The sequence below is a fragment of the Aggregatilinea sp. genome, from assembly GCF_036822615.1.
Classification (GTDB): domain Bacteria; phylum Chloroflexota; class Anaerolineae; order Aggregatilineales; family Aggregatilineaceae; genus Aggregatilinea.
This window is the reverse complement of record NZ_DAISHJ010000012.1, coordinates 1-57,671: the sequence shown is the minus strand read 5'-3', so window position 1 is coordinate 57,671 and position 57,671 is coordinate 1. Positions and strand designations below refer to the sequence as shown.

General features: G+C 60.9%; 45 protein-coding genes, 1 tRNA gene and 1 pseudogene (1 of these 47 running past the window's edge). 31 read left to right on the top strand and 16 right to left on the bottom strand.

Going from position 1 to position 57,671, the window contains the following annotated elements; all coding sequences use genetic code 11:
- Nucleotides 1-269, top strand: partial view of a hypothetical protein gene (locus V7116_RS06270; RefSeq protein ID WP_324391037.1) — the end only. It extends 562 nt beyond the left edge of the window; the window shows 269 of its 831 coding nt (coding positions 563-831); its start codon lies beyond the left edge, outside the window; its stop codon occupies nt 267-269.
- On the opposite strand, the gene V7116_RS06265 is transcribed toward V7116_RS06270, so the two are convergent.
- From V7116_RS06265 to V7116_RS06255, 3 genes are all read right to left on the bottom strand, one after another.
- Nucleotides 259-1,626: a hypothetical protein gene (locus tag V7116_RS06265; protein ID WP_324391036.1), complete on the bottom strand. Its 1,368-nt coding sequence runs from the start codon at nt 1,624-1,626 to the stop codon at nt 259-261. The genes V7116_RS06270 and V7116_RS06265 overlap by 11 nt on opposite strands.
- Nucleotides 1,627-1,638: 12 nt before the next feature.
- Nucleotides 1,639-4,830, bottom strand: a complete 3,192-nt coding sequence (locus V7116_RS06260; RefSeq protein WP_324391035.1) for a hypothetical protein — start codon at nt 4,828-4,830, stop codon at nt 1,639-1,641.
- Between the two features lie 85 nt (nt 4,831-4,915).
- The gene (locus V7116_RS06255; RefSeq protein WP_324391034.1) at nt 4,916-5,488 is read right to left on the bottom strand and encodes a non-canonical purine NTP pyrophosphatase; all 573 of its coding nucleotides are present in this window, start codon (nt 5,486-5,488) and stop codon (nt 4,916-4,918) included.
- Nucleotides 5,489-7,515: 2,027 nt separating this feature from the next.
- Here V7116_RS06255 and V7116_RS06250 point away from each other — a divergent pair.
- From V7116_RS06250 to V7116_RS06220, 7 genes are all read left to right on the top strand, one after another.
- Complete coding sequence (locus tag V7116_RS06250; protein ID WP_324391033.1) at nt 7,516-8,016, top strand: hypothetical protein; 501 nt, start codon at nt 7,516-7,518, stop codon at nt 8,014-8,016.
- A gap of 140 nt (nt 8,017-8,156) precedes the next feature.
- Nucleotides 8,157-8,246: a K(+)-transporting ATPase subunit F gene (kdpF, locus tag V7116_RS06245; RefSeq protein WP_324391032.1), complete on the top strand. Its 90-nt coding sequence runs from the start codon at nt 8,157-8,159 to the stop codon at nt 8,244-8,246.
- Nucleotides 8,246-9,988: a potassium-transporting ATPase subunit KdpA gene (gene kdpA / locus V7116_RS06240; RefSeq protein ID WP_324391031.1), complete on the top strand. Its 1,743-nt coding sequence runs from the start codon at nt 8,246-8,248 to the stop codon at nt 9,986-9,988. Before kdpF ends, kdpA begins: the two co-directional genes overlap by 1 nt.
- Before the next feature lie 13 nt (nt 9,989-10,001).
- On the top strand, nt 10,002-12,080 hold the full coding sequence (gene kdpB, locus V7116_RS06235) for a potassium-transporting ATPase subunit KdpB (protein ID WP_324391030.1): 2,079 nt from the start codon (nt 10,002-10,004) through the stop codon (nt 12,078-12,080).
- Nucleotides 12,081-12,095: 15 nt separating this feature from the next.
- Nucleotides 12,096-12,701: a potassium-transporting ATPase subunit KdpC gene (gene kdpC, locus V7116_RS06230; protein ID WP_324391029.1), complete on the top strand. Its 606-nt coding sequence runs from the start codon at nt 12,096-12,098 to the stop codon at nt 12,699-12,701.
- 66 nt (nt 12,702-12,767) lie between these two features.
- The gene (locus V7116_RS06225; protein WP_324391028.1) at nt 12,768-15,455 is read left to right on the top strand and encodes a sensor histidine kinase KdpD; all 2,688 of its coding nucleotides are present in this window, start codon (nt 12,768-12,770) and stop codon (nt 15,453-15,455) included.
- Nucleotides 15,448-16,164, top strand: coding sequence for a response regulator (locus tag V7116_RS06220; RefSeq protein WP_324391027.1), 717 nt, complete (start codon nt 15,448-15,450; stop codon nt 16,162-16,164). The genes V7116_RS06225 and V7116_RS06220 overlap by 8 nt, the downstream gene beginning before the upstream one ends.
- A 233-nt stretch (nt 16,165-16,397) precedes the next feature.
- On the opposite strand, the gene V7116_RS06215 is transcribed toward V7116_RS06220, so the two are convergent.
- Entirely contained in the window at nt 16,398-16,748 is a 351-nt protein-coding gene (locus V7116_RS06215) for a DUF2200 domain-containing protein (RefSeq protein ID WP_324391026.1), read from the bottom strand.
- A gap of 612 nt (nt 16,749-17,360) precedes the next feature.
- Nucleotides 17,361-17,906: a hypothetical protein gene (locus V7116_RS06210; RefSeq protein WP_324391025.1), complete on the bottom strand. Its 546-nt coding sequence runs from the start codon at nt 17,904-17,906 to the stop codon at nt 17,361-17,363.
- Between the two features lie 883 nt (nt 17,907-18,789).
- Between V7116_RS06210 and V7116_RS06205 the strand changes: the two genes are divergently transcribed.
- Nucleotides 18,790-19,938, top strand: a complete 1,149-nt coding sequence (locus tag V7116_RS06205; RefSeq protein WP_324391024.1) for a serine hydrolase domain-containing protein — start codon at nt 18,790-18,792, stop codon at nt 19,936-19,938.
- A 522-nt stretch (nt 19,939-20,460) separates the two neighbouring features.
- Here the strand turns inward: V7116_RS06205 and V7116_RS06200 are convergent.
- The 3 genes from V7116_RS06200 to V7116_RS06190 all read right to left on the bottom strand — a co-directional run bounded on the left by V7116_RS06200 (nt 20,461) and on the right by V7116_RS06190 (nt 23,028).
- Nucleotides 20,461-20,533: transfer RNA gene (locus V7116_RS06200), tRNA-Phe, on the bottom strand.
- 105 nt (nt 20,534-20,638) lie between these two features.
- Nucleotides 20,639-21,556 carry a phytoene/squalene synthase family protein gene (locus V7116_RS06195; protein WP_324391023.1) on the bottom strand — a complete coding sequence of 306 codons (918 nt, stop codon included), beginning with the start codon at nt 21,554-21,556 and terminating at the stop codon, nt 20,639-20,641.
- A complete protein-coding gene (locus V7116_RS06190) occupies nt 21,547-23,028 on the bottom strand; it encodes a phytoene desaturase family protein (RefSeq protein ID WP_324391022.1) in 1,482 nt (493 codons plus the stop codon). Before V7116_RS06190 ends, V7116_RS06195 begins: the two co-directional genes overlap by 10 nt.
- Nucleotides 23,029-23,382: 354 nt before the next feature.
- Between V7116_RS06190 and V7116_RS06185 the strand changes: the two genes are divergently transcribed.
- Nucleotides 23,383-24,216: a lycopene cyclase domain-containing protein gene (locus V7116_RS06185; RefSeq protein WP_324391021.1), complete on the top strand. Its 834-nt coding sequence runs from the start codon at nt 23,383-23,385 to the stop codon at nt 24,214-24,216.
- Nucleotides 24,217-24,393: 177 nt separating this feature from the next.
- On the top strand, nt 24,394-26,322 hold the full coding sequence (locus V7116_RS06180) for a TIGR03960 family B12-binding radical SAM protein (protein WP_324391020.1): 1,929 nt from the start codon (nt 24,394-24,396) through the stop codon (nt 26,320-26,322).
- A 70-nt stretch (nt 26,323-26,392) separates the two neighbouring features.
- Here V7116_RS06180 and V7116_RS06175 read toward each other — a convergent pair whose 3' ends face one another.
- The 8 genes from V7116_RS06175 to V7116_RS06140 form a co-directional block, all read right to left on the bottom strand.
- Nucleotides 26,393-27,187: a LiaI-LiaF-like domain-containing protein gene (locus V7116_RS06175; protein WP_324391019.1), complete on the bottom strand. Its 795-nt coding sequence runs from the start codon at nt 27,185-27,187 to the stop codon at nt 26,393-26,395.
- 6 nt (nt 27,188-27,193) lie between these two features.
- A complete protein-coding gene (locus tag V7116_RS06170; RefSeq protein WP_324391070.1) occupies nt 27,194-28,423 on the bottom strand; it encodes a sigma-70 family RNA polymerase sigma factor in 1,230 nt (409 codons plus the stop codon).
- A gap of 96 nt (nt 28,424-28,519) precedes the next feature.
- A complete protein-coding gene (locus tag V7116_RS06165) occupies nt 28,520-29,113 on the bottom strand; it encodes a DUF4340 domain-containing protein (protein WP_324391018.1) in 594 nt (197 codons plus the stop codon).
- 116 nt (nt 29,114-29,229) lie between these two features.
- Entirely contained in the window at nt 29,230-30,888 is a 1,659-nt protein-coding gene (locus V7116_RS06160) for a GldG family protein (RefSeq protein ID WP_324391017.1), read from the bottom strand.
- Nucleotides 30,888-31,640: an ABC transporter permease gene (locus V7116_RS06155; RefSeq protein ID WP_324391016.1), complete on the bottom strand. Its 753-nt coding sequence runs from the start codon at nt 31,638-31,640 to the stop codon at nt 30,888-30,890. Before V7116_RS06155 ends, V7116_RS06160 begins: the two co-directional genes overlap by 1 nt.
- Before the next feature lie 2 nt (nt 31,641-31,642).
- Entirely contained in the window at nt 31,643-32,572 is a 930-nt protein-coding gene (locus tag V7116_RS06150) for an ABC transporter ATP-binding protein (protein WP_324391015.1), read from the bottom strand.
- Nucleotides 32,573-32,777: 205 nt separating this feature from the next.
- Nucleotides 32,778-33,758 (bottom strand): guanylate kinase, encoded by a 981-nt coding sequence (gene gmk / locus V7116_RS06145; RefSeq protein ID WP_324391014.1) that lies wholly within the window; start codon nt 33,756-33,758, stop codon nt 32,778-32,780.
- Nucleotides 33,759-33,901: 143 nt separating this feature from the next.
- Nucleotides 33,902-37,795, bottom strand: a complete 3,894-nt coding sequence (locus tag V7116_RS06140) for a PA14 domain-containing protein (RefSeq protein WP_324391013.1) — start codon at nt 37,793-37,795, stop codon at nt 33,902-33,904.
- A 340-nt stretch (nt 37,796-38,135) separates the two neighbouring features.
- On the opposite strand from V7116_RS06140, the gene V7116_RS06135 reads away from it, so the two are divergent.
- The 20 genes and pseudogenes from V7116_RS06135 to V7116_RS06040 all read left to right on the top strand — a co-directional run.
- A complete protein-coding gene (locus V7116_RS06135; protein WP_324391012.1) occupies nt 38,136-39,032 on the top strand; it encodes a bifunctional 5,10-methylenetetrahydrofolate dehydrogenase/5,10-methenyltetrahydrofolate cyclohydrolase in 897 nt (298 codons plus the stop codon).
- A gap of 80 nt (nt 39,033-39,112) precedes the next feature.
- Complete coding sequence (locus tag V7116_RS06130; protein WP_324391011.1) at nt 39,113-40,471, top strand: 8-oxoguanine deaminase; 1,359 nt, start codon at nt 39,113-39,115, stop codon at nt 40,469-40,471.
- A 22-nt stretch (nt 40,472-40,493) separates the two neighbouring features.
- The gene (gene hydA, locus V7116_RS06125) at nt 40,494-41,909 is read left to right on the top strand and encodes a dihydropyrimidinase (RefSeq protein ID WP_324391010.1); all 1,416 of its coding nucleotides are present in this window, start codon (nt 40,494-40,496) and stop codon (nt 41,907-41,909) included.
- A gap of 134 nt (nt 41,910-42,043) precedes the next feature.
- Complete coding sequence (gene pyrB / locus V7116_RS06120) at nt 42,044-42,997, top strand: aspartate carbamoyltransferase (RefSeq protein WP_324391009.1); 954 nt, start codon at nt 42,044-42,046, stop codon at nt 42,995-42,997.
- Nucleotides 42,998-43,117: 120 nt separating this feature from the next.
- The gene (locus tag V7116_RS06115; RefSeq protein ID WP_324391008.1) at nt 43,118-44,098 is read left to right on the top strand and encodes an ornithine carbamoyltransferase; all 981 of its coding nucleotides are present in this window, start codon (nt 43,118-43,120) and stop codon (nt 44,096-44,098) included.
- A 156-nt stretch (nt 44,099-44,254) separates the two neighbouring features.
- Nucleotides 44,255-45,208 (top strand): carbamate kinase, encoded by a 954-nt coding sequence (gene arcC / locus V7116_RS06110; RefSeq protein ID WP_324391007.1) that lies wholly within the window; start codon nt 44,255-44,257, stop codon nt 45,206-45,208.
- Nucleotides 45,209-45,222: 14 nt separating this feature from the next.
- On the top strand, nt 45,223-46,482 hold the full coding sequence (locus V7116_RS06105) for a threonine synthase (RefSeq protein WP_324391006.1): 1,260 nt from the start codon (nt 45,223-45,225) through the stop codon (nt 46,480-46,482).
- Between the two features lie 80 nt (nt 46,483-46,562).
- Nucleotides 46,563-47,585: a glycosyltransferase family 2 protein gene (locus V7116_RS06100; protein ID WP_324391005.1), complete on the top strand. Its 1,023-nt coding sequence runs from the start codon at nt 46,563-46,565 to the stop codon at nt 47,583-47,585.
- Nucleotides 47,586-47,610: 25 nt separating this feature from the next.
- Nucleotides 47,611-47,853 (top strand): hypothetical protein, encoded by a 243-nt coding sequence (locus V7116_RS06095; protein ID WP_324391004.1) that lies wholly within the window; start codon nt 47,611-47,613, stop codon nt 47,851-47,853.
- Nucleotides 47,854-47,939: 86 nt separating this feature from the next.
- Nucleotides 47,940-49,343: a PLP-dependent cysteine synthase family protein gene (locus tag V7116_RS06090; RefSeq protein WP_324391003.1), complete on the top strand. Its 1,404-nt coding sequence runs from the start codon at nt 47,940-47,942 to the stop codon at nt 49,341-49,343.
- 45 nt (nt 49,344-49,388) lie between these two features.
- Nucleotides 49,389-50,051 (top strand): hypothetical protein, encoded by a 663-nt coding sequence (locus V7116_RS06085; protein WP_324391002.1) that lies wholly within the window; start codon nt 49,389-49,391, stop codon nt 50,049-50,051.
- Nucleotides 50,052-50,053: 2 nt separating this feature from the next.
- Complete coding sequence (ssnA, locus tag V7116_RS06080; protein ID WP_324391001.1) at nt 50,054-51,412, top strand: putative aminohydrolase SsnA; 1,359 nt, start codon at nt 50,054-50,056, stop codon at nt 51,410-51,412.
- Nucleotides 51,413-51,454: 42 nt separating this feature from the next.
- Nucleotides 51,455-52,105, top strand: coding sequence for an NADPH-dependent F420 reductase (gene npdG, locus V7116_RS06075; protein ID WP_349258452.1), 651 nt, complete (start codon nt 51,455-51,457; stop codon nt 52,103-52,105).
- A gap of 1 nt (nt 52,106) precedes the next feature.
- Entirely contained in the window at nt 52,107-52,907 is an 801-nt protein-coding gene (gene cofE, locus V7116_RS06070) for a coenzyme F420-0:L-glutamate ligase (RefSeq protein ID WP_324390999.1), read from the top strand.
- Between the two features lie 6 nt (nt 52,908-52,913).
- Nucleotides 52,914-53,513 (top strand): nitroreductase family protein, encoded by a 600-nt coding sequence (locus tag V7116_RS06065; protein WP_324390998.1) that lies wholly within the window; start codon nt 52,914-52,916, stop codon nt 53,511-53,513.
- A complete protein-coding gene (gene cofD, locus V7116_RS06060; protein WP_324390997.1) occupies nt 53,510-54,454 on the top strand; it encodes a 2-phospho-L-lactate transferase in 945 nt (314 codons plus the stop codon). Before V7116_RS06065 ends, cofD begins: the two co-directional genes overlap by 4 nt.
- Complete coding sequence (gene cofC, locus V7116_RS06055; RefSeq protein ID WP_324390996.1) at nt 54,451-55,125, top strand: 2-phospho-L-lactate guanylyltransferase; 675 nt, start codon at nt 54,451-54,453, stop codon at nt 55,123-55,125. Before cofD ends, cofC begins: the two co-directional genes overlap by 4 nt.
- A 40-nt stretch (nt 55,126-55,165) precedes the next feature.
- Nucleotides 55,166-56,173: an LLM class flavin-dependent oxidoreductase gene (locus V7116_RS06050; protein WP_324390995.1), complete on the top strand. Its 1,008-nt coding sequence runs from the start codon at nt 55,166-55,168 to the stop codon at nt 56,171-56,173.
- A gap of 7 nt (nt 56,174-56,180) precedes the next feature.
- Nucleotides 56,181-56,675 (top strand): PaaI family thioesterase, encoded by a 495-nt coding sequence (locus V7116_RS06045; RefSeq protein WP_324390994.1) that lies wholly within the window; start codon nt 56,181-56,183, stop codon nt 56,673-56,675.
- 38 nt (nt 56,676-56,713) lie between these two features.
- Nucleotides 56,714-57,671: pseudogene (locus V7116_RS06040) on the top strand (hypothetical protein); the annotation flags it as partial.

The following is a 57,671-nucleotide window of genomic DNA, read 5'->3' as shown; positions in this document are numbered from 1 at the left end:
AAACGCTGTTTTTCCGTGGGGCGATGCAGCGCGTCCATTCGTTTTTGACGGTCTCGTTGCTGGCGAGCTTGTGGTCGGTGCTGCTGTTCTTCCCGGAGCTGGATCTGGGTGGTTCCCCGGCGGTGGCGGTGGTGTATGGGGCGGTGCTGGTACTGCTCAATTTCCTGTACGGCTACGTGAACTTCCGGCACGGACTGGCTGCGAGCCTGATCTGCCAGGTGACCGCCGGATCGCTGCTGCTGCTGGCTCCCATGATCCTTACGGGCTAGGGGCGGTCGCGCTGCTCCTCGCCTGCCAGATGCGAATCCGCTCCAACTGGCAGGTGGTTGGCACGCTTTCCGCATAACAAAAGAACGCGACCGAACCACCGGTAAACGCCTCGTCATGGAACGTGCCCAACAGTACGCCATTGGCGTACAGGCTCAAGTCGCCATCAGCAGTGGTTTCTGCGGTGAGAATATTCGTCGCCGCACCCGGCTGGATGGCATCGGAAACGGTCCAGGGCTGAAGCTCGCGCGTGGGCTGGTTTTGCTGGACGACCGCAACCCGATAGGCGCTGTTGTTGGAAATGCCGAAATAGATGAAATTGTAGTCGTCCTGGTAGTGCAGCCACAGGCCATATTCCGCGGTCTGGGCATCCTGCTCCAGCAGGCGCACTTGCGCCTCCACGGTGTAATTCGTAAACTGGCGCTCCTCAATCGACCCCCACGAGCGCGCGAAACCTCGATCCTGTATGTCGCGCAGCTTGATCTCGTATGCGCCGTCCACAATTTCGTTGGTGTAGGTGCTGTCGCTGCCCTCGTACCAGGAGGCGGCGCTGACTCCGCCCGCGAAGGTCTCATCCACGGCCAGCGCATATCCGGCGCGGGCGGCGGTGGGGAATACCGGTGTGGGTCCGGAGGGGATCGCAACCGTGTTGTTGGACGGAATCACCTGGATCGTATAGTCCGCGACGATGCCGCCGTCAGCGGTGGTCAGGGTGTCTTCGCCAGGCGGCCACCCCTCATCGGGCGCGAAGCGCACGAGGCCCTGGCCGAGTACTTCGATGCCCGCGAACCACTCGTAGAGCGCCCCATCTGACGCGCTGACAACGGCAGCCAGCGGATCGTCCTGCGGATCGCCCCGGCGCAGCCAACTGCGAAAGCCTACCGCAAGGCTTGATGCCAGCGCATCGATCCCGAACGACTCAGCGCTGGTGTAGCGCCAGTTGTGTAAAGCCAGGACCCAGAGGGTCACGGTGCGCGTTTCGTCGCTGATGCCAAGATCGAGCGGGTAGGTCGTCAGCGCGAACGTGTCGGAGGCGTCTCCGGCGCGGTTGGCCGGATAGAGCAGGTAGGCGTACGCGCCCTGATCGTCCGCCAGCAGCACGAAGATCTGCGCCTCTGCATCGGCGTCACGCTTGAGCAGTTCCAGGTCAGTGAGCGTGATACGCAGGCGGGAGCCGGTGATTGGCTCGCTGCTGATGCGCAATGCTTCGCTGTTGGGAGTGGGGGGAACCGATTCGGATGTGCCGGGCGCAGGATCGCCGGAATCAGTGAAGCGGCTACACCCGGCGGCCCCCAGAATCACGCCAAGCAAGAGGCTTGCCAGCAGCAGCCGGGATAAGCACACGAAAAGAGGGTGCATCTGGCTATCCACTCAGGCCCGTGTGCGGTGTTTGCGCGCAAAGTAACCATGAATCCAGCGCAGCGCTTCGAGGGCGTTGCGCGGCTGGCGTTGACCGCTTTCAAGCTGCTGGGCGAGGCTGCCGCTGCCGATCACCCGGTCGGCGGAGGGGTCGGCAATGATGCTGATGACTGCTGCAAGATGCTGGCAGTCTGAAGCGAACTGATCCTGAATGCGGCGCTGGTTGTAGAGCGAGAGCGTGCCCCACAGGCTGTCCAGCTCGCTCGTGAGCGCGGCGGGCGGCATGTCGTCGAAGCGTTTGCCTTTAAACGCCGCCTGAAGCCCGTCGAGCAGTTGGACGATCGTGTCCGTTTCGCGCAGGAACATCGCTGCCGAGCGCGTCCCGAACAGGTGCGCCATCGACTCGCGTTCCAGTTCGAGCGGAATGGGCTTATGGTCACCATATTGCCCGCCAATGAAGCGCAACAAATCCAGCCCTGACTGCGGCGACACGTCACCGCGCAGCAGTCGATCCTCGGACGACATTCTGCCGCGCTGCCGGGCGGCGTCGCTGCTGAGGTCGTAAATCTGTTCCATGATGCGGAGCAGGTTTTGCGCCACGCGCGTACGTTCTTGCTCGGACAGCCCGCCGGTCATCTGGTCGAGGTCGCGCCGGACGCGGTGGTTGGGCGGCAGTTCCTTGCTCGCGTGGTAGGTGCTGGCGAGATCGATGAGCAGCCGGGATGTGGTGTGGACCGATTCGGAAAACCGCACCAGACCGGCGTTGTTCATGGCGAGGCGCATCAGCCACGAGGCTTGCAGCGCCCGCCCGACGTCGGAACGAAGCGACTGGGTGAAATAGGCCAGCAGCACCGGAACCTGTTCGGCGCGCACGCCGCGAATGTAGCGCCGCAGCAGCTCCAGCGCGGCATCGGATACATCGTTGTCCCAGTTGATGTGCGGCCACATGCGCGTGACAAGCACCGAACCGTCCATGCCTGATGCCAGGATGTGATCGACCATCGATGCGCCTACCCGCAGCGTATCGAGCGCGTTGCGGCGCTGGCCGTGCATCGCCAGCAGTTTGAGCGTGTTGTCCGGCCCGATGACTTCAATCAGGTGGTTGTCATTGAAGATCATGGTGGTGAGCCGCCGCGCCGCGTAGTCCTGGTCTGCGGCCCACTGGCGATTGACGAGCGCTGCACAGAAGATAGCTGTGCGCGGTTCGGGCCGGATCTGGCTGCCTTCCAGGTGTGTGAGAGCGGCCTGCATTTGCTCGCCGGGGAGATCGACCGTCGTGAAGACCTCGCCTGCCAGACGTGTGAATTCCTCGAACCGTTCGCCGCGGAAAATCGCGTTCTGGTACATTTCGAGCAGGCCAATCGCCTGATTATAACTGCCGATTTGAAGCAGGAGCTGAACCAGCAGGCGCGGCCCCGGCGCATCCAGGGACGTGACAAACGCGGGCTGGCTGAAATCTTCCACGACGTGCTGGATGAGGGTGAGGAACCTGTCTTGCTCTTTCGAACGCGAAATTGCCAGCAGCGCCGTGAGCGCCTGCGTATCGATCAGGCCGTTCTTGCGCGCCGCCAAAGCCCATTCGATGAGGCGCGCCATCACAAGCGCATAGAGGCTTTCGCCGTAGACCCTGGCCCCGTAGTCGAGCACATGGGGCAGGGCAGGCTGGGGTGTTTTGGCGCTCAAATATTCGACGGCAGTGCGCGTCACTTCGGGAAGCTGTTTCGTGAAGACCGGATCGGACAGGAGGCGCTGGAATTCACCGAGCGGCTGCGTTTGCGCGGCGAGCAAAAAGACCGCGTGCGCCAGATTAGGCTGGGTGCGGCTGGCGGGCTGCGCAATCGCGATCATGTCGGAGATGACCGGTTCCAGGCCCAGGCTGGGATGCGCTTCTTTGAGGCTGCCCAGGAATTCCGCGGCACCGGCGGCGTCGTTGTGCTCCACCATGTCGCGCAGGCGGGCTTTGGCCGCCGCCTGGAGGCTGGGCTGCCACTGCGCGGCCAACGTGTCCGGCACGCCCAATATCCAGCGCTGGAGCAGGGCGTACACGGCCTCAGCCTGTTTGTTCTGGATGGCCGTTTGCAGGTGGGTCGTGATGGTCGCGGCGATGTCTTCACTACTGACCGAGACCGCCGGGATCACGTCGGCGCAGGTGAGGTCGTTGACGGCCAGCGCCATGACGATCAGGTGCCGCGCGTAAATCTGGCGCAGATCGGGCGGCAGGGTGGGGTCTTCGCGCAGCACGGACGCCACCAGCTTGCGATCGACCGGCATGCCGTCGCGTACGGTGTGGTCGATTGCGGCGCGGCGTGAGACCCAGTTCAGGGCTGTGCTGAGGTCTTCGCGGTGCATCGTACGCCAGACCGCCGTACGCGCCATTTCCTGCGTTTGCTGGACGACCAGAGACGGGTCCAGGCGAAGTTGGCGCAGGATGTACGAGCTGTACGAATGTTTGGGTACGGATGTCAGCAGTTTGGCGTGATCCCAGTCAAAAACGACGTGCTGCTCCGGGACGGCATAACTGCTGAGGAACTTGATCTGTGCGGGCGACGCCTGCGGCGCGTTGACGTAGGTGGCAAAGGTCGCCGTGATGCGGGCGGGAACAGGCAGCAGGGCGAGCAGCGCCTGCACGAACCGCAGCCGTTTGGACGTGGAGACAGGACTGTTTACGATGGCAAGCGGCTGGCCCTCGATGAGCGTGGAGAGCAGCCCTTCCAGTGTCTTGTAGGAGTCCTGGCAAATCATCAACAGCTCGATCAGCAGGTCGGCCTGTTCTTCTGGCGTACCGGGAGCGGGTTTGAGCAGATCGAACGGCACAAGATTACGCCGGATGGTGGAGAAAGATGGCATCTCCATCAGGGCCAGGGATTCGAACGCGCTTACGTTGCCCTCAAGCGCCCGCATCGCCGCCAGAGGGGTGAGGATGAAGAGCAGCTGCGGATAGCCCGCGTCATTGCGCTGCGCTTTCGCCAGGACGATGTCCACGCTTTCGCCACGGAACACCCCGAATGCCCCCGGCATCTCCGAACTGGTGTCGCCGGGCAGGGGCGGCGCAAGCCGCGCCACGCGCAGACACTCCGCGACATGCGCCGGGGTAATCGCCCCGGTGCGCGCAATGACGCCCGGTGTGGGCGAAACGCGGCCATCGTCGGAAATGAGGGTTCCGAAGTACAACCGTTGAAGATGGAAGACGTCAGAATCTGGCACGAACGGTCCTGCCCAGTTCTCGCTGCATTGTGCAAGGCTCCACCCGGTTCAGCAAGCCTATTGTACTCAAAGGTGGCTTATCAGGCTACGCACGCGATGTGCTGGTCAAAAGATGGCTGCTTAACCCGGCTACGGCCCGCGCTCGCATCGAAATTTGCATTTTGGCCTCACGTGGCATTTCTCCATACGTGAGATCTGACCCGGCAGGCTGGAAGATGCTATCCCATCCGAAACCGAACGTGCCACGCGGGTGCAGCGTAATGGCGCCATCGGTCGTGCCGGTAAAACAGTGCTGTGTCTGGCCGTCGTGCAGGCAGAGGACGACGGTCGCCGTGGCGCTGCGATCGCTCCAGGCGTCGAGCTGGCGGCACAATCCCTCTTCGCTGACGGCTTTCAAAACCCATTTGATGAGCGCGCCGGGGTATCCGTTCCAGGCCGTGAGCGCGAGACCCGTGTCTTCGACCAGTACCGCAGTCCCGAGGATCTCATAGGCACGCTGGGCTTTGTACCCGGCAACTTCCGCCGGATCGATGGATTGGATTTCAGGGAGATCCAGCGATAGCCGGACGAGCGTTACACCGCTCGCCGCCACTGCATCGCGGATCTCATGGAATTTCTCTTCGTTGGAAGAGACAAAGGTTAATGTTCGCGCCGCCATCCCATCTCCTGACGTCAACTGCGCAGCAGCCCGCATCTGCGAGCGATCCTATCGCGTGGTAAGGCTCAACAGCAACAGCGGATCGTGTGTCCCTGGGGAATTCTACCATCTGAACGCAGGATTTTAACCTCGTTAGCCGTGAGTTTGCCTGATCTGGATAAATTTCGTGGAAGCTTTCCGTTTTTAAATTGCGTCCATATGCGAGGAGGGTTGGCAGTTCAACGCTGCCAGCCCTCCTGATATGTTGCCGGGATTAGTCGTCGCGCCTAATGACGCCCTCCTGGTCCGCGGCCGGAGGATAACGCTGCTGCGGCCAACTGCCCTCCGGCGGCTTGCGCCTGGGAGGCGGTGAACTCGCTCAAATCGCAGCGGCCCGTTCCGTTCGTATCGAGATAGCGCCCGCATCTACCCGGATAGCTGCATCCGTTATTGCAGAGGACTGAGTCCGATGAACTGGCGGTTGCGGTGGGCACGTTCTGAGTGGCGGTAGGTATGCTCTCAGTGGCAGTGGGTACACTTTGGGTAGCCGCAGGTTCATTTTCGGTGGCGTCTGGTGTCGCTGTAGGGGCTGCTGTGCTTGTTGCAGCAATCGTTGGGGCGGCGGTGGCAGCAGTCGTGACCTCGCTGCTTGCATTGACTTCAGAATAATCGCAGAACCCGCTGCCATTCAGGTCCGTGTAACGATGGCACTGGCCCGGATAGGGATCGTTGACCATATCGTAAGGGCACGCAGCTTCAGCCGCTTTTGCAGCACAGCCAGTCCCGACCGCCGCGACAAAAGCTCCACAGCCCGTGATCTTCAGAAACTGCCGGCGATTCAGTGTGCTGTCAGTCATGTCAGTCATAGTTTTATCTTCACATTCCACCATTGTGAGGCGTTCTTATGCGGGGAGCGTGGCTGCCATGTCTAAAAACGGCATGGCTAGCACCAGCGATCCCGATCACAACCCGATTCCATTAGGCAGGATGTAATGATGACTGCGCCGCCCACGGCCAGCCCTATTCGTTCTGTACAGACTCCATCCCTGTGGACAATAGTTCGATGAGGCGACGTTCCCACCGGGTGATACGCGCACGGTTCCGTTGAGTATGTGTCCGGTTTCTGCGACTACTCTCTCCTTTGTGCGGCAATTCACTATCGGTGTCACTATACATCCAGTGCCCCGGGCGATGGTTATTTGCGGCTCAAATAACCTTAATTGCTCCTTAAATCAGGCAGGTGAGGAGGTTAGGGGGCTGGGGATGTGCGGACTATGCAATCGAGCGGCAGCCTTGTCCTGGTTGTGCCCGACAGAGGCGGCAATAAAATGGCAGAAGATATGATCGTAAAAGGCCGCATAAAAAATGGCTTACCTGCAATGGCAGATAAGCCATTGGGTTGCGCAAGAAAAACTGGTTGTCTGCGCAATGTACTTCGTACCTTCAACTCGTTCAAGTCCACGAAGTTGAAGGGAAGACTGAATGCCGAGGCCCAGACTTGAACTGGGGGCTCCTTGTGTTTAATGAGCGCTAGTCGGCAAGTAAGTGGATTTAAGCAGCTTAGCAGGTGGGTGATTCCGCAGAAGATCCGTCATTTGCGACGGCTGCGCCTCCCTTGGCGCTGCCGCCCCACGGCGAGCTCGCCTGCCTCGGCGTCGATGCCCACAGCCAGGACCACGATCCGGGCCAGAAATCCGCGTACCGGCTGCGCTTGTATCTGGGGCGAGCGGCGATGGATGCGACTGGTCGTGAGCAGCGAGTGGTACGGCCCGGAAATGGTATGATGGATCTTCCGGCTTGATGTGAACCACGGTTTGTTGCCGCGTATCGATTACGTCTGGTAGGCAGACGAACATTGGGCGCTATGCGCCCAATATTCGTTTCGTGGCGGGCTAGTCTTTACACATTTTTGACCTCTTCTGCCCTAATCCTGAGCTTTTCCTTACTGCTTCCGCACTACAATCCATCACATCACGATCATGCTGTGGCTTGGCGTGTAGTTTGCAGCAAAACGCTGTTCTTGCGTCGTAGAAAACCGAGAAATCAAAATGTCCACTCAAACTACTATGGTCATCGTTGAAGAGCGGGCGTGGACTGCGAAAGCGCTGCGCGCTGCGTGTGCTCTGGCTCGTGAAACACAGACTGGTGTGGCGCTCGTAGCTTTCGTCCCGGTGCAGCGTTTGAGCTGGTTGGGTACCGATTTGCCCTACCGCCAGCTTTCATCCCAATTTCAATACGATCTGCGCGACTATGCATTGATCGCGGAAGGGTATGGTGTGCCGTTTAATCTATATGTGATGCAGTGCAGCGACTTCCTGGCCGCCATCGCGGAGGCAGTGGCGGCAGTTGGTGCAAAAACGGTATGTGTTCACCTGCCGCAGAGCCTCATCCCCGGGTGGTCCGCGCTCCAGATCTGGTTTCTACGCCATCGACTGATGCGGGCGCACTGTCTCCTGGTTGAGCAGCTTCAATTCCCACAAGACCTCGCACGTAAATCGGATCCTACAGCGTCCGATAGTTCCGTGCGCTCGCTGGTGGCCCACCACTGATCCAGCGGATCTTTTCCCAGGTCCTTGCATCAAGGAGAAATCGAAACGATGGACGCGCTGTTCGTTGCGGCGGTGCTGCTGTTTTTTGTGTTGACGTTGGGCTTGCTCGTAGTATGCGAGCGGCTTCAGGAGGGGTAACAATGATGCCGGTCTATGTCGTGATGGGCGTGGTTGCCGTGGCACTGCTCGTTTATCTGGTTGCGGCGCTGCTCAAGCCAGAGGTGTTCTGATGACTACCAATGGCGTACTTCAAATTGGCATGTATGCCCTGGTGCTGGTGTTGGCCGTCAAACCATTGGGTAGCTACATGGCGCGGGTCTACGAGGGCCAATCGACGCCGCTGGATCGTGCGCTTGGCCCGGTGGAGCGCCTGATTTACCGTCTGTCCGACGTGCGCGCCGCAAACGAAATGAACTGGAAAGGTTATGCACTGGCTGTGCTGATGTTCAACGCGGCTGGCCTGCTCGTGCTCTACGCGCTCCAGCGGCTGCAAGGCGCGCTGCCGCTCAACCCGCAGAGTCTGCCGGGTGTGTCATCCGATTCATCGTTCAATACGGCGATCAGTTTTGCCAGCAACACCAACTGGCAAGGCTATGGCGGCGAAACGACGATGAGCTACCTGACACAGATGGTCGGCCTGACCGTACAGAACTTCGTCTCGGCAGCCACGGGCATGGCCGTGCTCGTCGCGCTGATCCGGGGCATCGTGCGCCGCTCCGCCGCAACCATCGGTAATTTTTGGGTCGATATGACGCGCAGCACGCTGTATATCCTGCTGCCGCTGTCTGTGGTCCTGGCGATCGCGCTGGTCTCGCAGGGTGTTGTGCAGACCTTCGACCACGCCGCGACGGTGAAACTCGTGCAGCCGGTGACCGGCGCAGACGGGATCCCCGTCACCACGCAGCAGATCGCACTCGGTCCGGCGGCGTCGCAGATCGCCATCAAGCAGTTGGGGACCAACGGCGGCGGTTTCTTCAACGTCAATTCGTCGCACTCGCTGGAAAACCCGACGCCGCTGACGAACTTCCTGGAGTCGCTGTCGATCCTGCTGATTCCGGCGGCGCTGTGTTACACGTTCGGCAAGATGGTCGGTGACACACGCCAGGGGTGGGTGATCTTCGCCGCGATGCTAATTGTGCTGGTCGGTTTCACGCTCGCTGCGTATGCCGCCGAAGCGCATGGTAATCCGCGCATCGCGGTGCTGGGCGTCGATCAGGTCGCCAGCAACGATAATCCCGGCGGCAACATGGAGGGCAAAGAACTGCGCTTTGGCGTGGCGAATTCCGCGCTGTGGGCGACAGCCACCACTGCCGCCTCGAACGGCTCGGTCAACGCGATGCACGATTCGTTTACGCCGCTGGGCGGCCTCGTGCCGCTGTTCATGATGCATATGGGAGAGACTATCTTCGGCGGCGTGGGGTCGGGCCTGTACGGCATGCTGGCCTTCGTGATCGTCGCGGTGTTCGTGGCCGGGTTGATGGTGGGCCGCACGCCGGAATATCTGGGCAAGAAGATCGAAGCCTACGAGATGAAGATGGTATCCGTCATCATTCTGATCATGCCGCTGATCGTGCTGGTCGGCACGGCGTTGGCCCTGGTGACGGACGATGGCAAGGCGACGATCTACAACCCTGGCGCGCACGGCTTCAGCGAAGTGCTGTACGCCTTCACCTCCGCCGGAAACAACAACGGCAGTGCATTCGCGGGACTGGGCGCAAACACGCCGTTCTACAACACGGCGCTGGGCATTTCCATGCTGCTGGCGCGCTACTGGATCATCGTGCCGATCCTGGCGTTGGCCGGATCGCTGGCGCGCAAAAAGGCCGTGCCGGTGGGCGCGGGTACGCTGCCCACGGATACGCCGCTGTTCGTCGTGCTGTTGATCGGTATCGTGATTGTCGTGGGCGCGCTGGCGTTCATCCCGGCGCTGGCGCTCGGCCCCATCGTCGAACACTTGCAGATGGCCCTGTAAGGATATAAGTCCCATGACCGTACAAACGAAAGCTCAGTCACGCCCGCTGTTCGATCCGCCGATTGTCAGACGGGCGGCGGTGGAGGCCGTGCGCAAGCTCGACCCGCGCCACCAGTTCCAGAATCCGGTGATGTTCGTGGTTGAAGTCGGCAGTGTGGTCACGACGGTGCTGTTCGTGCAGGCGCTGGTGGGGGAGGGCGAGGCCGCGCCCGGTTTTATCCTGGCCGTGTCCGCATGGCTGTGGTTCACGGTGCTGTTCGCCAACTTCGCGGAGGCGATGGCCGAGGGGCGCGGTAAAGCTCAGGCCGACACGCTGCGCCGGTCCCGGCAGGATACCAGCGCCAAAAAACTGACGAAGCCCGATCGCGCGGCGGAATATCACGTCGTGCTGTCGACCGCGCTGCGCAAAGGTGACGTGGTCCTGGTGGAGGCGGGCGATATCATCCCCAGTGACGGGGAGGTGCTCAAGGGCGTGGCGTCGGTGGACGAAAGCGCGATCACAGGCGAAAGCGCCCCGGTGATCCGCGAGAGCGGCGGTGACCGCAGCGCCGTTACGGGGGGCACACGCATCCTATCCGACTGGTTGGTGGTGCAGATCGAGGCCAACCCCGGCGAGACGTTTCTGGATCGTATGATCTCGATGGTCGAGGGCGCGAAGCGTCAGAAGACGCCCAACGAGATCGCGTTGAACATCCTGCTGGCGGCGCTGACCATCGTTTTTCTGCTGGCCGCGGCGACGCTGCTGCCGTTTTCGATCTACAGCGTGGACGCCGCCGGGCAGGGCGAGCCGGTCACAGTGACGGTGCTCGTCGCGCTGTTGGTGTGCCTGATTCCGACGACCATCGGCGGGCTGCTGTCCGCGATCGGCATCGCGGGCATGGACCGCATGATCCAGGCCAACGTGATCGCTATGTCCGGGCGGGCGGTCGAGGCCGCCGGAGACGTGGATGTGCTGCTGCTGGACAAGACCGGCACGATCACGCTCGGCAACCGGCAGGCGACTGACTTCTTCCCGGTGCAGGGCATCAGCCCTGATGCCCTCGCTGATGCGGCGCAGCTTTCATCCCTGGCGGACGAAACGCCCGAAGGCCGCAGTATCGTCGTGCTGGCGAAGGACAAATACGGCCTACGCGAGCGCGACGTGCACGCCCTCGGCGCGGCATTCGTGCCGTTCACGGCGCAGGCGCGCATGAGCGGCATCGACATGGATGGCCGCTGTATTCGCAAGGGCGCTGCTGACGCAATCCAGACATTCGTCGAAGGGCAGGGCAGCCCGTTCCCGTCCGCCGTGCGTAATCTGGTAAATGACATCGCCACACAGGGCGCGACGCCCCTCGTTGTGGCCGATGGACCGCGCGTGCTGGGCGTGATCCAGCTCAAGGACATCGTGAAGGGTGGTATTGCGGAACGCTTCGCGGAGCTGCGCCGGATGGGGATCAAAACGGTCATGATCACAGGTGACAACCCGCTGACGGCGGCGGCTATTGCGGCGGAGGCGGGCGTTGATGATTTTCTGGCGCAGGCCACGCCCGAAGCCAAGCTAAAATTGATCCGCGACAGTCAGGCCGGGGGACGGCTGGTCGCCATGACCGGCGACGGCACGAACGATGCGCCCGCGCTGGCTCAGGCGGACGTGGCTGTGGCGATGAACACAGGCACGCAGGCCGCCAAAGAGGCCGGGAATATGATCGACCTTGATTCCAACCCGACCAAGCTGATCGAGATCGTGGAGATCGGCAAGCAGCTTTTGATGACGCGCGGCGCACTGACGACGTTCAGCATTGCCAACGACGTCTCGAAGTACTTCGCCATCATCCCGGCGGCCTTTGCCACCACGTATCCCGTGCTCGACCGGCTCAACGTGATGGACCTGACCACGCCGCAGAGCGCGATCCTGTCCGCTGTGATTTTCAACGCACTGATCATCATCGCCCTGATCCCGCTGGCGCTGCGCGGCGTGCGCTATCGCCCGGTGGGGGCCTCGACGCTGCTGCGCAACAACCTGCTGGTCTACGGCCTGGGCGGATTGGTTGTCCCCTTCATTGGAATTAAGCTGATCGACATGCTGCTGGCCGCGCTCGGATTGGTATAGGGGAGGGTATTGGAGATGGAACACACGACGAAACCGCGTGCAACGGCGCTGTGGAACCTGCTGCGTCCGGCGCTGGCGCTGCTGGCGCTGTTGACGCTGCTCACCGGGGTGATCTACCCACTGGTCATCACCGGGATCGCGCAGGCGATCTTCCCGGACGCGGCCAACGGCAGCCTGATCGTGCGCGACGGGCAGGCGGTCGGTTCGGCGCTGATTGGCCAGTCGTTCGACGATCCGGCCTATTTCTGGGGGCGGCTCTCCGCGACCGGCCCGGAGCCGTATAACGCGGCGGCCTCGTCCGGCTCCAACCTGGGGCCGCTCAACCCGGCGCTGCTGGACGCGGTTCAGGCGCGCATCGATGCGCTGCACGCCGCCGATCCAGGCAGTACCGCGCCCATCCCGGTCGATCTGGTGACGGCGTCCGCCAGTGGCCTCGATCCGCACATCAGCCCGGCGGCGGCGCTCTATCAGGTGTCGCGCGTGGCCCGTGCGCGCGGCCTGGACGAGGCGGCAGTGATCGCGCTGGTCAACGATCACACCGAGGATCGTTGGCTGGGGGTGCTGGGCGAGCCGCGCGTCAACGTGCTGAAGCTGAACCTCGCCCTGGACGCATTGGACTGACCGGGATAGGGTGCGGCGGATTTGAGCTATGATCGTGCAAGACATGCGGTAAGGATGATCTGACCTATGAATGAGCAGCGGCCCGATCCAGATACGATTCTGGCGCGCCTCCAGGCTGAAGAAAGTAAGGATCGCCGGGGAAAACTGAAGATCTTCTTCGGTGCGACGGCGGGTGTTGGCAAGACGTACAGCATGCTCGATGCAGCGCACATGCGCCAGGCGGAGGGCGTGGATGTCGTCGTCGGTTATGTCGAGCCGCATGGACGGGCTGAGACAGAAGCCTTGCTGGAAGGACTCGAAGCCATTCCGCCGAGTTTTGTGGAATACCAGGGCGCGACTCTGCGCGAGTTCGATCTCGACGCGGCGTTGGCAAGGCGTCCCGAACTGATCCTGGTGGATGAGCTGGCACACACCAATGCGCCGGGCATGCGGCATCCCAAGCGCTACCAGGATGTTGAGGAACTGCTTGCGGCAGGCATTAACGTTTACACGACCGTGAATGTGCAGCACCTCGAAAGTCTGGCCGATGTCGTGAGCCAGATTACCGGCATCGTCGTGCGTGAGACGATCCCCGACTCGCTGCTTGAACAAGCCGACGAGGTCGAGATGATCGATCTCGCACCTGACGACCTGCTCCAGCGTCTCAAAGAGGGTAAGGTTTACATCCCGGCGCAGGCGGAGCGCGCCATGCAGAATTTCTTCCGTAAGGGCAACCTGATGGCCCTCCGGGAAATGGCGCTGCGCCGCACGGCGGATCGCGTGGATGAGCAGATGCAGGATTACCGGCGCGATCACGCCGTCAAGCAGACGTGGCCTGCCGCTGAGCGCATTCTGGTCAGCATCAGCCCCAGCCCACTATCGCGGCGGCTTGTGCGGGCGGCCAAGCGCATGGCGAGTGGCCTGCACGCCGAGTGGCTGGCGGTGTACGTCGAGACGGCGTCGCACGCGCGCCTGCCGGAGGAGGACCGCAACCGGGCGATCGAGACGCTGCGCCTCGCCGAGCAGTTGGGCGCGGAAACCGCGATCCGGTTCGGGCACAACGTCAGCCAGGAGCTGCTGGCCTACGCCCACGAGCGCAACGTGAGTAAGATCATCGTGGGCAAGCCGTCACATCCGCGTTGGCGAGATATCGTGTTTGGTTCCGTGCTCGACGAGTTGGTACGCCACAGCGACAAGATCGACGTGTACGTCATTAGCGGTGACCCCGATTCTTCGCGATCGGTGCTCCCTATGCAGATATTGCGGCGGACCAATCATTGGCGGGCCTATGCCAACACACTGCTCGTGTTTGCGCTGTGTACCTTGCTTGCGCGTTTGATGCTGCCCTACTTCGACCTCGCCAACATGATCATGGTCTACCTGGTGGGCGTAGTTTTTGCGGCAGCACGCTACGGGCGTGGTCCGTCGATGCTGGCCGCGTTGCTGAGCGTGCTGGCGTTCGATTTTTTCTTTGTCACGCCTTATCTGACGTTCGCGGTGTCCGACAGCCAATACATCGTGACGTTCATCATCATGCTGCTCGTGGGTATGACCATCAGCACGTTGACGGTGCGCATTAAACAGCAGGCCGAGGCTGCGCGGGAACGGGAGCGCCACACGGCAAACCTGTACGCGATGAGCCGGGATCTGGCGAACAGCCAGGGAGTGTCCACGCTGGCAGCAATCGCCGCGCAGCACATCGGCGAGGTATTCGACAGTCGCGCCGTCGTAGTGCTGCCTGACGTGGCGGGCAATCTGGCCGTTCACGTGCCCGAAAGTGCTGCCGCGCTGACGGCGCACGAGTTGGGCGTTGCGCGGTGGGTGTACGATCATGGGCAGGCCGCAGGGTTGGGCACACATGCGCTGCCGGGCGCGCAGGGGTTATATTTGCCGTTGCGTACACTGCGCGGCACGGCAGGCGTGATCGGCGTTTACCCGCGCCAGCCGCAGCGACTCTTTTCGCCCGACCAGATGCACCTGATCGAGACCTTCGCTAACCAGACGTCGCTGGCTGTGGAGCGCGCGCAGTTCGCGGAGGAAGCGGCGCAGGCTCATATGCAGATCGAAACGGAACGGCTGCGCAACTCGCTGTTAAGTTCCGTCTCGCACGATCTACGTACGCCGCTGGCGGTGATTACCGGGGCGGCCAGCAGCTTGCTCGAAAATGACGCAACGCTCAGCGCCGAGGGGCGGCATGAGCTGGCCCAGGTGACGTATGAGGAGGCCGAACGGCTGAATCGGCTGGTGGGCAACTTGCTCGACATGACGCGCCTGCAGTCCGGCAGCATGCGTGTCAACAAAGAGTGGCAGCCACTGGAGGAGGTCATTGGAGCGACACTGAACCGGCTGGAAAAGCGGTTGGCAGGCCGGGAGGTGCGTGTCGATCTGCCTGACGACCTGCTGCTGGTTCCCATCGATAGCATGCTAATTGAGCAAGTGCTGGTCAATTTGCTGGATAATGCAGTTAAATATACGCCGTCAGGCTCGCCCATCGACCTTTCCGCGCGACGTGAGGGTGATGCGATTCTAGTTGAGGTTGCCGATCGCGGACCGGGGCTGTCGCCTGGTGACGAACAGCGCATCTTCGATAAATTCTACCGTGCAGAGCCTGCCGTGACGCGTGGCGCAGGACTGGGATTAGCGATCTGCCGTGGCATCGTGGAGATTCATGGCGGACGCATCTGGGCGGAAAATCGATCGGACGGCGGAGCAATATTCCGCTTCACGCTGCCGTTGGACGGCGAGCCGCCGGAGGTTTTGACAGACGATGAGTGACGTTTCAGCACCCGCTGCTGGGCAAAACACACTGGTTCTGATCATTGAAGATGACGCGCAGATCCGGCGTTTTTTACGGACCACGCTGACCAGTAATGGCTATCGCATTGAGGAGACGGCAACGGCATTAGACGGCATCAACAAAGCTGCACTGCGTGCGCCGGATGTAATCATCCTTGACCTGGGTCTGCCCGACCTGGACGGTCTGGAAGTCATGCGGCGGCTGCGTGAATGGTCCTCGACGCCGGTGATTGTTGTTTCTGCGCGCGAGCAGGAACATGATAAGGTCGAGGCGCTGGATGCGGGTGCGGACGATTACTTGACGAAGCCGTTTGGCACGAGCGAGCTGCTGGCGCGGATTCGTGTTGCGTTGAGGCATTCGGCGCGGGTGCAGGGCAGCGACGATGCAGTGTTCGAGGTGGGCGATCTTCACGTGGATCTGGCGCGACGCACCGTCAGCGTTCGCGGCGAGGACGTACATCTCACGCCGCTGGAATACAAGCTGCTGACGACGCTGGTTCGCTACGCGGGACGGGTGGTGACGCATCGCCAGTTGTTGAACGAGGTTTGGGGACCATCGTACACAAACGAGAGCCACTACCTGCGCGTGTACATGGGGCAGCTTAGGCACAAGATTGAAGCGGATCCGGCCCGCCCGCGCTATCTGCTGACCGAGGCGGGGGTGGGTTATCGTTTGTGGGTCGATTGAATTCGTTCTACTTGATTGGTTTCGTGCGACATGACGTAGGATGTTAGGGGGCTGCGGCAAGGGTCGAGTGGCTATGGGCAGTCTTCTCCTGGGGATCGATATCGGAATTGCAATCGGGGTGACTCTCGGCCCGATATGGCGAGGCGCACGGCGGAAGCTGGATGCAGACGAGCCGGACGAGGATCAGAAAACAACCGGGTTTATATTGCCTGTATGAGATTCTTCGACGCCTATCACTTCCGCAAGATCTTCTCCATTGTCTTGCCTTTTGCCAACTCGTCGATTAACTTGTCTAGGTAACGAACTTCCCGCATCGTTGGTTCTTCGATGTCTTCCACGCGAACACCACAAACCACACCTTTAATCAAAGCCCGCGAAGGATTCAATTGAGGCGCTTCTGCAAAGAAGGTTTCAACGTTTGTTTGTTTTTCCAGCTGCGCTTCCAACTCTTCCTGACTATAGCCTGTCAACCAACCAATAATTTCATCGACTTCTGGCTTCGTACGCCCTTTTTTCTCCGCCTTAGCGACATACTCGGGATAGACTCTTGCGAAACTCATTTTATAGATTCGATGGTTTGTCATGGTGCCTCCTTGTTTCGACGGTTGCCTTTATTTTACGCAGAAATGCATGGCTGAACAAACATATGTTCTGTTAGGGTGTTACACTCCGCTCAGGGATGATCGGCTGCTCGGCCTCCGGACGGGGCGCGCTTCAATCGTACCGTGGGGTCGTTAGTTTGGACCGTGCGAGTCTATCGAAGAGTCCGTCCGGCTCACCCGCAAGGCGGTGCGCGGTACGGACGATGAGGATCGCGCCGAGGCGTAAGTCATTCCCGACGCTGGCGATGCGCGGGCAGCGTCCACTGCTACCTGGCCAGCTAGTCATACAACATCGAGGAGCCGCTCGATGCGCTGGAGAGCTAGCGCAAGGTGACCAAAACAGGGGCGCGCACAGCGCCCCTGTTTTGTCATGCTGCCGCCTCGCATCTATTCTGAACGGAATATGCACGCCATCGCTGAGGCCGTGGGGCGGTGGCTGCAGTCGTTGAGGAATGTACCCAAACAACCGGATCTGATTAACTCAATGCTTTATAGTTGGCATGCCGCTTGTAAATCCTGCTAGATAGACGGATGCGCCTGAGCTTCCACCAACTGGGAACGCCAGTAAGATATCAGCCTGTACTATAAAGACGATTATGCCCACTCCACATGGAGGATGGTACGGTCGCCGCCTTCGTCCATAGGCGTCTCGTTTTCGTCGTACCACACAGTGAATTCTGAACTCGAAGGTAACAGTCGCCTTGCAAAGCCGTAAAGCACACCATATTCCAGATCATCTGGGATCACGGTTCCATCAAGCACGATCATATAGTGCCCGGGACTCACCTTGACAGCGGATTTGTGCCCGACGTCGGCATTACGGAAGTTAGCCTGGTAGTGAGCATCCCACCCCTTCACCCAATCCTCAAATGATGCACCGGCCAACCCTTCAGGCACCAAGGCATTGTCGACGATTGCCAGCCCGGTAGCGACCAGGTTTGACATGAGGTTGGGGTGATTAGACAACTCGTCCCAGAATTCGAGGGCTTTCTGGAGTGGGTACCACGCGTCTGCGCGGATATCCTCCAAACCGAACTTGGCCGCCAGAGCTCTCATGTCCCCGCCTTGCGAGTTTTCCAAAATACTCGATAGGCTTGCGCCGGAAATCTCGGCTTTGGGATCGCAGGTAAGTCTTCGCATGTGGGTTTTCTCCTGATTGATAAGCTGAGCACAAGGGTACTGAGATAAAGGGCAGAGGGCTTTCTGCTCCCTGCTAGAAACTGGCTGCGATTTGTGCCCGGATAGGGATCAACCCCGCCAGTTGCCACCACCTTAGCGGAATGAGTTTGCGATTAGTTGTGATGACGATAAGTGTTTGTTTTATGTATACAATCAAATCAGGTGCTTTTGGTATTTTCTATCTTAAATACCCTAAAATGAATCGATAATACTGTCAATAAATTCTCAGTTAAACAGTTGTCATAGAGTTGTAAATGTAGACTTACATCAGGCCCGCCAGCCCATGTCTACCGATGGACATCTGACGAGCGACCACTGCTATCTGGGCTGCCATCAGATGAATATTGACGAACTGCTTGATGCGCTGGAGGATGATTGGCACCCTGTGAAATAAGACGTGAGCGTAGCTAATGAATGCCAAAAGGGGGGAGCTGAGCCAACATATAGTCAAAGAAAAGAAGGAAGAAATCATTAGCAAGGTGCAGGCTGGTGAGCAGATCGCCGATCTTGGGCCACATGACCGTTCGGCTCAGGAGAGAGTGTCTTTGACGCGCTCGTTAAGGAATAGAGAACGTTTATAGTATCGCTGTTCTAGATCCCGCGATCCGGTTGGCACAATAGGCTAATATGCTAACATCTATAGAATCATTGCAAAACATGTTACACGCCGGTGGGTGGGAGAAATGTCTATAAACTCAGGCAGATCCTGTTTGTCGTGCCGCACAATTTGCGGACGAACAGGGGAGCCGAGTAGGCTGCGCCCCAAGTTTGAGCGCTGAAACCCACACAACCATCGCCCCGTACGAAGATACAACAACCGGATATTTTTCTGAGGAGCATACTGATGCGTTTTCGTACTGCCCTGATCGTGACCCTGGTGCTGTTGACGCTGCTGTCCGCCTTGACTGCCACCGCCCAAGATGGACCGCAACCGTTTCCGTCGGAGGTCGTTACGGAGATTCAAGCGGAAATGGACGATCTGACAGCCAGTGGACTTCCGCCCGGAATGGTCGTGTGGATCGACGCCCCGGAATACCAGTTTGCAGGGGCAAGTGGTTTCGCGGATCTCGAGCACGAGATCCCGATGCCGCCGGAGGGGGCATTTCGCATTGGCAGCATCACCAAGATGTTTACCGCGACGGTGATTGTCCAGCTTGCGGAAGAAGGTGTGCTGACTCTGGACGATCCGCTGGCGCTGTGGCTGCCGGAGGTGGCCGATCAGCTGCCCTATGGCGACCAGATCACGCTGCGCCACCTGCTCACGCATACATCCGGAGTGTTCAGCATCGTCGAAAGCGAGCTTTACTACAGCGATCTGTTTGCTGAGGCGGAAATCGACCCCGATGCGGGGAGTGCGTCGCTGGCCTGCGTCGCACGGGATCCCCACGACACGCTCACCCGCTACGTTTATGGCGAAGATGCCAACTTTGAGCCGGGGGCAGGGTGGCATTACAGCAACACCAACTACGCGCTGCTCGGTATGGTAATCGAAACGGCGACGGATGCGCCGCTTGCGGAGGCGTATCGCACGCGCATTTACGAACCGTTGGGCATGGCGTCGACCTTCCTGGATTGCTACGAAGAGTCGGTCGTTGACGTGGTGCATGGCTACATGGGGTTTGGGGACAACACGACCGATCTCACTGAACTGCACGAATCCATCGGATGGTCGGCAGGTGGTCTGGTCTCTACTGCTCCAGACCTGATCGCCTTCGGGCGCGGGTTATTCAGTGGAGCACTGTTTGACGACCCCGAGTCGTTGGACGCGATGACGACGCCTGCTCCTGGCAGTTCCTACGGTCTGGGCATTATGATCGGCTCGCCCTATTTGGGGCATGCAGGTGGGATTACCGGGTACCGGACGCTGCTCAACTATGCGCCGGCGTTCGATACGGTCGTGGTGATTCTCTACAACAACGATTCCGCCGATCCGGAACAGGGCCAGGCGGCGATGCTGACTCCAGCGCTCCCGTTGCTGCGCGTAGAGGACTGAAGCAATGGCCTTAAACTCAGGCCAATCCATCTTCCGGCATCGATACCCTTATCGGATAACATCGGGCGGCGGCCAGGGGAGTAAACTGGTCGTAACCTTTGGGACAATAGGGCACAGGACCACTATTGGGCGAGAGCGCGCGACGGGGAGCGGGGCTGACAGGTGAAGGGCATGAACGCCGGGCGGCAGACGGACCGCTCACGACCCCGCCGAGCAGGCCACCCGGCGGGTTGGGCGAGGCTGTAGGGCTTCGCACGCGACTTTAAGACGCCTACACGTCAATGTGGGCGTCTTTTTCTTTTAGCTGAAATGCTGTAGCTAGACTATCTGGGGCGGAGGACAAACCAACGACAGTTTTATGGCTTGCGCACCCTGTAGGCCATATAAACAAATCGGCTTATCTGTTCGCGCAGATAAGCCGTTGGTTTGCGCACTTTAACAACTTCAGACTCTCAAGAAATTGGTCCGTGCGCTACTTGTTTTACATCCCCAACCAATCAAGCTAGGGGAAGTTTGAGAGAGTGCCGAGGCCCAGACTTGAACTGGGGACTCCTTGATTTTCAGTCAAGTGCTCTACCAACTGAGCTACCTCGGCGTGTGCTTCCCTCGAAGCACGGGCTAATTGTAGCGTATTTCCCCTCGGTGTCAACGGTGGGTTCCGGCAGATTTTAGATTTGGTCCGCACCTTCGAGATTACGCACTAGACCTGCCGCCACGCCTGAACGATCAGCCCCAGTTTGCGCAGCTTGCTTGTGCCTGCGTGCCGTGTGAAGACGTCGTAATTGTTGCGCCGGATGCTCGGTAGGATGGCGTGATAGAACTCCAGGGCGCTCATGACCGCCCAGCGCCCTGTCTTTAGCAGGGATACGCCTGCCCGCGCACGCTCGTAGTAGGCGTCGGTGCGCGCCATCTCGAATTCGAGCAGATCGATAAAGCGATGATCGATGGTGTGTGCCGCAAGATCGTCCTCGGTGATGCCGAACTGCCGCATATCGTCTTCGGGCAGATAAACACGCCCACGTTCCCAGTCCTCACCGATATCGCGCCAGAAGTTGCTGAGCTGCATGGCAATTGCCAACGCATCTGCCGCCGGGTATGCCTCCACGCTGCGCGACGTCCGTGTGCCGAGAATATGTGTCATGACGCGCCCCACCGGAATCGCGCTGCCGTCCATGTAGTGCAGCAGATCGTGGAAGGTGGGGAAGCGGGTGACGGTCAGATCTTCGATCATGGCGCGGAAGTAAGCGTGAAGCAGTTCCGGCGAAATGTCGAATACGTGCGCCGTATGCAGGTAGGCGCGCAGCACCGGGTGATCGCTGGTACCCGTCTCGAAGGCTCGCCAGTAACTGTCGCGCCAATCCTGAATCGCGGCCAGCGGCGACGAAAAGCCGTTGTGATCCACATCTACGCGGTCATCTCCGACGCGCATAACGGCGTAGAGCGCTGTTACGTGCGGCAGCTTATCGGCGGGCAGCATGCGGCTGGCCGTCGAATAATTCTTGCTGGCGGCCTGCATGATGCGATAGCACGCGGCGTAATCGGCCATGAGGTGATGGGGCAGATCGAACCCCTTCAGGGCAGGGACGGATGCTGCGTAGGGGTATTCTTTTAGCACCATTCCTTTATGATCCTTTCTGTGACGAGCCGGGCGGAGATAAGAACCATTGGCATGCCGATACCCGGGTAAGTTCCCTGGCCGACGAAATAAAGACCGTTGATATCGCGCGCTTTATTGTGCGGGCGGAAGTAAGACGACTGGAAGAAGCCGTGAGAGAGCGAGCCGAAGGCGGTCCCATGCACGGCGTTGTAGTCCTGCGCGAAGTCCAGCGGCGTGTACTCGCGCGACCACACGATATTTTCGCGCAGATGCGGATCGACGAGCGTTTCGAGCCGGTCGAGCAGCGTTTCGCGGACCTGTGGCGCGGTCTGTGCCCAGTCGACGTCACCCTGGAGGTTCGGCATGGGTGCCAGCACATAGAGCAAGGTGTGGCCGGGTGGCGCGAGCGTCGGATCGGAAATGGTCGGGTTGTTCAGGTGGAACGATGGATCGGCGGGCAGCGTGCGCGTCTGGAAAATAGCATCCAGATTGGCACGGTAGTCCTCGGAAAAGTAGAGTGACTGGTGGCGCATGGTGGGGTAGGTCCCCTTGACGCCGAGGTACAACAGGTAGCCGGAACAGGCATAGTCCATGTTGTTCAGGCGATCCACTGTAGAGGGTCGGCGCTCGTCAGCGGGCACGAGGTGCGTATAGGTGTAGGGCAGATCGGCGTTGGAAACGACCAGATCGGCTTTAATGACTTCGCCCGATTCAAGCCGTACACCTGTTGTGCGCCCTGCCTTCACTAGAATTTCCGCGACGGGTGCATTGGTACGGACCTCTACGCCCAGCTCACCGGCCAGTGCCAGCATATCCTCGATGATGTGATAGATGCCGCCTTTGGGAAACCACATGCCATAGGCGATATCGGCATAGGTAATCAGGCTGTACATCGCCAGCGCATCGAAGGGGGAGAGGCCCAGGAACATCGAGTGGAAGGAGAACGCTTTGCGCAGCTTATCGGACTGGAAATAGCGCGCAACCTGATCGTAGAGCTTCTGGTAAGACTGCGTGCGCAGCAGACGCAGCCCGGCACGTGGGTTGGCGAGATCGGTCAGGTGATCGTAGTTGCGATCGACAAAGTCCATGCCCAGCGCATACTTTTTCGCGCCCGCGCCGATGAACTCGAATAGATGCTCGGCGGACCCCGGTTCGACACGCTCGACTTCAGCCGCCAACAAGGGCATATCGCCGTAGAGGTCGAGATGATCGCCGTCATGATAGTAAACGCGGTAGTTCGGATCCAGCCGGATCATTTCTAGTCGCTCGTCCAGATTGTGCCCTAGCGCGCGGTAGATGTCGTCAAAGGCGGACTTCATCACCAGGATCGTTGGCCCCATATCCACCCGGAACCCGCATTCCTCGATGACGTTGCTGCGTCCGCCTGCGCGGGACTGCTTCTCCAGCACCGTGACCTGAAACCCCGCTTTTTGCAGGCGGAGGGCTGCGGCCAGCCCGCCCATGCCCGCGCCGATCACCACAATTGAACGCATAATCCCTCGTTTACTGAAATCCGATTCCCTATCCGTCAGGTGCCCAACGGCGACCTAATAAAGATTGTTCAAAAAGTTCATGAGTACAGGATGAGGTGCACACTAAGAACTGCAAAATAGTGAATAGCTGACTCAAGGCGAAACGGACGAGTATCAGCGAACAATAATTAAGAATTTCCTTAAAAAACTAAATAGACTGAGCGTGTTTGAGGCTGCTGCGAGCACAATTTGAAAGATCGCCGGATGAGAAATTGCCTAGTGCAGCAAAAATCAGCGTTGTGCCATGTTAAGATCAGTCTACGTGATTTTTTCGGGCGAGTCACCGCGACCCCGCTGCAAAGGTGAAAAGTGTCAATGTCCTACTTTGAGGTTCTCGCACTGTTTATAGGTCCGCCGCTACTCGTATTGGCGCTGTTAGCGTGGCGCGATGGCAGGAGCAAACCGGTTGCAGCCTGGGGTGTGCTGGCCGGGCGCGCCTATTGGGCCGTGCTGCTGCACGTGGCTATCGCGGTCGCCTACACGACACCGTGGGACAACTATCTTGTAGCAACCGGCGTGTGGTGGTACGACCCGGCGCTGGTAACCGGGATCACGGTAGGATGGGTGCCGATCGAGGAATACACGTTTTTCGTGGTCCAAACGCTGATGAGCGGCCTTTTGCTGCTGGCCCTGATGCGCTACGCCTTCAAGCGTTCCGGCGTGCTGAAGCCATCCTTGCGGCTGCGATGGGGCGCATCCGTCGCGGCGGGAATCGTCTGGCTGGCGGGCGTGATGCTGCTGGTGTCCGGCTGGGACAAGGGAACCTACCTGGGTCTGATCCTGGGATGGGCAACGATCCCAATCGTGACCCAGCTTGCATTTGGCGCGGATATTCTGTGGGCGCGGCGCCGCTTGGTGGCTGTAGGAATCGCGCTGCCGTCGGTTTACCTGTGGATCGCGGATGCAGTGGCGATCCAGTCAGGTACGTGGACCATCGATCCGGCCCAATCGACAGGCGTGCTGCTGGCGGGCATCCTTCCGGTGGAGGAGGCGGTGTTTTTCACGGTGACGAACCTGCTGGTTGTGTTCGGCATGGTGCTGATGCTTGCACCGGAAAGTCAGACACGCACGCGCGATTTGCTGGCAAAGCTGCGCCGCCGCGAGATGCAGCAGCCTCGCACCTGGACGCAGCAGCACGATGAGATCTGATTAGCTGATTCTGTTCGCATAGTCAACAGAGCACAATTCAACAGCCGCTTCTGCGCTTCGGGCGAGGCGGCTGTTATCGTCCACTGGATGTGTTCAACCGGGGCTGTGATGACCTGTTGCGGTCTGTTATAATGCAAATCACTATCGCATTTATTTACCGAGAGGCATCGCAGCATCATGCACGCAACACCTGAGACCATCGAGCGCACGCTGGACCGGGTTTTGCTGGAAGTCCAGAAGCCGGGCCGCTATATCGGCGGCGAATACAACAGCGTGGACAAAGACTGGAACGATGTTGCTTTCCACACCGCGTTCGCGTTCCCGGATCTGTATGATCTGGGCATGTCGAACCTGGGCTGGATGATCCTCTACGACATCATCAACAAGCAGCCGGATATGTTCGCGGACCGCGTGTTCAGCCCGTGGACGGATATGGAAGCGGTTATGCGCCGCGAAGGGCTGCCGCTCTACGGCCTGAACAGCAAGCGGCCCATCGCGGAATTCGATCTGCTGGGCATCAGCCTGCCGTATGAGCAGCTTTATACCAACGTGCTGAATATGTTCGATCTCGCGGGCATGCCGGTGCGCGCTGCCGACCGCGATGAGCGTTATCCGGTTGTGATTGCGGGCGGGCATGCGTGTTATAACCCTGAGCCGATGGCGAACTTTATTGACGCATTCGCAATCGGGGAAGGGGAAGACATCATCTTCGATGTGGCGCAGACGCTCAAGGCAATGCGTGGGGCGTCGCGCGAGGAGCAGATGCACGCGCTGGCGCAGATCGAAGGCGTGTACGTGCCGCGCTTTTACGAGGCGAGCTACCATGCGGATGGCACGATCCAGGCGGTCACGCCGACCGTGCCGGACGTGCCGCGCGTCGTGCGCAAACGCATTGTCCCGGTGCTGCCGCCGCCGTTCACGAAGTTCCTGGTGCCGCACGTAGACACCGTACACAACCGTGCGCCGATCGAGATCATGCGCGGCTGCACGCGTGGCTGCCGTTTCTGCCATGCGGGTATGGTGACGCGCCCGGTGCGTGAGCGCAGCGTGGATGAGATCATTGCGGCGGCGGACGAGATCGTGCGCAACACGGGCTTCGAGGAACTCAGCCTGCTGAGTCTGTCATCAAGCGACTACACCCACGTTATGGATCTGGTCAAGCGCATCGGGTCGGAATTCCCGCAGCGCGGCTTGAGCGTCAGCTTGCCGAGCCTGCGTATCGAGTCGGTCAGCGTGGACCTGATGGACGCGCTGAAAGATTCGCGGCGGGGCGGCTTCACCTTTGCGCCGGAAGCGGCGACTGAGCACATGCGCGACATCATCAACAAGTCCGTGCCGGATTCACAGCTTCTTTCGACTGCGCATGAGGTCTATTCGCGCGGATGGCTGACGATCAAGTTGTACTTCATGATCGGGCACCCCAGCGAAACGCTGGAAGACGTGCAGTCCATCGTAGATCTGGCGAAGGCTGTGCTGGCCGAAGGGCGCAAAATCCACGGCAAGAAAGCCACGGTCAATGTGGGTGTCAGCACGTTCGTGCCCAAGCCGCATACGCCGTTCGAGTGGGTGCCGCTGGATACGCTGAATCAAATCCGCGCCAAACAGGATCTGCTCAAGCGCGGGCTGCGCGGCAACGGCTTGAATCTGCGCTGGAACAAACCCGAAGAGACGATGCTGGAAGCGTACCTGAGCCGGGGCGACCGGCGGCTCGGCTCGGTGATCGAGCGCGCGTGGCAGTTGGGAACCAAGTTCGACGCGTGGCAGGAACTGCACAATCAGTCTGCGTGGGAGCAGGCGTTTGCGGAAAATGGCCTGGAAATGGACTTCTACACGCACCGCCCACGCAGCACGGACGAGATATTCCCGTGGGATCACATCGACATCGCGGTGAAGAAGTCGTTTTTGGTGCAGGACTACGAAATGTCGCAGGTTGGGGAGACGCGTGTGGACTGCCGCAATCAGTGTTTCGCGTGTGGCATTCTACCCAAGTTCCGCGATACGCGCATGGAGACGCCCGCCGACGCGTGGCAGTGCCCGCCCGTTATGCCGCGCCACATGCGGGGCAAAAAGGCGGAGGACATGATTCCGCTGACTGCGCTGAACTGACGCGCGAAACAAACGAAAAGAGACGCTCCGGTTCACTAACTTGCCGGGGCGTTTTTTGTTCCACAGAGGGTTACGCCAGATAGATGGAACCGAAAGTGGTGCTGGCCGTGATGTGCAGATCGGCGGCCTTTGGGATGGTGTGCGGCGCATCGGGCCGGATCGACGCATAGATGCCCGGCTCGACTTCCTCGAAGCGCGCTTCATCCACGCGGACACGCCCGAACGGGCCCGTCTGGACGTGGATCACTGCGCGGCTGTCTTCGGGGATCGAGATGCGCACGTCGCCCAGCGAGGACCGGGCGTAAAGGGTGTCGTCTGCAAATTCGGGGCAGGCGAGCTGCACATTGCCCAGGCCGGAGGAGATGAATGCCTTACGCACCGGAAGATCGCGCAGGTCGAGTTCCAGGCGGCCCAGGTAGCTACTGATCAGCAGGTCCCAGGGCAGGTCGTCAGCGAGACCCACATCCCAGTCGGCCAGCGAGATCGGCCACGTTTCGCCGCGACGCAGCACGAGATGGGCCTGGTTGTTGCGCACGGTCAGGGCCGGGCGCGAGCGCGCGGTATACTGTCCGGCGACGAGGCGGCCCGATTTACGCAGGGCGCGAAGCTGGACGTCGATCTCGCCACTTTCCACTTCGATGGAGCCGGTGCGCACGCTGCCACGCGTGATTCCAAAGGTATGCGCGGCCCAGCTCAGGCCGATGTCGCCGCGCAGCAGGAGCTGCACGGCCAGCACGACCAGGATGAACGGCCAATAGTCGGCAGCGTCAAGGTCGATGAGCAGGAAGTTATCGAGCAGCAGTACCACGCCAACCGCGATCAGGATCAAAGCCCAGAGCCAGGGTGCGCGCGCTTGTGACCGCATCGACTTTTACCCTTCCTGTACGTAGTCCTGCAGCAGTTGGTAGGCAGACGAGTGGCGCAGTCGGTTGAGCGCCTGCGCTTCGAGCTGGCGTACGCGCTCGCGTGTGACGCCGATCTCGCGGCCTACTTCTTCCAATGTATGCGTTTCACCATCGGCCAGCCCGTAGCGAAGCTGCAGGATGTGCGCCTCGCGTTCTGGCAGGCGCTCAAGCGCTTGCGCCAGATGCTCGCGCAGCAGGTTGGCCGTCACGACCTCGGTTGGCTGGGGTGTGGTCTGGTCCTCGATGAAGTCGCCAAATTCCGAATCGGCGTCTTCTTCGATGGGCGATTCCAGACTCACCGGGCGGCGCGAGATCTCGATCAGATCCTCAACCTTGTCCGGCGTGGTCTCCATCGCGGCGGCGATTTCATCCATCGTCGGATCGCGGCCCAGATCCTGCATCAGCCGGTTCGATGTGCGGCGCAGACGGTTGATCTGGTCGCCCATGTGAACCGGCACGCGGATGGTACGGCCCTGGTCGGCCACGGCACGGCTGACGGCTTGCCGGATCCACCACGTCGCGTAGGTGCTGAACTTATGCCCGCGCTGGTACTCGAACTTACGCGCGGCGCGAATCAGGCCGATGTTGCCTTCCTGGATCAGATCCAGAAAGTGCACTCCGCGCCCGATGTACTTCTTGGCGACGCTGATCACCAGACGGGCGTTGGCGCGCACCAGATATTCCTGGGCGGCGTCGCCGTCGTTGACCAGCCGGTACAGCTCGTCACGCGTGTCCCAGTCGAGCGCATCGCCAAATTCCTCAAGCTGTTCGCCTGCGATGCGACCGGCTTCCATACGCTTGGCGAGCGCGATCTCTTCCTCGCCGGTCAGCAGCGGGACGCGGCCAGCTTCCTTCAAGTATAGGCCAACAACATCGTCGGTGTCCATCGCCTGCTGGTACCCGGCGTCCTGGCTGAGATCTTCGTAGAGCGCGCTGGGATCGAGGGTGGCTTCTTCGCCCTCGTCAGCGATCTCGTCCTCATCAGCCTCTTCGTCACGGGTAGGCGGCGTGGCGACGACCTCGATACCGGCATTGCTGAGTGATTCCAGCAGTTCTTCCAACTCGTCAATGTTCTGCTCGACGGTTGGCATCAAGGTCAGGATATCGTCGTATGTGACAAAACCCTGGTCGTTGCCCTTGGTCAAGAGCTGGTTCCAGGCATTGCTATCAGTTGTTATGGGCGTCGTTTCGTGCATTCCTGTTGCAGTCATGGTGCGCAGCAAAGTCGTGACATAAAAACACCCTACCACAGGGTAGGGCGCTGTGCTCAACACCCTTCCGTATGCCAGTGGTCAAGGCACAGCGGCTTCCGATGGGTCGCTTGTAGACGTTTCGTCCGGCAGGGCTGTAAGCTGCTCGGCGTTCGTCACCAGGCTAAGCACAGGTTCCAATATCTCGTCCGGGATGAGATAGATCCGGTTATCACCCTGAGGCCAGACGTAATGGGCCGTAAGATCCGGATTACTGTCGCCAACCTCAAGGATTACAGGTAGGAATGTTACTCCGGTAGTGTCCTGCGCGGCAAGTCCAATCAGGAAACTAGGCTCAGGATTCAGCCCATACCGTGTCAGCGCGTCCGAAGTCGCGTCGTACCACTGTGTCGCGGTCATCAGGCCGACGGCATAGGCGGCCAGCTCAACCGGCTGCTGGTTAATCATGCTGCCGGTTTCCAGGCCGGGCAGCCCGGCAGATTGTGACACCTGCCACTGGGCAGCCTCGTCGCGGGCTACCAGGAGCCGCGCAGACTGGCCGATGTCTCGCACGTCCAGCATGTAAATCTGTGCCGGACTCTGGATTTCCTGAAACAAAACGACCGGAGCCTGATCAAGCCCTGTCTCGTTCGCTTGTAAGAAGAGCGCGAGCTTGGTCGTCGGGTCGTCGAGCATCAACAATAGAACCATTACCGCCGCAAGGCAAGCCAATAGAATATAGCCTAGTCGACGTTGAGACAAATTTTTGTGACGATTGTCTATCATGTGACCATCATCGCAAAGAGTTTAACTTAACGACGGCGAAGCCACCACACCAATCCGCCGCTGACAAGGACCAGTCCCGGCAGCAGAATCATGGTGATATACGCGATGTTACGCCGCTGTTGGTCAGAAACGATGAGCGCCAGACGGGTCGGATCGGTGATCGGCGTAAAACTGACGGACTGGGAGAACCCGGTCAGCCAGTCGATCGTGTCGGACCACAGCAGCACGTTGCCCATAAAATCGGTGGTCTGGAACTCGTTTGAAAACGCGTCGGAGTCGCCAATGATGACCAGCCGGGGCTGAATATCCGACTGCATCTCCAGCGAGCGCTGCGCGGCCACGGCCATCGTCAGCGGACCGGGCGTATCTTCCCCGAGGGTATATTCGGGCTGCATATCTGTACGCAGTCCTTCCAGATCCGATTCGCCAAACGACGCCTCGGACGAGAGCAGGAGCGGCGTGCGCACCCAGGCCACTGTGGGATCGTCCACGATTTCCATCGGACGAGCGAAATAGAGCACGATCTGGACGTTCTGCACCCCGCTGAGAATCTCGTGCGAGCCAACCTGATCGACGATAGGCGCGTATTCGCTGCCGAGCGTACTCTTGGTTTCGATCACCACTTCATCTTTGACCGCGATGCCGAATTCGGAGAGCAGGTAATCGGCAAGCGGGCTGCCTTCTTCAAGGAAGGTATTGGTGGGCGTGGAGACTGTATCGATGATGGGCGGATCGGTGAAAATGGCGACTCGCCCGCCGCGATCGATGTAGTCGGCAATGAGCTGGACTTCCGTCTCGTTGAAGCCGGTGCGCGCCCCGACGATGAGCAGGGCGGTGGCATCTGCGGGCACGCCCGTATCTGCGACTTCCATCAGGCTCAGCGGCTCGACAATGATGCCCTGGTCGGTGAGGCTGATGCGCAGGCGCGAAATGCCTGTTTCGTCGGTGCGGCTCAGGTCCAGCTCGGCGTGGCCGGTCGTGAAGTACACCTTGAACGTCCCGGCTGATGCGACGGTCAGCAGACCCGTAGTGATGTTGCGCTCGTCGGCTTCGCCCAGGTAGAGGGGCAGCGCGTCTGGATTGCTTTGAACGCTGGCGTCGAGGATTTCGAGGAACAGGTCACCGTCATAACTGGATTGGTAGCCGAAGCGCCGCGCGATGTCAGGCTCCTCGTTCGGATCGACGTAGCGCACCTGAATTGCGCCGTTCCCTTCCGCGACGTACTGGCGCAAGAGAATATCGGCGGCTTCCTGCTCGCGCAGGGTTTCGTTGCTGAAGAAGCCGACGATCCGCACGTGGTAGCTCTGGGCAGCCAGTCGATCGATCGCGTCGAGCGTGGGAATGTTGAGCGAGTACTTTTGAGGCGCCGTCAGGTCGACCGTCGTATTGGACCGGTCCGCGAGCACGTAGATGAACACGACGAATCCGACAAAGAGGATCGTCACCAGGACGCTCGTCGTGCCGAAGCGCGTTTGACGCCCGGTCATCCACGCCTGGAACTCGCCCGGTGCGCCCCAAATCCAGAAAACGATGGCTGCGACGCCCGCGACGACGAAGGCAAAGACCCAGGCCGACATCTCGCCGCCGAGCAGGTAAAGCAGCCCGGCCACGACCAGCGCTGCCGCCCCGGCGACGCTGGCCCAACTTGCCACCCGCGCCCGCAGTGTCACCCAATCCGCCTGCATCAGCGCCACCTCCGGGATTCAAGGACGCGCGTGGTGATGAAAATCATGCACACAATCAGTCCCAGGAAAAATACGACGTCTTCAAAACGGATGACGCCGATCAAGAACGAGGTCGAATAGTGCGCTTGCAGGCTCAACGTGCGGATGACCTCCGCGACGGGGCGGTTCTGCACCACCAGCCCGGCGTAATCGCCCAGCCACAGCACAAACAGCGCCGCAATGCTCAGGAACCCGGCCACAACCTGATTCTCGGTCATGGCGGAAAACAGCATGCCGACCGCCAGCGCGCCGCCGCCGAACAGCCAGATCCCCATGTAGCCGCTGATGACCGGGCCGAGGTCGAGTTCCGGGCTGTACTGCACCCCGCTGAAGGTGGTGATCGACAGCAAGATGACTTCGTACACCAGTGTGAGGGCCAGAATCAGCGAGAAATACACCCACGCGCCGATAAACTTGCCGAGCACAATATCGCCGTCGCGGACGGGCAGGGTGAGCATCAGTTCCAGTGTGCCCTCACGCGATTCTTCCGCGAACAGGCGCATAGTGAGAAGTGGGGCGAAAAATACGGTGAAAAATCCGAACGCGCTCAGCACCGCCGTGCCATCCGGCGCGGACGAGTTCGCACGCTGCGCCAGATCCGAATTGAACAGGAAACCGGTCAAAACGAGGATCGAGAACGCGACCAGATAGGCGATGGGCGAGGCGAAATACTGAGCTAGCTCACGCCGGGCGATGATCCGGATGCTGTGCATGGTCAGTGCCTTTGCTCCGCACGCGGCGTGAGTTCAAGGAAGATTTCTTCGAGCGTCGTGGCCCATGCGCGCATTTCGAGCAGCCCGAAGCCTTGACCGACGATGGCGGCAGACAGGGCGGGCCGGACATCTTGATTCTGCGCGGTGGTGATCAGATAGCCGTCGCCCTGGGGCTCGACCTTGCGCACACCCTGAACGCCTTTTATCACTCGCATGACATCGTTTTGTGCGGAACGCCGCTCGACCCGCACGAACAGGCGTCCCTGGCGCTGTAGACGGTCCTGTAACCCGACCGGCGTATCTTCGGCCACGACGTGTCCCCGGTCGAGGATGATCACCCGGTCACAGAGCTGCTCCGCTTCGGACAGGATATGCGTGCTGAGGAGCACCGTCTGGCTGCGACCCAGGTCGCGGATGAGCGCGCGCACGTCCTGCACCTGATGCGGGTCGAGGCCGATGGTCGGCTCGTCGAGAATGAGCACGTCCGGCTCGTGGATGAGCGCCTGGGCCAGTCCTACGCGCTGCCGCATGCCTTTCGACAGGCTGCGGATGAGACTGCGCGCGCGGTCGGCCATGCCCACCTGTTCCAGCGTGGCGGCGATGCGCTGCTTGCGCTTCTTCACGCCGCGCAACTGCGCCACGAAGTTGAGGTAGCCGGTGACGGTCATGTCGCGGTAGAGGGGCACGGTTTCGGGCAGATAACCGACGCGCTGGCGCACCGCGAGCGAATCGTCCACGACGTCGAGCCCGGCAATGCGCGCCGCGCCGCTGGTGGGCGGCATGTAGCCCGTCAGAATGCGCATGGCGGTCGTTTTGCCCGCCCCGTTGGGGCCCAGAAATCCGACGATTTCGGCTTCCTTAGCCGTGAAGCTGATCGAATCGAGCGCAACAAAGCGCCCGTAAAGTTTGGTGAGGTTGACGACTTCGATCATATCCGGTTCCAGCAGCTTGACAGCCTGATGACGATCCCTATGGCGATCGCGTGCACCTGATTCTACCGTATTCTGAGAAGCGCCCCACGCAAAAGTCAAGACATTTCAACGACCTTGACAACATCCACACAAACACGTTACGTGCGTGTAATCAAAAATGCCCCCGCCGTCAGGCGGAGGCATTGGAGGTGTTTCGGTAGAACTGCTACATGGCGATCAGATCGCCCAGCGGCGTGGATAGCGCCAGATCTTCGGGTGTGCACCATGCCCAGCCCTCCGGCGGGGTGAGTGGGGCGGTCAGCGCGCAGCGATAGTAGAAACTGATCGTCTTGTCGGAACCAATGTGCCCGATCGTGACGTGGTTGGGCGCAACGAAATCGAAGCGGGAATCCATGTGCGACTCGACACGGACTTCCTGACCGAGATCGGCTTGAAGCTGCTCGTAAAGCAGGTCGTGCGGCGGTTGGAAGGCATCATGCGCCACATAACAGGGGATGGTAAAGAGGCCGTCCTCTTTGCGAGCGAGCAGGTGTCCGTCACTGCGGATGAGCGGCAGAACCGACGTGTGGAACGTATCGTGGGGGAGGAGCGCGTTCGCGCTGCCTTCGCCGCGCCGCCGGTAGCGTTCGGATGTGATAATGTGTGCTAGATTCGCGGTAGCCTGCTCGATCTCGTCATTGATGACCAGATAGTGGCAGCGCGGCACGAAGGTCATTTCGAACTTGGCCCGTTCCAGGCGGTTGGCAATCTCATCTGGCGGGGTCTTGCCGCGCTGTTCGATGCGCTCTGCAAGGATATCGAGGCGCGAAGGCGTGATGAAAACGAACACGGCTTGATCTGCGTACAGCTCCTGAATTTTGCCCGCACCCAGGAATTCGATATCCGCGATGAGGTCTCGTCCATCGGCAATTGCGTCTTCTACGGATTTACGGGGCGCTCCGTAGAGATCGTTCATGTGCACGCGCTGCCATTCCAGCAGGGCGTCTTGTTCGATCAGGGTTTCGAATTCGGCGTGTGAGACAAACCAGTGTTCGCGGCCCTGTTTTTCGGTGGGGCGCATTGGGCGGGTGGTCATGGTCGCAAGCTGCTGCAGGTTTTCGAACTTCCCTTGAATTCGCCGTATCAGCGTATTCTTGCCAGCACCAGACGGGCCGACCAGAACAAAAACAATCCCGTCGTGGGACATGTAGTACCTTTCAGCTTATTCCCGTTCCGAAGCCAGAAGTGCGTCAATTTTACCATGCGCGGGCGGTTCTATCCACGCAAAAACGCAAAAAAAGCGGGCCACCTGGGTGACCCGCTCCTGACGTATACGGATACTACGTTGCGCTAGGGATTGACGATCTGGATGCTATCGAGATACCACCCGTCGGCTACCGCTGTGTCGCTGCGGGCATCGATGCGGAAGCGAATGTTGATCCGCTGATTTATGTAGGCAGACAGTGACTGCGTTCGCGTCGTCCAGGTGGTCTGGCTGTTGGTGTAACTCCTGATACTCGTCCAGGTATAGCCGCCATCGGTTGAGACTTCGATGTAGAACGTGTCGCCGTTGCCGCGATAGCGAAGCTCGCTGAAGCGGAGCGCCGGGTTGCTGAGGCCCGTCAGATCGATCATTCCTTCGAGCGTCATCGAGGCGTTGCTGTTGTGCAGGTAGTTCGCTACCGGGCTGTCCGCGTAGACGCCACCGCCGGAGTAGAGTTCGAAATCGACCTTGACCTGGGCGCTGCCCGTTTGCTCGGAGTATTCGATCACGATGACGTGCGAGCCGGGTGACACCGAGAACTGCGCAGTGTCAGGTGTCGTGTTGAAGCTGCGCCCGCTCCAGTAGCTGTAGACCTGATTGCCATCTACGAAGACCCGCAGCCCGTCGTCCGACTGGAGCTGGAGCCGGTAGGTCGTCGCCTGGGATACCGTGATGGTGCGTGTCCACCGGGCGAGGAAGTATTCATTTTCGCTGTTGCCGATCCCGACATCACAAGGATGGCCGCTTGTAGTCCATTTGGCAGGTGAACACAGCGAACTGCTGGAGACGTAGCTGTCGATGCTGTCGATCTGGGCTGTGCCGCGGTATTCACCGTCGTCGAACGCTGCATTCTGGTTGGTGTCGCGGTAGTACTCACCCGTCCAGGTGCCCGCGCCGAGTCCAGAGCCGCTGCCGATGTTGGTATAGGTGCCCGCCGAACCGCCGGGGATACGGTACCAGTCGCCGTCCATCACCCACCAACTGTTCGTCAGGTCGGCGGTATCGCTGAAGGTGTTGGGGAAGATCGTCTCGTGGTTGTAGCGCTCCACGATAGACACCTGATCGATCCACCACCCGTCACCGACCTCGGTCGAAGGACTGCTGGATGCGATCTCACGCAGGCGGAAGCGCAGGCGGATCTTCTGGCCCGCGTAGGCGTTCAGGTTGCCCTGGTGACGGTTCCAGGAGACGGTTGTGCCGGTACGCGTCCACGCATCGGGTTGCGGTGACGGCGCAGACGCGTCTACTTCGAACCAGTTGCCCCATGTGTTTGTCGCAGCATCCAGAACGCTGATTTCCACTTTCAGGACGTCGTTCGTACCCAGGTCGTGGCGATCCCAGTAGTACAGGGTCGGCCATGTGGTTCCGGTCAGGTCGATCACGTGCCGGAGTTCAAGAATGGCATTGGCCCGCTTGTTGTAGGTCGTGCTGGGGCTGTCGCTGAAGGCGACGCCGTCGTGCGACTGTTCGGTCGAGGCCCGCCACGTGCCGCCTGCGTACCAGTTCACCGCCGAATTCATCGCGTCGGAGAAGGGCACGGTGCGGGTTGTGTCGGTGTGCTGGTCGAAGCACACGTCATCGATCCACCAACCGTCACCAAGGGTATTCGTGTTGTCGCTGTAGCGGCGGAACCGGACCTTGATGCGATCTGTGTCGCTGATAAAGCTGTTCAGGCTGACGGTTTCACGCTGCCACGAAAGCGCGCTGTTGAAGTTTGTGTCGACGGTGCTGTACTTCGGCGGCATCGAGCCGTAGCTCATGCGCCAGACTTCGGTCCAGCTGCTGGTGCTTTCGCGCATGACGTCAACCGCGATGTAGTCGTTTGTGCCGAGATCCCACTGGTGCCAGAAGATCAGCTCGGGATTAACCGTCCCGGTGGGCAGAGAGAGCCACGGCAGCATTTGCAGCGCGTCGTCACCCGCCTGGGTGTAGCTCGCGCCGGGGCTGTCCGACCAGTAGGCCGAGCCGCTGTGCGCCTGGATCGAGTAGCCGGTCCCGCTGTTTGTATCCGTGCCGTTGACGATGCCCCAGGTGCCGTTGGCGACCCAGTACGTCGCGGCGCTTTCGACGTTATCGCAGCTGCCAAGCGCCCAGGATGTGTTCACCGGCGCACGGATGGAAACGTCGTCAATCCACCAGCCATTGCCAACCGAAGAGTCGGTCGTGGCGTCCAGACGGAAGCGGATGTAGATATCCTGGCCTGCGTAGGCTGACAGCGGCAGAACTTTTTCCGCCCAGCCGGTGTTGGTCGTTGCCGTTGCCAGCACCGAGCCAAGCGTAGTCCAGCTCTGGTGATCGGTTGAGACTTCAACCCGGATCGAGTCGCCAGCGCCCAGAGCATAGTGCTGCCAGAAGCTCAGCTCAGGATCAGTCACTTCGGGGTTCATGCTGAGCTTGACGATGCCGTCCAACTCAAGCACCGAGTTACTTCCATGGGTGTAGTTCGTGCCGGGACTGTCGCTCCAGGCTTGCGCGCCCTGATGGGCCGATTCGCTGCTCAGCGCCCACGTGCCGCCTGCGTACCAGTGCGAGGCCCCTTCCATGTTGTCGTAGAAGCCGACGGTGTAGTAGTTGGCATTCGCGGTGTGGACGCCAATGTCGTCGATGACCCAGCCATCTGCCGCCGACGTCGCGGAGGTCGCATCGAGCACGAACCTCAGTTCGATCTGCTGGCCGAGGAAGCTGGTCAGGTCGATCACCTGCCGCGACCATCCCATCGTGCCCGCGCCGCTGTGGATCGTGAACGGCGTCCATGTCGTGCTGCCCACCTGACGAACCTCGGCGCGCGCGATGGTGCCGCCGGTCAGGGTGAAGCGATCCCAGAATTCGAGTTCCGCTGAGGCCGCGGTCGTCAGGTCGATATCGCCGCGCAGCTTCAGATTGCAGCGCGATCCGGTGGCGTAGTTGCCGGTCGGGCTGTCATTCCAGGCATTGGGGCTGCTGTGGTACGACGCCGTCGAGAGTTCCCAGGCACAGGTGCCCACGTCGTCAGATGCGGCTGCAATCAGCTTGACGTGCAGTTCAGCCGCACCGCCGCTGTCGAACATTTCGATCACGATCGGCTTATCGCCGCCGGTTGTCACCGTGAAATCGCGCGTCCAGGTCGTATTCGTCAGGGGGCTCCAGGACCAGGTGACCGCGTCGCCCGTGTTCGGGAGGTTAGCGTCAACGACCTTGACGCCACCGACCCAAATGCGGACGCCGTCATCTTTTCTGATCTGCCATGTATACGTGCCCGGATCAAGTGTCAGCGTGGTCTTGTAGCGAGCGCAGAAATTGTCGGCGACACCGCCGCCCGGACTGCCCGAGTATGTCCAATCGAGCGTGGCATATGTTGTCTGCCAGACGCCGGTTCCGTCGGCCTGCGCACCGGCTGAATTGAAGTTACCGCTGTTGCAGTTACCCGCGTTGTTATAACCAGAATTGACATAGTTCCAGTACTCAGCGGCCCAATACGCGAATTCGCCGGGGCCGGTGAATCCGGTTTCCCAGCGATCACTGTCGTCGCCGGTGTCGTCAAACGGATAGCCATAGGACTGGGCCGTCGGCGTCGGGCTGGGCCCTGCTGTTGGGACGGGCGTGTCGGTCGGGATGGGCGTGTCGGTCGGGATGGGCGTGTCGGCCACGGCGCCTGCCGATGTCGGCGTGGATGTTGCCGGGCGCGCCGTATTGGTCGCGATCTTCGCGCTTTGGGGGGTGAACGATGCGACTGCACCAACCTGATCCCAGAATTCCGTCGGATTGAGCGTGGCGCGCGGATCGGTTTCGCCGCCCAGGAGGTTAAGGACCTGGTGGCTGAACACCTGACCCACAGCCGGGCCGGTCAGGGCCAGAACGCCCGCCAGCGAGATGACGACCAGGGTCAAGATCAACGCATATTCGATGAGCGCCTGACCTTCGGCCAGGGTCCCAACCGGGCGCTGGGGTGGGCGTCCGCATAAGCCAAAGTTCGAGCGCCTATTTACGCTGCGATGGGACATCTAGAATCCCCCTCCTGTATGAAGGTTCCGGGTGGAGCGGTCGTCAGGTAATTCTATATTGACCGTTGCCATAAGCGCGTCAGGCGAGCTGACAGTGGCGCTCGCCATGCCTCTTGAAATCAGATTACAGGACCTACTGTCTTCATTTCTAATAGTACATTACTCTGGCCTATACGGAGTTGAAATTTGTAGTAGAGTTGTCGGAAATCATTGACAAATGACGGCGCTCAAATGCGCCGGGCTGCACTGGTGAAGTTACCCCCTACATGGTAGGCTCTTGGATGTAGTTATTGAACCTAAAAAACCGATTTTACCGAAAATGGGAAAGGTTAAAGAGGGCATGACGGCAACAATAATTGATGGGGCGGCAGTTGCGGCCCGCATTCGCGCAGAAGTCGCCGCGCAGGTGGCCGCGATGCAGTCGGCGCATGGCATTCGTCCCGGTTTGGCGACGGTGCTGGTCGGCGATGACGCGCCATCGCAGTCGTATGTGCGGATGAAGCACAAGGCGTGCGAGGAACTGGGTATCGCGTCGTTCCGGCATGAACTGCCCGCCGACGCAACCCAGGCGCAGGTCGAGGGTCTGGTGGCCGAACTGAACGCCGATCCGCGCGTTCACGGCATTCTGGTCCAGCTCCCGATGCCAAAGCACCTGAATGAAGAAGCGGTCCTGAATAAGATCAGCATCGAAAAAGACGTGGACGGGTTCGGGCCGGTGAATATCGGCCGTCTGGCGATGAAGGGCCGCGACCCGCTGTTTATCCCGTGCACACCGCACGGCGTCATCGTGCTGTTGGAAGAAGCGGGTGCTGTGTTTGAAGGCGCGAACGCGGTGGTGTTGGGCCGCAGTAATATCGTGGGGATGCCCGCGGCGCTGCTGCTGATCGAGCGTAATGCGACGGTGACCGTATGTCACAGCCGTACCCGCAACCTGCCGGAAGTGTGCAGCCAGGCGGATATTCTGGTGTCTGCGGTGGGGCGGGCCGAAATGGTGCGTGGTAGCTGGATCAAGCCGGGCGCAATCGTGATCGACGTGGGGACCAACCGCGTGGATGATCCGGGTGCCAAGCGCGGCTATCGCCTCGTGGGCGATGTGGCATTTGATGAGGCCAAAGAGGTCGCGGGGGCGATCACGCCCGTGCCCGGTGGCGTCGGCCCGATGACGATCGCCATGCTGATGAAAAACACTCTGCGAGGCGCGGAACTGACGATTCCGGCGACCAGCGAAGCGCACTAAACGGACTTTTTACTGGGCTGAGGCGTGTGCTATACTGCCTTGCACACGCCTACATTCTCGCCCATCAGGAAAGAGACTTTATGGCAACGCTGCTCGTTAAAAATGCGCTCGTCCTCGTCACGATGGATGAGGCGCGCCGTGAGATTTACGGCGGCGGGCTGTTCATCCGTGATAACGTGATCGAAGCTGTTGGCCCGACCGCAGAATTGCCGGATACCGCCGACGAAGTGCTGGACCTGAGCGGTCACGTCATCATTCCAGGGCTGGTCAACACGCATCACCACTTCGTGCAAACGCTCACGCGCGCTGTGCCTTCCGTTCAAAACAAGGAACTGTTCGACTGGCTGGTGGGGCTGTACCCGATCTGGGCGGGCCTGACGCCCGAAGCCATCACCATCAGCGCGCAGGTTGCTGCGGCGGAGCTGGTTCTTTCCGGCTGCACCACGGCGAGCGATCACCTCTACATCTATCCCAACGGCTCTACCCTTGACGACGAAATCGAAGGGGTGCAGAAGACCGGGCTGCGTTTCCACGCCAGCCGGGGCAGCATGAGTCTGGGCGAAAGCAAGGGCGGTTTGCCGCCGGATCGCGTGGTCGAAGATGAAGACTTTATCCTGCGCGATTCGCGGCGGCTGATCGAGACCTATCACGACAACTCGCGCTATTCGATGCTGCGCATCACGCTTGCGCCGTGCTCGCCGTTCACCGTGACGCAGGATCTGATGCGCGTCTCGGCGGAGATGGCGCGTAGTTATCCCGGCGTGCGGCTGCATACGCATCTGGCCGAAACCAAGCCGGATGTGGCGTTCAGTCTGGAGCAGTTCGGCCTGATGCCCGGCGAATATGCCGAGGACGTGGGGTGGGTGGGGGACGATGTGTGGCATGCCCACTGCGTCCAACTGACCGACGACGCGATCCACCGGTTCGGGCAAACGGGGACCGGCGTGGCGCACTGCCCGTCGAGCAATGCGCGGCTGGCGAGCGGCATCGCGCCCGTACGCAAGATGCTCGATCATCACGTCCCGGTTGGGCTTGGCGTGGATGGCTCTGCCAGCAACGACAGCGGGCATCTGCTGAACGAAGCGCGGCAGGCGATGTTGTTCCAGCGCGTGCAGGGTGATCCCGAAGCGCTGACGGCGCGCGAGGCGCTCGAAATCGCAACGCTGGGCGGCGCGCGCGTGCTGGGCCGCGACGACATCGGCGCGCTCAAGCCCGGCATGGCTGCCGACTTCGCGGCGTACGACGTGCGGGGCGCGGCCTTCGCGGGCGCACTGCACGATCCGGTCGCGGCGCTGCTGTTCTGCACGGCGATGAACGCGGCGTATACGGTCATCAATGGCCGGATCGTCGTGCGCGAAGGAGTTCTGGAAACGATCGATCTGCCGGTCGTGGTCGAACGGCACAACGCAATCGCGCGGGCGCTGGTCAACGGCGACTAGGCCCGGGTAGGGAAGGGCACATATGGCACAGCACAAGATCGTGCGCGGCGGCCAGGTGATCACTTCGACCGCTGTTGTTGAGGGTGACGTTCTGATTGACGGCGATCGCATCGCCGGGATCGTGGCGCACGGCGCGGATGGATGGGCGGACGCCGAAATCATCGACGCAGCGGGATGTTACGTCTTTCCCGGCCTGATCGATCCGCATACCCATATCCAGCTCGACACCGGGATCTACCAGACATCGGATGACTGGCAGGTGGGAACGATGACCGCCGCATTCGGCGGCGTGACGACGGTGGTGGACTTTGCCACGCAGTTCCCCGGCATGACGTTCCGGCAGGCGCTCGATGCGCGGCTGGACGAAGCGAAACCCGCGCTGATCGACTACGGGTTTCACATGATGGTAACCGATCTGCCGCACGACCCTGAAAAGGCGCGCGCGTGGCTGGCGGAACTGCGCGATATGGGCGTACCGAGCATCAAGCTCTACACGACCTATCGTCCGAACTACTACGCGGACGATGCGCTGTTTTTGCACACGTTCCGCGCCATGCCGCGCGATATGATCGCCATGATCCACTGCGAGAATGACTCGATCGTGTCGGATGCGACGGCGCGGCTCGTGGAAGCCGGACGCACGACGTGGGTGAGCCACGGTATCGCACGGCCTCCCGAAGCGGAAGTCGAAGCGATCCGGCGCATGATTTACCTGTCGAAAGTGGCGGGCGCGGCGATCTATATCGTGCACTGTTCGACCGATGAGTCGATCCGCACGGTAGCCGAGGCCAAGCAGGACGCCAATCGTCCCGCACTCTACTGCGAAACCTGCCCGCAGTACTTCTGGCTGAACGATGGTCGCTACAACAGCGACAACGCGGAAAAGTTCATCTTGCAGCCGCCGCTGCGCCCGCGCGACTGGATGGTCGATCTGCTGGAATGGAACGACGCTCTGAGCGGCGTCGTGACCGACCACTGCGACTATACACTGGCCCAGAAGCGGGAGTTCACCGAGTTCACCAAAACGCCGGGCGGCCTGCCGGGGCTCGAAACCTCGTTCCAACTGACGTATACCTACGCGGTCGAGGAGCCACGATACCGGGTTGATGTAGGCACGCCGCTGGCTTTGCCGGAGCTGGCGCGGCTGATGTCTACCGAACCGGCCCGCATCTTCGGCTTGTACCCGCGTAAAGGCGCGATTCTACCCGGCAGCGACGCCGACCTGATGATCTACGATCCCGAGCCGGAAGTGGTGATCCGGGCTGCGGAGCAGCACACCGTGGCCGGATACACGCCATACGAGGGCTTTAAGGTGAAAGGCCGCGTGCGTACCGTGATCAGCCGGGGAGACGTGCTGGTGCACGAGGGCCAACTGCACGGCGAGCCGGGGCGGGGGCAGTTCCTGCACGGCACACCGTTCACGCCGCTCGCGGGTTAACTTACTTATGGCAGCTTTTATAACGTGTGGTATGCTCATTTGTTCCCCGCCGGTTGCGGCGGTTTTGACCGATAGTCCGTGCCCCATTTCGGGGCCTTGCAATCGCATTACATCACAAACAGGAGATCTGAAAAATGCGTAGTTTTATGGGGCGTGACATTCTCTCGCTCAAAGATTTCGATCGGCATGAGTATTTCCGCGTTTTCGAAGTCGCAAAGACGCTGGAACCCTATGCCCGTGACCGCCACAACGGGGATCTGCTGGCCCATAAGACGCTGGTGACGGCGTTCTACCAGCCCAGCACGCGCACCCGTCTGGCGACGGAAGCCGCCATGCACCGCCTGGGTGGGCATGTGACGGGCTTCTCTGACGCCAAGATGACGCGCGCGGGTGACTTCTATCAGGAAGGCATCCAGGACACGGTTAAAATGCTGGAATACTACGGCGACGTGATCGCCATGCGCCACTTCCAGCAGGGCGCGCCCGCTGAGGCCGCTGTGCACGCCAGTGTGCCGGTGATCAACTGCGGCGACGGGTGGGGTGAGCATCCGACTCAGGTTTTGACCGACATGATGACCATCTATCGCGAGCGCGGCACGCTCGACGGCCTGAAATGGGTCCTCATCGGCGACATGCGCATGCGCACGATGCACAGCATCAGCTACGCGCTGAGCAAGTTCGACACCCAGAACTACGTGATTGCGCCCGACGAAATGTACTTCCTGCCGGAATTCGAGAAGGAAGTCACCGATATGGGCTTCCGCTTCCAGCGCAAGGAGCACATCGAGCAGGTCATCGCCGAGGCGGACGTGATCTACATGGAACCGGTCGTCCAGCCGGACTATACCAAGGCGCGCCAGGAAGCGACCGACGACAAGGGGCGCACGCCTGCGAACTATCAGGTCACCAAGAAGCTGCTGTTCGAAAAGGCGAAGTCCGACGCGATCGTGCTGCACTCGCTGCCGCGCCAGGACGAACTGCTGCAGGACGTGGATACCACCCGCCACCAGCGTTATTGGGTCGAGGCGTACAATGGTGTGCTGATGCGTATGGCACTGCTGGCCCTGATCCTGGGCGCGGTCGAGTAATCTCGGCACGTTCTTTTGATACCATCACGGGGCCGGGGACACAGCGTCACGGTCCCGTGCGATCCATCTATATTTTTAGCGAGCGCAAAACGCTAGACTGCATCGCAGAGAGGTAATTCAATGCAGACACACTTGACTGGGCGCGACATGATCACGCCCGATGAATGGACCGACGACGAGGTCAATACGATCTTTGAGGTCGCGTTCGACCTGAAGCGCAAGCGCGCCCTGGGCGAGCCGCACGCGCTGCTGCGCGACAAGGTGCTGGCGATGATGTTCTTCTTCTCCAGCACACGCACCCGTGTCAGCTTCGAGGCGGGCATGGCCCAACTGGGCGGCCACGCGCAGTTCATCGAAAGCCGCACCACGCAGATCTCGCACGGTGACACCGCCAAAGAAATCGGTGAAATCGTCGGGCGTTACTGCGACGGCATCGCTATCCGCCAGGTGGACTGGGGCGTTGGCAACCAGTACATCCGCGACGTGGCCGAGGCCAGCCGCGTGCCGGTGCTCAATATGCAGGACGACTGGTATCACCCGTTCCAGGCGCTGGCCGACATGATGACCATCTTCGAGCGTTTTGGCCGTGACGTGCGCGGCAAGACGCTGAACATGTCGTGGGCCTATGCCTCCAGCTACCAGAAGCCGCTTTCCGTGCCGCAGAGCCTGATCACGCTGGCGACGCGCTTCGGCATGAACGTGCGCCTGACGCGCCCGCCGGAGTTCAAACTGATGCCGGAGATCATGGATCTCGCGGCGGAAAACGCGCGCAAGTCGGGCGGCAGCTTTGAAGTTATGGACAACTTCGACGCGGGCTTCGCGGGCGCGGACGTGGTCTATCCCAAGAGCTGGGGCGCGACCATGACCACCACCGACATGGAAGAATCCAAGCGCATCGGTGACCAGTACAAAGACTGGATCGCGGATGAGCGCCGCATGGACATGGCGAAGGAACACGCCATCTACATGCACTGCCTGCCCGCCGACCGTAACATCGAAGTGACCGACGGCGTGATCGATGGCCCGCACAGCGCGGTCTACGACGAGGCCGAAAACCGCCTGCACGTTCAGAAGGCGGTCATGGCGCTGACGATGCGCTAGTGCGTGAACCGTAACTAACGCGTGTATTGAAATGAAGCCGATCAGCCTCGGCAGGGTGATCGGCTTTACTATCCAATCTAGACTTATCTTTTTTGAAGGCATTAGCTCCACGAGCCTTTAGAATTGCATTGGGATGCCTTACAAGGACGGAGAAAAATGACCACATCTATGAAAACAGCCGTCATTGCCATCGGCGGTAACTCACTTATTTTAGACAAGCATCACCCTGAGGTGGCGTTTCAGTGGGAGGCCGTGTACGAGACCGTCAAGCACGTCGTAGCGATGCTGCAAGAAGGCTGGCGTGTCGTCATTACACACGGCAATGGCCCACAGGTCGGGTTCATCCTGCGCCGCAATGAGCTGGCCGCGCCGGAAGTACATACCACGCCGATGGACGTCATCGGCGCAGATACGCAGGGATCGATCGGATATATGCTCCAGCAGGCGCTGGATAACGAAATGCGCAAGGCGGGCATCCACAAGGGTGTGGCGACGGTTATCACGCAGACGCTGGTGGATCGCGCCGATCCCGCGTTCGAGAATCCGAACAAGCCTATCGGCGGTTTCATGTCCGAGGAGGAAGGCAAAAAGTTCGAGGCGGAAGGCTGGACCGTGGTCGAGGACGCCGGGCGCGGCTACCGCCGTGTGGTCGCGTCGCCTATCCCGATGCGGATCGTTGAGCTGGACGCGATCAATACGCTGATCCGGAACGATATCATCGTAATCTGCACGGGCGGCGGCGGCATTCCGGTTGTCGAGGATGAAGAAGGCAACCTGCACGGCGTGAACGCGGTGATCGACAAGGACCGGGGTACGAGCCTGCTGGCGATCGGACTGAAGGCGGATCTGTTCGTGATCTCGACCGCCGTCGAAAAAGTGGCGATCAACTTCAACAAGCCGGATCAGAAGTGGCTGGATACGCTGACTGCCGGTGAAGCGCGCCGCTATATGGAAGAGGGACATTTCGCCGCGGGCAGCATGAAGCCGAAGATCGAAGCGGTGTTGAACTTCGTGGATAACGGCGGCCCCCAGGCGATTATTACCGACCCGGCGAACATTGCGCGGGCGATGCGCGGCGAAAGCGGCACGTTGATCGTGCCGGGCGACTAGGTGGAGCAAGAAGCATGTTTGTAACTGAACTGCGCTGCGTGATCTGTGGCCGGTCGTTCGCGCCGGGCGAGGTGGAGTATACCTGCCCGGACTGCGGGCCGATGGGCACGCTGGATGTGCTGTACGATACCGATGCAATCAACGGTGTAATCTCACCCGCGATGATCTCGGGCATGGACGAGCCGACGCTGTGGCGTTACCGCGCCCTGGTGCCGCTGGCCGCCGATGCCGAGGTGCCGCCGCTGGCAGTCGGCTGGACGCCGCTGTACGACGCGCCGCGCCTTGCGGACAAAATCGGGCTGAAGCAGGTGTGGGTCAAAGACGATGGTCGCAACCCGACCGGCTCGCTGAAGGACCGCGCCAGCGCGCTGATCGTGGCACGGGCGATGGCCGACCACATCGAAGTAGTGACCACGGCCAGCACCGGCAACGCGGCGGCTGCCCTGGCGGGGCTGTCGGCCAGTGTGGGTCTGCCCGCCGTGATCTTCGTCCCGTCATCTGCGCCGGAAGCGAAAATCGCCCAGCTGCTAACTTATGGCGCCAAGGTCATGCTGGTGCAGAGCAACTATGACGCGGCATTCGACCTCGCCGTGCAGGCGTCCGAACGGTACGGCTGGTACAACCGCAACACAGGCATGAACCCGTACACACTCGAAGGTAAGAAAACGGTTGCGTTCGAGATCGCAGAACAGCTTGGCTGGCGCGCGCCCGACGTGGTCGTGGTCAGCGTGGGCGACGGCAACATCATCAGCGGCGTGTACAAGGGCTTCCGCGACCTGCTGAACTTGGGCTGGATCGATCACATGCCGCGTTTGATCGGCGTGCAGGCATCGGGCAGCGCGGCGATGTACGAGGCCTGGAAGCATGACCAGGACCCGGCGACGATGGAACCGATCAGCGCCACGACTGTGGCCGACAGCATCTCCGCCGATCTGCCGCGCGACGCAGTGAAGGCGATGCGCGCCGTGCGCGATACGAACGGCGCGTACGTCTCGGTGGACGATCAGGCGATCCTGGACGGCATTCCCATGCTGGCGCGGCTGAGCGGCGTCTTCGCGGAACCGGCGGGCGCGGCGGTCTATGCGGGCGTGCAGCAGGCGTTGAGCGAGGGGCATATCTCGCCCGACGAGGAAGTGGTGCTGATCGTGACCGGCAACGGTCTGAAGGACATCCGCAGCGCGATGCGCGTCGCGGGGGCGGGCTATCCGGTCGAGCCGTCCATCGAGCAGGTCGAGAAAATTCGTGTAGAACTGGGACTGCCCTCGTTCCGCTAAACGATCCGGCTCAACGAGCGGATCGCGCGGTGGTGTGCGATGGGATACAATGACATAAACGCGCTCTTGTCGAGAGGCTGATGAGCACAAATCCCGTAATCTCGATCATTGCTCCCGTTTATAACGAGGAGCCGATCATTGACGAGTTATACCGGCGTATTGTCGAGGTCATGGACAGCCAGCCCGATTCGTGGGAACTGGTTCTCGTCAATGATGGCAGCCGGGATCGTTCGGCTGAGTTGATGTTTGCGCTGCATGAGCGTGATGCGCGCGTGCGTGTGGTCAACTTTGCCCGAAACTTCGGTCACCAGAACGCCGTCACCGCCGGGATGGACTACGCGCGCGGGGATGCGGTGGTGATCATCGACGCCGACCTGCAAGATCCGCCGGAAGTGATCCTCCAACTGATCGACAAATGGCGCGAGGGCTATCACGTCGTGTATGCGGTGCGGTCGGAGCGGCGCGGCGAGTCGTGGTTCAAGAAGACGACCGCGCACTTCTTCTACCGCATCATCTACCGCATTACCGATGTGGCGATCCCGCTGGATACGGGCGATTTTCGCCTGATGGACCGACAGGTGGTGAAAGCGCTGAACACCATGCGCGAGCACAACCGCTTCATCCGGGGCATGGCGAGCTGGGTGGGCTTTCGGCAGACGGGCGTCGAGTACATCCGGCAGGAACGGTTCGCCGGGCAGACCAAGTACCCGCTCAAGAAGATGCTGCGGTTTGCGCTCGATGCCATCACCGGTTTTTCGTACTTCCCGCTCCAGGTGGCGATCTATGCCAGTCTGGTGCTGGCAGTGATCGCCGTGCTGGCCGTGCCGCTGGTCGCTTTCTTGCGGCTGGCCGGAACGGAAGTGTTCGAGGGGCAGGCGACGACGCTGGTCGTCTTGCTGCTGCTGAGTTCGTTCCAGCTTTTGTTCTTTTTCATCATGGGCCAGTACATCGCCCGGATCTACGACGAAACGCGTAATCGCCCGCTGTACATCGTGTCGGAACTGTGGGATCCCTCTGCTGACGGTTCTGCCTCCGATGATGCTCCGGCGGGCGACGAACATCACGCCGTGATCGTGCCTGACGCGCACGACAGCGGTGCGTAGAGGAGAGCGTGCTGTGTCGGGGAGTATGCAACCAAATCCTGACGATCTGAATCGCATCCAGACATACCAGCAGATGGTCCTCAAGTATGAGGCGCTGGACGAGGAAATCGATGCGCTGCTGACGCGGTTCAACGGGGCAACCGAAAACATGCCCGACCAGGAATTCGCCCACTACCGGCGTCTGGCCTATGAGCGAGACGAAACCTATAACCAGATGAAAGAGCTTGAGCGCCAGATCTTGCTGGATGATGACAGCGCCGATCTGTAGCGGCAAGTGACTCTGCAAACTATTGCGTTCGAATTCGAACCGCCGCTGCAGGCTGTTCGCTTTAAGTACTCTACAGGAGCATCAACGTGTCTGAACGACGTCTCATTACCGGCCCGACTTTTGAAGAGATGCTGCACCCGAACCTGATCGATCCTGGGATCCGGGCGAAAGCGCACGAGGCCAAAACATCCGATCCGCTGGATTCCATCAACCTGTACAACATCTCCTGGCGCGACATGAACAACCAGATCCAGTATGTGGTTCTGCCGCCCGAGCTGACCGGCGTCGATACCCCGATCGCCGTTCTGACCAGCGTGCACTTCCCCTCGGGGAGCCACAAGGTCGGCGCGACCTATTCCGTGCTGATCGAAAAGGAACTGTTCGGTGATGTCGATCCATGGAAGCACACCCTGGTGTGGCCTTCGACGGGTAACTACGGCATCGGCGGCGCATACGTCGCGGGTCGCATGGGCTGCAACAGCCTCGTGATCCTGCCGGAAGAAATGAGCCAGGAGCGCTTCGACAAGATCGAGGCCTATGGCGCGCAGGTCATCAAGACGCCCGGCTGCGAAAGCAACGTCAAGGAAATCTACGACAAGACCCACGAGCTGCGTGAATCGGATCCCGATATCCGCATCATGAACCAGTTCGAAGAGATGGGCAACTACCGCTTCCACTACTACGTGACCGGCAACACCATCGTCGATCTGGCGAAGGAATTGGCGGCGCAGGGCATCGGCAGCGGCAAGGTATCGGCGTTCACCTCGGCGATGGGCAGCGCGGGCACGATCGCCGCGGGCGACCGCATCAAGCAGGAATGGCCCGATCACAAGATCGTTGGCCTGGAACCGATCCAGTGCCCGACGCTGGCGCTGAATGGATACGGCGGCCACGACATCCAGGGCATCGGCGACAAGCACGTGACCTGGATTCACCACGTCAAGAACACCGATGCGATGATGTGCATCGACGACATCGAAACCAAGCTGGCGCTGCAAATCTTCGCCGACGAGGGCGGGCGTCAGGCGCTGGTCGAGGACTTCGGTATCGACCCGGCGCTGGTGGACATCTTCGCGCACCGCTTCGGCATCAGCAGCATCTGCAACATCTTCGGCGCGATCAAGGCCGTCAAGCATTACGGTTTTGGCCCGGACGATCTGGTCGTGACGATTGCGACGGACGGCATGGACCGTTACCCGAGCGTGATGGAGGCCATGCGCCAGACGTACGGCGTGGTGGATCGCACCGAGGCGATCGCGCGGGTGCGCAGCCTGTTCCACGGCCTGCGGACCGACTGGGTCTTCGACGGCACGGCGGACAACCGCGAGCGCTGGCACAACTTAAAGTACTACACCTGGGTCGAGCAGCAGGGCAAGACCGTCGATGAACTCGAAGCCCAGCGCTGCGACGAGTGGTGGGAAGCCGAACAGACGCGCGTTGGTGAAATCGACGCCAAGCTGCGCGAGTATCGCCAGAGCCAGCAGGGCTAACAAGGGTAGGGGACAACCGGCGTGTACCCAGAGGACCGGGTACTGGTGGGGGTAATCAACCGGAAACGCGATCTGGATCTGCTTCAACGGGAGCACTGGTATCGCGTCCCACAGGCCCGCACGCCTAAAGGGATCTACGCCGAATACGTCGCCTTCTTTCTCAGCCGCGCGTTCAAGGAATTGAATGGCGGTATTTACTACTACGCACGACGCACGGGGGTGGAGCTGGTTCGCCGCCGGGACTTGATCCCGGCGGAAGCGGCTCATCCCCGTGCCGACGCCGTCTACTACAAGCTCCAGCTGGCCGAGATTCGCCGTAAAGATCCGCCGGTGCTGAACCCCAGCCGCCGCGCGATCAGTTTCATTTACACCACGTGGGACCGTTTCACAGCAGCGCGAGTGATCGACGATCTGTATAGTGACGCCGATCAGTTTGTGGACCGGGTTTTCAACGCTTTGGAACGCCAAGGCGTGCGGTCCGAGCGGGTGTGGGAAGCGTCACGCAGCAGCGACGACGGCGGCGCGCAGATTCGCATCGAGTGCGACCGGGGCACCATCATCGCCTCGACCGGGCCGCCTGAAGAACACCGCATCCCGCTGCCAGTATCATCCGATGATGACGTGATACACGCCAGTGTGGAGACAATTCTGGAGGCCATCCGCGCCAGTGGTGGCCCGATGATGGTTAGCCTGCCAATAGAGGGGTAGCTATGGCCTTGCTCATTACCCACGCTCGACTTGTTACCTGGGACGATCCCAACTCGATTATCGAAAACGGCGCCGTGTTGATCGACGGCGGCACGATCCGCGCGGTGGGCGCGTCATCCGAGCTTGAGGCGCAGTATCCGGACGCGGAGCGGCTCGACGCGCGCGGCCAGCTTGCGATGCCGGGCAATATTTGCGCGCACACGCATTTTTACGGCGCGTATTCGCGCGGGCTGGCGATTCCCGGCCCCGCGCCGAAGGACTTCCCCGAAATTTTGCAGCGGCTGTGGTGGCCGCTGGACAAGTCGCTCGACGAAAAATCGGTGCGCTTCAGCGCGCTGGTGTGTCTGGTGGACGCGATCAAGCACGGCACGACCACGCTGATCGACCATCACGCCAGCCCGAATTTCATCGATGGCAGCCTGGACGTGATCGCGGACGCGGTAGACGAGGCCGGGCTGCGCGCCGTGTTGTGTTACGAAGTCACCGATCGCGACGGCGAGGCGAAAGCGCAGGCCGGGATCGCTGAGAACGTGCGCTTCCTGAAGGCGTCAAAGGACCGCCCTCTGATCGGCGCGACATTCGGGTTGCACGCCGGGCTGACGCTTTCAGACAAGACGTTGGAGGCGTGTACTGCCGCCGCCGAAGGGCTGGATACAGGCTTTCACATTCACGTTGCTGAGCACGAAGCGGACGAAGAAGACAGCCTGAACAAGTGGGGCGAGCGGGTCGTGCCGCGCCTGGAACGACTGGGCATTCTGGGGCCGAAGACGATCGTCGCGCACGCGGTGCACGTGGACGAGCGCGAGCGCGCGATCCTCAACGATACCGCAACGTGGGTGTCGCACCAGCCGCGATCGAATATGAACAATGCCGTGGGCGCGTCCGCCTTCGACACGATGCTGGCCGAAGGGATCAAGGTCGTGCTGGGCAACGATGGCTTCAGCAATACGATGTGGGCGGACTGGAAAGCGGCTTACCTGCTGCACAAGGTCGCCAACCGCGATCCGCGCCGCGCCCCCGGTGATGCCATCGCGCACGTAGCCGCGTGGAACAACGCGCGGCTGGCAGAGCTGTTTTTCCCCGGCCAGACGATCGGGAAGCTCGTTCCCGGCGCGGCGGGTGATGTGATCCTGGTAGACTACCAGCCGTTCACGCCGCTGCATGCCGGAAATTTGCCCTGGCACATTCAGTTTGGCTTCGAGCCGTCGATGGTTACGGCGACGATCGTGGCGGGGCGGGTGTTGATGCGCGATCGCCAGCTTCTGACGCTGGACGAGGCGGCTATTGCTGCCGCTGCGCTTGATTATGCACCGACGGTATGGGAGCGTTATAACCATTTTGTGTCGCAAGTTCTTGGCTAATCGACGGGAGAAATCTTCGTGGTCAGCGAATCCTCAACGATGATGACGGTCGCCGTCCTGGGTGGGACGGGTAAAGAAGGCTCGGGGTTGGCGCTGCGCTGGGCGCAGGCGGGATATCGTGTGATTATCGGCTCGCGCGAGGCGGCGAAGGCGCAGGGCAAGGCCGACGAGATGAACGCGACCCTGGGAGCCGAAATCGTGACCGGGCTGGGCAACGCCGATGCAGCGGCTGCGGCGGATGTGGTGGTGCTCACGGTGCCGTACAGCGCGCACATGGCGACATTGGAAACTGTCAAGAACGCGGTGCAAGGCAAGATTGTGGTGGACGTGACCGTGCCGCTGCAACCGCCGAACGTGCGTACCGTGTATGTGCCGGAAGAAAAGGCCGCGGCGCTGGCAACGCAGGCCTTTTTGGGCGAGGGCGTACGGGTCGTGGCGGCGTTCGAGAACATTTCCGCTTCGCACCTGAAGAAGATCGACCATTCGATCGACAGTGACGTGCTGGTGTGCGGCGACGATGACGATGCCAAGGAGCAGGTGTTCTGCCTTGTCGAGTCAGCGAGCATGCGCGGTATCGATGCCGGGCCGCTGGCGAACGCGGTCGCGGTTGAGGCGATGACGGCGGTGCTGTTGTACATTAACAAGCGCTATAAAGTGCCGGGAGCAGGGATTCGTATCACGGGGATCGAATAGCGTGAGCGCAGTATCGCCATTGGTGCAGGTGTCGCTGACGGGCCTGCCGGACCTGCCGTTGGTCCAGCCGGGCGATGATCTCGGACAGTTGATTGTAGATGGGTTGGCGCGCGCGGAACTGGCGCTGCTGCCTTCCGATGTGCTGGTGATTACCTCTAAGCTGGTGTCAAAGGCGGAGGGCCGCTTCTTCAATCTGGCGGAGGTGACGCCTTCGGCACATGCTGAGGAAATTGCCGCAGAGGTGCGGAAAGATCCGCGACTGGTCGAGCTGATTCTGCGCGAATCGAGTGAAGTTTCACGAATGCGCGCGGATGTGCTGATCGTGCGGCACCGGCTGGGTTTCACCCTGGCGAATGCCGGGATCGACCACTCGAACGTGAGCGGCGATGGCGAAGACTGGGTGTTGCTGCTGCCGGAAGATCCCGACCGGTCGGCGCGTGAGATCCGGGCGCGGCTTGGGGCGCTGACCGGCGTTCAGCCGGGCATCGTGATCAGCGATTCGCATGGGCGACCCTTCCGGCAGGGCACGGTGGGCGCGGCGATCGGCGTGGCGGGCATCCCCGCACTGCACGATATGCGCGGGCAGACCGACCTGTTTGGGCGCGTTTTGCGTATTACTGTAACGGGTGTTGGTGATGAAATCGCGGCGGCGGCGGGACTGGTCAGCGGGCAGGGGGCCGAAGGGCTGCCGGTCGTGCTGGTGCGTGGCCTGACGCTGCCGGATGTGGATGGGCGTGCTTCCGATCTGGTGCGTCCGCCGGAACTGGACCTGTACCGGTCCTCTGCGGGTGGAACGGATTGAGCGATATTGTCCAGCCTGATTGATGTGATTCGCGGGCGGCGCTCCGTGCGACGCTACCAGGATCGCACCGTGTCCGACGCGGCACTTTGGCGCATCCTGGATGCGGCGCGCTGGGCGCCTTCAGCCCACAATCGCCAGCCGTGGCGCTTCGCGGTGCTGGTCGATCCGGCGCGGCGCGAGCAGCTTGCCCGCGCGATGGGCGAGCGCTTTCGTATGGATCTGGCGGCGGATGGGCTGGACAGTGACCAGATCGAGCGGCAGGTTACACGCTCGTATCAACGCATTTCCGGCGCTCCGGCGGTGATAGTAGTTTGTATGAGCATGACGGATATGGACGTCTATCCCGACGAGCGCCGGGCAGGTGCGGAACGGATCATGGCAACGCAGAGTGTCGCGCTGGCGGTGCAGAACCTGCTGCTGGCCGCGTATGACGCCGGGTTGGGGGCGTGTTGGATCTGCGCGCCGCTGTTCTGCCCGGACGTCGTGCGCGATGTGCTGGATCTGCCGGGCGATTGGGAAGCACAGGCATTGATCACGTTGGGCTACCCGGCGCAGGAGAAAACCTCGGAGCGCGCGCCAGTGGAGGCGAAGGTGCTATGGTTTTGAACGATCAGGCTCGCGTGGTGGCGCTGGCGGGCGGTGTCGGTGGGGCCAAGCTCGCGTTCGGACTGTCGAAGATTGTGCCGCCGGATCGGTTCGCGGTGATCGGTAACGTGGCGGACGACATCGAGGTTTTTGGACTGCACGTGTCGCCCGATCTCGATACCGTGATGTATACGCTGGCCGGGCTGTCCAATCCCACGATGGGGTGGGGGCTGGACGGTGACACGCGCCAGATGATCGACATGATGGGGCGCTATGGTCAGGACGCCTGGTTTGGGCTGGGCGACAAAGACGTGGCGACGAATTTGCTGCGTACGATGTGGCTGCGCGAGGGCTTGCGGCTGACGGAAGTCACGGCGCGGTTGTGTGCAGCGCTGGGTGTGGAATGCCGCCTGCTGCCTGTCACGGACGATCTGCTAGCGACGATGGTTGATACCGTCGAAAAAGGTACGCTCGCGTTCCAGGAATATTTCGTGCGCGAGCGCTGGCAGCCCACCGTGCGCCGGATCTGGTTCCGGCACGACGTCCAACTGCGCATCACGCCCGAAGCGAAAGCCGCGCTGCACGAGGCGGACGTGATCGTGATCTGCCCGTCGAATCCCGTGCTGTCGATCTCGCCGCTGCTGGAAGTGCCGGGGATGCGCGAGGCGCTGCACGCGCGGCGCGGGCCGTGCGTGGCGGTCAGCCCTTTCGTGGGCGGCAAGGCCGTCAAGGGGCCTGCCGAAAAACTGATGCGCGAGATGGGTCTGGATATTTCGCCGCAGGGCCTGGTGCGGTACTATGATGGGCTGTTGGATGGACTGGTGATCGACGAGAGCGACAGGGATGCGGGGCCGGTACCAGACTTTCCAGTATTGGAAACCAAAACGCTGATGCTGAACGACGATGATAAGGTACGTTTGGCGCGCGATGTATTGAGTTGGGTAGGGAGCACTCTCAAATGACGATTTGGGCGATTGTGCCTGTAAAGCCGTTTAACCGCGCGAAAAGCCGGTTGGCGGGCGAACTGCCGCCGGAAGACCGCGAACTATTGGCCGAAGGACTGCTGCGCCGTACACTGCATTTGCTGCACCCGCTGTCGGTGGTGCAGGGAATTTTGGTGATCAGCCGCGATACGAAAGCGCTGTCGATCGCGCGCGATCTTGGCGCGCAGACGCTGCAAGAAAGCGGCACCCCGGAACTGAACAGCGCGCTCTACCGTGCGACGCACGCACTGCGCGTGTGGAACGCGGACGGTGTGCTGGTCGTGCCCGCAGATCTGCCGCTGCTGATGCCGGAAGACGTCGAGGGCATGGTCAAGCTGGCACGCTATCCGGGCACGGTGGTGGTTGCGCCGGATCGTCACGAGCATGGCACGAACTTGCTGCTGGTCCGCCCGCCGGGACTCATCCCGTATTCGTTCGGTTTCGACAGCTTTGCCGTGCACCAGCGCCACGCTGCTGAAGCGGGCGCGACGATCCATGTTTTTCATTCGGAGCGCACGGCGTTGGACCTGGATACGCCCGAGGATCTGCACCATTATTATGAACTGGCCAAAGACCTGGGGGAGCCGCTGGTCGAGCATGCGCAGCCTCACGGCTGGACGCTGGAACACGAGCCGCACCCGGGCAAGTAGCGCTTTGCGACGCTTTACAACATAGATTGGAAGGAATCTTATGGCCGAACGAGTAGCCCTTTATCTTCAGGACGCGCATCCGCTGCGCGACGCAATTGAGTATGTGCAATACGCGGAGGCGCGCGGCTTCGAGGCCGTCTGGCAGGCGGAAAGCCGCCTCGTGCGTGACGCCATCGTGCCGATGGCGGCCTATGGCGCGACGACCAAGCGCATCAAGATCGGGTCCGGCGTGGTTAATAACTGGACGCGCAACGCGGCGTTGACGGCGGCGACGTTCCTGACGCTGGACGACCTCGCGCCCGACCGGATGATTCTCGGCATCGGCGCGTGGTGGGATCCGCTGGCGGCCAACGTGGGCATCAAGCGCGATAAGCCGCTGCTGGCGATGCGCGAGCATATTACCGTGGTGCGCGACCTGCTGGCGATGAAAAACGTGACTTTCAACGGCGAGTTCGTGAAGGTGAATGGGATCGAGCTGGACATCGTGCACGGACGCCGCGAGCCGCGCAACGTGCCGATTTACATCGGCGCGACGGGCATGAAAATGATGGCGCTGGCGGGCGAAATTGGCGACGGCGTGCTGCTCAATTACCTTGTATCACCCGCCTACAACGCGACGGCGCTCGAAAACCTGGAAAAAGGCGCGAAACTTTCGGGTCGGACGGTGGACGAGATCGATCGCCCGCAGCTCGTGGTGTGCTCCGTGGACAGCGACCGCAAGAAGGCGCTCGACGGCGCGCGCAAGCTGGTCACGCAGTACCTCGGCCAGCAGCCGCACATCATGAAGGCCAGCGGCGTCAGCAGCGAAGTGCTGGACGAGATCCATCAGGTCCTGACGTGGCCTGCGACCGAAGAACAGATCGAGCGCGCGATGGAACTGGTTCCCGACGAGGTCGTGCAGCTCATCACCGCGTCCGGTACGCCGGACGAAGTGCGCGCGAAGGTCCGCGAATACATCTCGGCGGGCTGCACGTGCCCGGTGCTGTATCCGCTGGGGCCGGACGTGCGCATGATGATCGATACCTTCGCACAGGACGACATCGCATAAGGCGCTCATGGGCGATCATCACGAGCACGACTCGTTTCACGGCCAGCAGGCGAGCGCCCGGTGGTGCTTCGTCTGCGGAGTGGTGAATCCGGTCGGGCTGAAGATCAAGTTTTTCAACGACGGTCACCAACAGGTGATGGCGCGCGTGACGTTTGGCGACGAATACCAGAGCTATCCCGGCATTGTACACGGCGGGCTGATCGCAACCGTGCTCGACGAGACTATCGGGCGCGCGCTGCTGGCCGACGACACGCCGGAGCCGCGATTCATGTTTACGGCGACGTTGAACCTGCGCTATCACCACTCGGTGCCGCTGAATCAGGAAGTCACGGTGCGAGGGCGTATCGATAAGGACCGGGGCCGCGTCGCGCAGGCGAGCGGGGAACTGCTGCTGCCGGATGGCACGGTTGCGGTCGAAGCTAGCTCGACGCTGGTCAGCATCCCGTCCGAGCAGATCGCCGAGATGAAGGATCAGGACATCGGCTGGCAGGTTTATCCGTAAGCACCAGGCGCGTCACCACGTAATCAGGAATGCAGAACATGACGGATTCCAGGGCCGGTCAGCAGCAGCGCAGCGCATGGCTGGCCCTGTGCGTTGTCGTCGGGGCAGTAATCATCCTGTACCTGAGCGCAAGCCTTGCGATCAGCGACAGTCCGGTGCTGATGCCGCTCGACGATACCTATATTCACTTCCAATACGCGCGTCAACTGGCCCTGGGCCACCCCATGATCTATAACCCCGGCGATCCGGCAACCTCCGGCGGCACGAGCCTGCTATACCCGGGCGTGCTGGCGGTGGGCTACTGGATCGGGTTCACGGGCTGGCGGCTGGCGCTGTGGGCGGTGGCGGTTGGCGCGTTGGCGTTTTTCGGCAGCGCGTGGTTGGTCTATCTCATCGCGCGGGATAATCCGCTGCTGGACGACAAACGGCAGCACGGGATCGCGCTGGCGCTGGCGTTGGCCTATGCCGTGAGCGGCCCTTTTATCTGGGCGGCGGTGAGCGGTATGGAAACGGCGCTGGTGCTGTTCTTCGCCCTGCTGACGTTTTACGCAGTGCAGCAAAACCGTCTGAAGCTGGGCGTGAGCGCCGGAATCCTGCTGACGCTGGCCCGGCCCGAAGGAGTGATCCTGTCCGCGCTGGCGATGGCGGCGCTCCTGGTGCGGATTCCGTGCCCCGTACGGCGGCGTGACCGTCCTCGCCGTGCGGCAACCCTGGCGCTGCCCGTGTTTGCGGCGGCGGTGCAGCCCGTGATCACGTTCATTGCGACGGGGACGACGTCCGCGTCAGGCATGCAGGCCAAGTCGCACCTGTACAATACGGGCGCGCCGGTGTCCGAACGCATCCGCACGATCCTCGACTTCTTCGGGCGGATGTGGTGCGAACTGCTCAGTGGCAGCAGCGAATACGCGGGCACGTTTACGTCACCGCTGCTGGCCGAACTCGCGCTGGCCGGGCTGGTGCTGGGCGTGTGGATGGCGTGGCGGCGGCGCATGTTGA

Bases quoted from the DNA above. Each gene is read 5' to 3' on its own strand.
- V7116_RS06265 (WP_324391036.1), bottom strand. From the start codon at position 1,626: ATGCACCCTCTTTTCGTGTGCTTATCCCGGCTGCTGCTGGCAAGCCTC.
- V7116_RS06255 (WP_324391034.1), bottom strand. From the start codon at position 5,488: ATGGCGGCGCGAACATTAACCTTTGTCTCTTCCAACGAAGAGAAATTC.
- V7116_RS06250 (WP_324391033.1), top strand. From the start codon at position 7,516: ATGTCCACTCAAACTACTATGGTCATCGTTGAAGAGCGGGCGTGGACT.
- kdpF (WP_324391032.1), top strand. From the start codon at position 8,157: ATGATGCCGGTCTATGTCGTGATGGGCGTGGTTGCCGTGGCACTGCTC.
- kdpA (WP_324391031.1), top strand. From the start codon at position 8,246: ATGACTACCAATGGCGTACTTCAAATTGGCATGTATGCCCTGGTGCTG.
- kdpB (WP_324391030.1), top strand. From the start codon at position 10,002: ATGACCGTACAAACGAAAGCTCAGTCACGCCCGCTGTTCGATCCGCCG.
- kdpC (WP_324391029.1), top strand. From the start codon at position 12,096: ATGGAACACACGACGAAACCGCGTGCAACGGCGCTGTGGAACCTGCTG.
- V7116_RS06225 (WP_324391028.1), top strand. From the start codon at position 12,768: ATGAATGAGCAGCGGCCCGATCCAGATACGATTCTGGCGCGCCTCCAG.
- V7116_RS06220 (WP_324391027.1), top strand. From the start codon at position 15,448: ATGAGTGACGTTTCAGCACCCGCTGCTGGGCAAAACACACTGGTTCTG.
- V7116_RS06215 (WP_324391026.1), bottom strand. From the start codon at position 16,748: ATGACAAACCATCGAATCTATAAAATGAGTTTCGCAAGAGTCTATCCC.
- V7116_RS06210 (WP_324391025.1), bottom strand. From the start codon at position 17,906: ATGCGAAGACTTACCTGCGATCCCAAAGCCGAGATTTCCGGCGCAAGC.
- V7116_RS06205 (WP_324391024.1), top strand. From the start codon at position 18,790: ATGCGTTTTCGTACTGCCCTGATCGTGACCCTGGTGCTGTTGACGCTG.
- V7116_RS06195 (WP_324391023.1), bottom strand. From the start codon at position 21,556: ATGGTGCTAAAAGAATACCCCTACGCAGCATCCGTCCCTGCCCTGAAG.
- V7116_RS06190 (WP_324391022.1), bottom strand. From the start codon at position 23,028: ATGCGTTCAATTGTGGTGATCGGCGCGGGCATGGGCGGGCTGGCCGCA.
- V7116_RS06185 (WP_324391021.1), top strand. From the start codon at position 23,383: ATGTCCTACTTTGAGGTTCTCGCACTGTTTATAGGTCCGCCGCTACTC.
- V7116_RS06180 (WP_324391020.1), top strand. From the start codon at position 24,394: ATGCACGCAACACCTGAGACCATCGAGCGCACGCTGGACCGGGTTTTG.
- V7116_RS06175 (WP_324391019.1), bottom strand. From the start codon at position 27,187: ATGCGGTCACAAGCGCGCGCACCCTGGCTCTGGGCTTTGATCCTGATC.
- V7116_RS06170 (WP_324391070.1), bottom strand. From the start codon at position 28,423: ATGCACGAAACGACGCCCATAACAACTGATAGCAATGCCTGGAACCAG.
- V7116_RS06165 (WP_324391018.1), bottom strand. From the start codon at position 29,113: ATGCTCGACGACCCGACGACCAAGCTCGCGCTCTTCTTACAAGCGAAC.
- V7116_RS06160 (WP_324391017.1), bottom strand. From the start codon at position 30,888: ATGCAGGCGGATTGGGTGACACTGCGGGCGCGGGTGGCAAGTTGGGCC.
- V7116_RS06155 (WP_324391016.1), bottom strand. From the start codon at position 31,640: ATGCACAGCATCCGGATCATCGCCCGGCGTGAGCTAGCTCAGTATTTC.
- V7116_RS06150 (WP_324391015.1), bottom strand. From the start codon at position 32,572: ATGATCGAAGTCGTCAACCTCACCAAACTTTACGGGCGCTTTGTTGCG.
- gmk (WP_324391014.1), bottom strand. From the start codon at position 33,758: ATGTCCCACGACGGGATTGTTTTTGTTCTGGTCGGCCCGTCTGGTGCT.
- V7116_RS06140 (WP_324391013.1), bottom strand. From the start codon at position 37,795: ATGTCCCATCGCAGCGTAAATAGGCGCTCGAACTTTGGCTTATGCGGA.
- V7116_RS06135 (WP_324391012.1), top strand. From the start codon at position 38,136: ATGACGGCAACAATAATTGATGGGGCGGCAGTTGCGGCCCGCATTCGC.
- V7116_RS06130 (WP_324391011.1), top strand. From the start codon at position 39,113: ATGGCAACGCTGCTCGTTAAAAATGCGCTCGTCCTCGTCACGATGGAT.
- hydA (WP_324391010.1), top strand. From the start codon at position 40,494: ATGGCACAGCACAAGATCGTGCGCGGCGGCCAGGTGATCACTTCGACC.
- pyrB (WP_324391009.1), top strand. From the start codon at position 42,044: ATGCGTAGTTTTATGGGGCGTGACATTCTCTCGCTCAAAGATTTCGAT.
- V7116_RS06115 (WP_324391008.1), top strand. From the start codon at position 43,118: ATGCAGACACACTTGACTGGGCGCGACATGATCACGCCCGATGAATGG.
- arcC (WP_324391007.1), top strand. From the start codon at position 44,255: ATGACCACATCTATGAAAACAGCCGTCATTGCCATCGGCGGTAACTCA.
- V7116_RS06105 (WP_324391006.1), top strand. From the start codon at position 45,223: ATGTTTGTAACTGAACTGCGCTGCGTGATCTGTGGCCGGTCGTTCGCG.
- V7116_RS06100 (WP_324391005.1), top strand. From the start codon at position 46,563: ATGAGCACAAATCCCGTAATCTCGATCATTGCTCCCGTTTATAACGAG.
- V7116_RS06095 (WP_324391004.1), top strand. From the start codon at position 47,611: ATGCAACCAAATCCTGACGATCTGAATCGCATCCAGACATACCAGCAG.
- ssnA (WP_324391001.1), top strand. From the start codon at position 50,054: ATGGCCTTGCTCATTACCCACGCTCGACTTGTTACCTGGGACGATCCC.
- npdG (WP_349258452.1), top strand. From the start codon at position 51,455: ATGACGGTCGCCGTCCTGGGTGGGACGGGTAAAGAAGGCTCGGGGTTG.
- cofC (WP_324390996.1), top strand. From the start codon at position 54,451: ATGACGATTTGGGCGATTGTGCCTGTAAAGCCGTTTAACCGCGCGAAA.
- V7116_RS06050 (WP_324390995.1), top strand. From the start codon at position 55,166: ATGGCCGAACGAGTAGCCCTTTATCTTCAGGACGCGCATCCGCTGCGC.
- V7116_RS06045 (WP_324390994.1), top strand. From the start codon at position 56,181: ATGGGCGATCATCACGAGCACGACTCGTTTCACGGCCAGCAGGCGAGC.